This is a genomic window from Dolichospermum sp. FACHB-1091 (assembly GCF_014697585.1).
Taxonomy (GTDB): Bacteria; Cyanobacteriota; Cyanobacteriia; order Cyanobacteriales; family Nostocaceae; genus Dolichospermum.
The window spans coordinates 1-57671 of sequence record NZ_JACJSB010000007.1; the positions used below are offsets into that span (position 1 = coordinate 1).

The 57671-nt window shown below is 37.2% G+C and carries 54 protein-coding genes, 2 tRNA genes and 1 pseudogene (1 of these 57 running past the window's edge); 30 read left to right on the top strand and 27 right to left on the bottom strand.

Annotated features, from left to right (window positions below; translation table 11 throughout):
• Both H6G25_RS06040 and H6G25_RS06045 read right to left on the bottom strand, forming a co-directional pair.
• Window positions 1–7061: pre-peptidase C-terminal domain-containing protein (locus tag H6G25_RS06040; protein ID WP_190391707.1), on the bottom strand; the 7061-nt coding region annotated here is incomplete at its 3' end.
• 281 nt (window positions 7062–7342) lie between these two features.
• The gene (locus H6G25_RS06045) at window positions 7343–7528 is read right to left on the bottom strand and encodes a hypothetical protein (protein ID WP_190391708.1); all 186 of its coding nucleotides are present in this window, start codon (window positions 7526–7528) and stop codon (window positions 7343–7345) included.
• Between the two features lie 689 nt (window positions 7529–8217).
• Here H6G25_RS06045 and H6G25_RS06050 point away from each other — a divergent pair.
• The gene (locus H6G25_RS06050; RefSeq protein ID WP_190391709.1) at window positions 8218–9156 is read left to right on the top strand and encodes a serine hydrolase; all 939 of its coding nucleotides are present in this window, start codon (window positions 8218–8220) and stop codon (window positions 9154–9156) included.
• Between the two features lie 119 nt (window positions 9157–9275).
• Here H6G25_RS06050 and H6G25_RS06055 read toward each other — a convergent pair whose 3' ends face one another.
• Window positions 9276–10637 (bottom strand): HAMP domain-containing sensor histidine kinase, encoded by a 1362-nt coding sequence (locus tag H6G25_RS06055; protein WP_190391710.1) that lies wholly within the window; start codon window positions 10635–10637, stop codon window positions 9276–9278.
• A gap of 259 nt (window positions 10638–10896) precedes the next feature.
• On the opposite strand from H6G25_RS06055, the gene H6G25_RS06060 reads away from it, so the two are divergent.
• A complete protein-coding gene (locus H6G25_RS06060) occupies window positions 10897–11214 on the top strand; it encodes a DUF3155 domain-containing protein (RefSeq protein WP_190391711.1) in 318 nt (105 codons plus the stop codon).
• Between the two features lie 470 nt (window positions 11215–11684).
• Here the strand turns inward: H6G25_RS06060 and H6G25_RS06065 are convergent, their stop codons facing one another.
• Window positions 11685–12218 (bottom strand): cofactor assembly of complex C subunit B, encoded by a 534-nt coding sequence (locus tag H6G25_RS06065; protein WP_190391712.1) that lies wholly within the window; start codon window positions 12216–12218, stop codon window positions 11685–11687.
• Window positions 12219–12334: 116 nt separating this feature from the next.
• Between H6G25_RS06065 and H6G25_RS06070 the strand changes: the two genes are divergently transcribed.
• Window positions 12335–12904 (top strand): DUF3611 family protein, encoded by a 570-nt coding sequence (locus H6G25_RS06070; RefSeq protein WP_028083295.1) that lies wholly within the window; start codon window positions 12335–12337, stop codon window positions 12902–12904.
• Window positions 12905–12938: 34 nt separating this feature from the next.
• On the opposite strand, the gene H6G25_RS06075 is transcribed toward H6G25_RS06070, so the two are convergent.
• Entirely contained in the window at window positions 12939–13523 is a 585-nt protein-coding gene (locus H6G25_RS06075) for a Uma2 family endonuclease (protein WP_190391713.1), read from the bottom strand.
• A gap of 442 nt (window positions 13524–13965) precedes the next feature.
• Between H6G25_RS06075 and serS the strand changes: the two genes are divergently transcribed.
• Together serS and H6G25_RS06085 are read left to right on the top strand one after the other, a co-directional pair.
• Window positions 13966–15246 carry a serine--tRNA ligase gene (gene serS / locus H6G25_RS06080; RefSeq protein WP_190391714.1) on the top strand — a complete coding sequence of 427 codons (1281 nt, stop codon included), beginning with the start codon at window positions 13966–13968 and terminating at the stop codon, window positions 15244–15246.
• A 141-nt stretch (window positions 15247–15387) separates the two neighbouring features.
• Window positions 15388–16224 (top strand): hypothetical protein, encoded by an 837-nt coding sequence (locus tag H6G25_RS06085; protein ID WP_190391715.1) that lies wholly within the window; start codon window positions 15388–15390, stop codon window positions 16222–16224.
• A 144-nt stretch (window positions 16225–16368) separates the two neighbouring features.
• Here the strand turns inward: H6G25_RS06085 and H6G25_RS06090 are convergent, their stop codons facing one another.
• On the bottom strand, window positions 16369–16920 hold the full coding sequence (locus H6G25_RS06090; protein ID WP_190391716.1) for a transposase: 552 nt from the start codon (window positions 16918–16920) through the stop codon (window positions 16369–16371).
• A gap of 422 nt (window positions 16921–17342) precedes the next feature.
• Here H6G25_RS06090 and H6G25_RS06095 point away from each other — a divergent pair, with 422 nt between their 5' ends.
• From H6G25_RS06095 to H6G25_RS06125, 7 genes are all read left to right on the top strand, one after another.
• A complete protein-coding gene (locus tag H6G25_RS06095) occupies window positions 17343–17564 on the top strand; it encodes a hypothetical protein (protein WP_028091335.1) in 222 nt (73 codons plus the stop codon).
• Window positions 17552–17953, top strand: coding sequence for a type II toxin-antitoxin system VapC family toxin (locus H6G25_RS06100; protein ID WP_190391717.1), 402 nt, complete (start codon window positions 17552–17554; stop codon window positions 17951–17953). The genes H6G25_RS06095 and H6G25_RS06100 overlap by 13 nt, the downstream gene beginning before the upstream one ends.
• A 302-nt stretch (window positions 17954–18255) precedes the next feature.
• On the top strand, window positions 18256–18729 hold the full coding sequence (locus tag H6G25_RS06105) for a type II toxin-antitoxin system VapC family toxin (protein WP_190391718.1): 474 nt from the start codon (window positions 18256–18258) through the stop codon (window positions 18727–18729).
• 3 nt (window positions 18730–18732) lie between these two features.
• Window positions 18733–18900, top strand: a complete 168-nt coding sequence (locus tag H6G25_RS06110; protein ID WP_168651017.1) for a hypothetical protein — start codon at window positions 18733–18735, stop codon at window positions 18898–18900.
• A 415-nt stretch (window positions 18901–19315) separates the two neighbouring features.
• Window positions 19316–19558, top strand: a complete 243-nt coding sequence (locus H6G25_RS06115; RefSeq protein WP_028083300.1) for a hypothetical protein — start codon at window positions 19316–19318, stop codon at window positions 19556–19558.
• Window positions 19551–19934, top strand: a complete 384-nt coding sequence (locus H6G25_RS06120) for a type II toxin-antitoxin system VapC family toxin (RefSeq protein WP_028083301.1) — start codon at window positions 19551–19553, stop codon at window positions 19932–19934. Before H6G25_RS06115 ends, H6G25_RS06120 begins: the two co-directional genes overlap by 8 nt.
• Window positions 19935–19956: 22 nt before the next feature.
• Window positions 19957–20184, top strand: a complete 228-nt coding sequence (locus H6G25_RS06125) for an AbrB/MazE/SpoVT family DNA-binding domain-containing protein (protein WP_168696491.1) — start codon at window positions 19957–19959, stop codon at window positions 20182–20184.
• A gap of 193 nt (window positions 20185–20377) precedes the next feature.
• On the opposite strand, the gene H6G25_RS06135 is transcribed toward H6G25_RS06125, so the two are convergent.
• Window positions 20378–20779 (bottom strand): transcriptional regulator, encoded by a 402-nt coding sequence (locus H6G25_RS06135; protein WP_168359898.1) that lies wholly within the window; start codon window positions 20777–20779, stop codon window positions 20378–20380.
• 128 nt (window positions 20780–20907) lie between these two features.
• Window positions 20908–21195, bottom strand: coding sequence for a type II toxin-antitoxin system HigB family toxin (locus H6G25_RS06140; RefSeq protein ID WP_190391719.1), 288 nt, complete (start codon window positions 21193–21195; stop codon window positions 20908–20910).
• 431 nt (window positions 21196–21626) lie between these two features.
• Here H6G25_RS06140 and H6G25_RS06145 point away from each other — a divergent pair, with 431 nt between their 5' ends.
• Window positions 21627–21863 carry a type II toxin-antitoxin system Phd/YefM family antitoxin gene (locus H6G25_RS06145; protein WP_190391720.1) on the top strand — a complete coding sequence of 79 codons (237 nt, stop codon included), beginning with the start codon at window positions 21627–21629 and terminating at the stop codon, window positions 21861–21863.
• Window positions 21864–21937: 74 nt separating this feature from the next.
• A pseudogene (locus H6G25_RS21085) lies at window positions 21938–21994 on the top strand (hypothetical protein); the annotation flags it as partial.
• Window positions 21995–22027: 33 nt separating this feature from the next.
• Here H6G25_RS21085 and recJ read toward each other — a convergent pair.
• The 6 genes from recJ to aat form a co-directional block, all read right to left on the bottom strand.
• Window positions 22028–24352, bottom strand: coding sequence for a single-stranded-DNA-specific exonuclease RecJ (recJ, locus tag H6G25_RS06155; RefSeq protein ID WP_190391721.1), 2325 nt, complete (start codon window positions 24350–24352; stop codon window positions 22028–22030).
• Window positions 24353–24407: 55 nt separating this feature from the next.
• Entirely contained in the window at window positions 24408–25214 is an 807-nt protein-coding gene (locus H6G25_RS06160) for a PD-(D/E)XK nuclease family protein (protein ID WP_190391722.1), read from the bottom strand.
• Between the two features lie 273 nt (window positions 25215–25487).
• Window positions 25488–25691, bottom strand: coding sequence for a hypothetical protein (locus H6G25_RS06165; RefSeq protein WP_190385645.1), 204 nt, complete (start codon window positions 25689–25691; stop codon window positions 25488–25490).
• A gap of 12 nt (window positions 25692–25703) precedes the next feature.
• Entirely contained in the window at window positions 25704–26267 is a 564-nt protein-coding gene (gene def / locus H6G25_RS06170) for a peptide deformylase (RefSeq protein ID WP_028083309.1), read from the bottom strand.
• A gap of 14 nt (window positions 26268–26281) precedes the next feature.
• Window positions 26282–26410: a hypothetical protein gene (locus H6G25_RS21485; RefSeq protein WP_277881741.1), complete on the bottom strand. Its 129-nt coding sequence runs from the start codon at window positions 26408–26410 to the stop codon at window positions 26282–26284.
• 567 nt (window positions 26411–26977) lie between these two features.
• Window positions 26978–27553, bottom strand: coding sequence for a leucyl/phenylalanyl-tRNA--protein transferase (aat, locus tag H6G25_RS06175; protein ID WP_190391822.1), 576 nt, complete (start codon window positions 27551–27553; stop codon window positions 26978–26980).
• 117 nt (window positions 27554–27670) lie between these two features.
• Here aat and H6G25_RS06180 point away from each other — a divergent pair, with 117 nt between their 5' ends.
• Window positions 27671–28000, top strand: a complete 330-nt coding sequence (locus H6G25_RS06180) for a hypothetical protein (RefSeq protein ID WP_028090093.1) — start codon at window positions 27671–27673, stop codon at window positions 27998–28000.
• A gap of 63 nt (window positions 28001–28063) precedes the next feature.
• On the opposite strand, the gene rpsN is transcribed toward H6G25_RS06180, so the two are convergent.
• Together rpsN and H6G25_RS06190 are read right to left on the bottom strand one after the other, a co-directional pair.
• A complete protein-coding gene (gene rpsN, locus H6G25_RS06185) occupies window positions 28064–28366 on the bottom strand; it encodes a 30S ribosomal protein S14 (RefSeq protein WP_190391723.1) in 303 nt (100 codons plus the stop codon).
• A gap of 305 nt (window positions 28367–28671) precedes the next feature.
• Window positions 28672–28744, bottom strand: a tRNA-Arg gene (locus H6G25_RS06190).
• A 429-nt stretch (window positions 28745–29173) separates the two neighbouring features.
• Between H6G25_RS06190 and pstS the strand changes: the two genes are divergently transcribed.
• From pstS to H6G25_RS06225, 7 genes are all read left to right on the top strand, one after another.
• A complete protein-coding gene (gene pstS, locus H6G25_RS06195) occupies window positions 29174–30217 on the top strand; it encodes a phosphate ABC transporter substrate-binding protein PstS (protein ID WP_190391724.1) in 1044 nt (347 codons plus the stop codon).
• Window positions 30218–30849: 632 nt separating this feature from the next.
• On the top strand, window positions 30850–31839 hold the full coding sequence (gene pstC / locus H6G25_RS06200; protein WP_190391725.1) for a phosphate ABC transporter permease subunit PstC: 990 nt from the start codon (window positions 30850–30852) through the stop codon (window positions 31837–31839).
• Window positions 31840–32012: 173 nt separating this feature from the next.
• Window positions 32013–32894 carry a phosphate ABC transporter permease PstA gene (gene pstA / locus H6G25_RS06205; RefSeq protein WP_190391726.1) on the top strand — a complete coding sequence of 294 codons (882 nt, stop codon included), beginning with the start codon at window positions 32013–32015 and terminating at the stop codon, window positions 32892–32894.
• Window positions 32895–32915: 21 nt separating this feature from the next.
• Window positions 32916–33695 (top strand): phosphate ABC transporter ATP-binding protein PstB, encoded by a 780-nt coding sequence (gene pstB / locus H6G25_RS06210; RefSeq protein WP_190391727.1) that lies wholly within the window; start codon window positions 32916–32918, stop codon window positions 33693–33695.
• An 87-nt stretch (window positions 33696–33782) separates the two neighbouring features.
• Entirely contained in the window at window positions 33783–34379 is a 597-nt protein-coding gene (locus tag H6G25_RS06215) for a chromophore lyase CpcT/CpeT (protein WP_190391728.1), read from the top strand.
• Window positions 34380–34512: 133 nt separating this feature from the next.
• Window positions 34513–34583: transfer RNA gene (locus H6G25_RS06220), tRNA-Cys, on the top strand.
• Window positions 34584–34672: 89 nt separating this feature from the next.
• The gene (locus tag H6G25_RS06225; RefSeq protein ID WP_190391729.1) at window positions 34673–35779 is read left to right on the top strand and encodes a helix-turn-helix domain-containing protein; all 1107 of its coding nucleotides are present in this window, start codon (window positions 34673–34675) and stop codon (window positions 35777–35779) included.
• A gap of 651 nt (window positions 35780–36430) precedes the next feature.
• On the opposite strand, the gene queC is transcribed toward H6G25_RS06225, so the two are convergent.
• The 5 genes from queC to H6G25_RS06250 all read right to left on the bottom strand — a co-directional run bounded on the left by queC (window position 36431) and on the right by H6G25_RS06250 (window position 42214).
• Window positions 36431–37132, bottom strand: coding sequence for a 7-cyano-7-deazaguanine synthase QueC (gene queC, locus H6G25_RS06230; RefSeq protein WP_190391730.1), 702 nt, complete (start codon window positions 37130–37132; stop codon window positions 36431–36433).
• A 334-nt stretch (window positions 37133–37466) separates the two neighbouring features.
• A complete protein-coding gene (locus H6G25_RS06235; RefSeq protein WP_190391731.1) occupies window positions 37467–38300 on the bottom strand; it encodes an SWIM zinc finger family protein in 834 nt (277 codons plus the stop codon).
• 262 nt (window positions 38301–38562) lie between these two features.
• Window positions 38563–39786, bottom strand: coding sequence for a bifunctional sterol desaturase/short chain dehydrogenase (locus tag H6G25_RS06240; RefSeq protein ID WP_190391823.1), 1224 nt, complete (start codon window positions 39784–39786; stop codon window positions 38563–38565).
• Between the two features lie 72 nt (window positions 39787–39858).
• Window positions 39859–40287 (bottom strand): hypothetical protein, encoded by a 429-nt coding sequence (locus tag H6G25_RS06245; RefSeq protein ID WP_190391732.1) that lies wholly within the window; start codon window positions 40285–40287, stop codon window positions 39859–39861.
• A 118-nt stretch (window positions 40288–40405) separates the two neighbouring features.
• Window positions 40406–42214 (bottom strand): ABC transporter transmembrane domain-containing protein, encoded by a 1809-nt coding sequence (locus H6G25_RS06250; RefSeq protein WP_190391733.1) that lies wholly within the window; start codon window positions 42212–42214, stop codon window positions 40406–40408.
• 483 nt (window positions 42215–42697) lie between these two features.
• Between H6G25_RS06250 and H6G25_RS06255 the strand changes: the two genes are divergently transcribed.
• The 3 genes from H6G25_RS06255 to H6G25_RS06265 all read left to right on the top strand — a co-directional run bounded on the left by H6G25_RS06255 (window position 42698) and on the right by H6G25_RS06265 (window position 45782).
• On the top strand, window positions 42698–43114 hold the full coding sequence (locus H6G25_RS06255) for a DUF1824 family protein (RefSeq protein WP_028083460.1): 417 nt from the start codon (window positions 42698–42700) through the stop codon (window positions 43112–43114).
• A 70-nt stretch (window positions 43115–43184) separates the two neighbouring features.
• Window positions 43185–45089, top strand: coding sequence for an ABC-F family ATP-binding cassette domain-containing protein (locus tag H6G25_RS06260; protein ID WP_190391734.1), 1905 nt, complete (start codon window positions 43185–43187; stop codon window positions 45087–45089).
• A gap of 510 nt (window positions 45090–45599) precedes the next feature.
• A complete protein-coding gene (locus H6G25_RS06265) occupies window positions 45600–45782 on the top strand; it encodes a hypothetical protein (RefSeq protein WP_190391735.1) in 183 nt (60 codons plus the stop codon).
• A gap of 457 nt (window positions 45783–46239) precedes the next feature.
• Here the strand turns inward: H6G25_RS06265 and H6G25_RS06270 are convergent, their stop codons facing one another.
• From H6G25_RS06270 to H6G25_RS06280, 3 genes are all read right to left on the bottom strand, one after another.
• On the bottom strand, window positions 46240–47886 hold the full coding sequence (locus H6G25_RS06270; RefSeq protein WP_190391736.1) for a lipoxygenase family protein: 1647 nt from the start codon (window positions 47884–47886) through the stop codon (window positions 46240–46242).
• Window positions 47887–47907: 21 nt separating this feature from the next.
• Entirely contained in the window at window positions 47908–49242 is a 1335-nt protein-coding gene (locus H6G25_RS06275) for a cytochrome 450 (RefSeq protein WP_190391737.1), read from the bottom strand.
• Between the two features lie 74 nt (window positions 49243–49316).
• Window positions 49317–49895, bottom strand: coding sequence for a Uma2 family endonuclease (locus H6G25_RS06280; RefSeq protein ID WP_190391738.1), 579 nt, complete (start codon window positions 49893–49895; stop codon window positions 49317–49319).
• 338 nt (window positions 49896–50233) lie between these two features.
• Between H6G25_RS06280 and H6G25_RS06285 the strand changes: the two genes are divergently transcribed.
• The 4 genes from H6G25_RS06285 to H6G25_RS06300 all read left to right on the top strand — a co-directional run bounded on the left by H6G25_RS06285 (window position 50234) and on the right by H6G25_RS06300 (window position 56069).
• Window positions 50234–50914, top strand: coding sequence for an ATP-dependent Zn protease (locus H6G25_RS06285; RefSeq protein WP_190391739.1), 681 nt, complete (start codon window positions 50234–50236; stop codon window positions 50912–50914).
• Between the two features lie 35 nt (window positions 50915–50949).
• The gene (locus tag H6G25_RS06290) at window positions 50950–51804 is read left to right on the top strand and encodes a Uma2 family endonuclease (protein WP_190391740.1); all 855 of its coding nucleotides are present in this window, start codon (window positions 50950–50952) and stop codon (window positions 51802–51804) included.
• Window positions 51805–52107: 303 nt separating this feature from the next.
• Window positions 52108–54750: an alanine--tRNA ligase gene (gene alaS / locus H6G25_RS06295; protein ID WP_190391741.1), complete on the top strand. Its 2643-nt coding sequence runs from the start codon at window positions 52108–52110 to the stop codon at window positions 54748–54750.
• An 86-nt stretch (window positions 54751–54836) separates the two neighbouring features.
• Window positions 54837–56069 (top strand): PIN domain-containing protein, encoded by a 1233-nt coding sequence (locus tag H6G25_RS06300; RefSeq protein ID WP_190391742.1) that lies wholly within the window; start codon window positions 54837–54839, stop codon window positions 56067–56069.
• 8 nt (window positions 56070–56077) lie between these two features.
• On the opposite strand, the gene H6G25_RS06305 is transcribed toward H6G25_RS06300, so the two are convergent.
• The 3 genes from H6G25_RS06305 to H6G25_RS21490 all read right to left on the bottom strand — a co-directional run bounded on the left by H6G25_RS06305 (window position 56078) and on the right by H6G25_RS21490 (window position 56695).
• Window positions 56078–56275, bottom strand: coding sequence for a DUF2281 domain-containing protein (locus tag H6G25_RS06305; RefSeq protein ID WP_190391743.1), 198 nt, complete (start codon window positions 56273–56275; stop codon window positions 56078–56080).
• A 61-nt stretch (window positions 56276–56336) separates the two neighbouring features.
• A complete protein-coding gene (locus H6G25_RS06310; protein ID WP_190391744.1) occupies window positions 56337–56552 on the bottom strand; it encodes a type II toxin-antitoxin system HicB family antitoxin in 216 nt (71 codons plus the stop codon).
• Window positions 56552–56695: a type II toxin-antitoxin system HicA family toxin gene (locus H6G25_RS21490; RefSeq protein ID WP_347239148.1), complete on the bottom strand. Its 144-nt coding sequence runs from the start codon at window positions 56693–56695 to the stop codon at window positions 56552–56554. The genes H6G25_RS06310 and H6G25_RS21490 overlap by 1 nt, the downstream gene beginning before the upstream one ends.
• Before the next feature lie 173 nt (window positions 56696–56868).
• On the opposite strand from H6G25_RS21490, the gene H6G25_RS06320 reads away from it, so the two are divergent.
• Window positions 56869–57671: the 5' portion of a pentapeptide repeat-containing protein gene (locus tag H6G25_RS06320; protein ID WP_190391745.1), read on the top strand. Its footprint extends 757 nt past the window's final position; the window shows 803 of its 1560 coding nt (coding positions 1–803); its start codon is at window positions 56869–56871; its stop codon lies beyond the right edge, outside the window.

Consider the following 57671-nt stretch of genomic DNA (forward strand, 5'->3'; position numbering starts at 1 on the left):
ATATCATTGCCTAAACCACCAATTAAGGTATCTGTACCTGCACCACCGTTGAGGATGTTATTAGCACCGTTACCAGTAATGACGTTATTACCCGCGTTACCAGTACCGTTAATTGCTGCTGTTCCTGTTAAAGTCAGGTTTTCAACGTTAGCAAGAGCCGCAATGGTGTAAGTAACACTAGATTGAATGGTATCTGTACCAGCACTGAGATTTTCGGTAATCGTGTCAGTGGTGCTATCTACAACGTAAATATCATTGCCTAAACCACCAATTAAGGTATCTGTACCTGCACCACCGTCAAGGGTATCATTACCTTCACCACCATCAAGAGTATCATTACCTGCCAAGCCGAAAATCTGATCATTTCCAGCATATCCATACAGAAGATCATTCCCAGCAGCACCGGATAAAGTGTCATTTCCGGCAGTACCCTCAAGAGATGGGTCAAAGAACAACGAATAACCAACCGCTGCTTGACCACTTGGTTGACTGATTTTTAGCTGATAGTTTTGCCCATCTTCAGCAGAATACTGGATTTTTAGTTCACCCGTACCAGTTTGAGAAGCGATCGCTGTTGAATTTCCCACCCGGAAAAGCTCCGCACTCACAGTCGAACTACCGGCAATGCTAACAATAACTTGTCCAGGTTTTGCAGTGAGACTTCTGGCACTAGCAAAATTAAAGAAATCTGGGTTTGTCCCATCAATCCTCAGTCCAGGGACTTGTAAATCACTTAAAATCACTCCCAAATCTTCCGACTTACCAGAGCGATTATTAGCCCCTACCCAGTCATTACCATTAATAACCGTTCCCGGTGCGTCTATACTCAAGGAGTAATCAGGGACAACTGTTGTGCCATTGCCTGTAACTTTAATTAAGTATTCTCCAGCAGTTAACCCTGTCAAAGAGACAATTTCTTGTCCCGAACCGGTATTAGAGGTAAGTTGCTGTTGTTGACCATTGGCATTAGTGTAACGAAGTAGCAAAGATAGACTTTGTCCATTTATTGTACTATAGTTGACCCTAACGCGATCGCCAGTTGCTCCAGTTTGGTTAATAGTAAAACGGAACCAGTCCTGATCAGCAGCTTGATGAATATTCAGCCGGTTAAAGGTATTACCGTCACCAATCAAAGTCCGTAAATTATAAGCAGTAGCCGCTAAATCATTCGACTCTGACCAGTCTAAAGACCAGTCTGGAGAAGAACTACTGCGGCCAGTAGTCCGGGTGGTAAAGCTTTGGAGGTAATCTTTCCAACCAGTAGCCGTAAAGAAGGATTGATAACCGTTTAGATAACTACTGTTCAGACTTGAGCCGGGTGCAGGAAGATAAATTGAGAGTCCTTGAGTATTAAACTGGTCAGTTGTATCAGCAATCACTAAATTATTCAAAGCAGTGATTACCAATTGGGCATTAGTGCGAATAACTTGGGTAATACCACTATTATTAGCGATCGCTCTCATGTACTGCCCCAAGTCCCGGAAATCTTCATCAGCAAACCCGTGAGCAGAATTACGGGCTGCTTGCAACTTAGTCCAATCACTGGCTGTGGCACTGGTGCTGACACTAGTTGTAAAGTTTCTTAGTGCCGTTGTGAAGGCATTAAATTGAGTTGTGTCAGTAGCCGAAAGCGTATCCCATCCACCTCCACTTCCCTGATATTGATTTTGAAAACTCGTAACCAGTCCCGAAGCCAGAGATTGAGCAGTGACTTGACTGGGATTAGTGAATAAAGTATTAAAAGCAGTAGTGTAATCATAGCCATCTCCACCCACAACTTCCTCAGAAGCAACAAACACCCTAGCGTAATCCTTCAAAGCAAAGCCAACTTCCGCCATCGCCATCAAACAAGCATCAAAGGCGAGAACACTAATATTAATACCCGCTGACTTGAGAGTATTCAAAGCTGTAGCTAACTCATTAGTAGTCAGGTTATCGCTGGTTGTGCCATCAGAGTCATCATAGTTGAAACCATAGACCCCAGCACCATGATCCCACATCACTAAAGCGTAATTATTGGCAGGAGCATTAGTTGTTGCCCATTGCACAAAATTGACTAAAGTGTTTGGATTACCCGTATTTTGTTCACCAATGCGCTCAAAAGGAGTAACAACCGTATTTGTGTTAGTATCCGGTCGAATAATCGCCCGACCCGTATCACCCCAAGCCGCACTTCCACCAGTAGCATAAGTTGTTCTTCGAGAACTTTGATCCCAAAGAGCCGCAAAATTAACGGTACTAGGTAAACGAGAAGCAGCCACCTCCATTTCATTAATATCTTGAAAGGCATAGGGGTCTAGATCACTTGCCGTTATATAAGCCATTACCGTCCAATCATTACGGTTATTGGGTTGGTTGCCTTGAGTTGGGGCATCAATATTCAGTTGATAGGAATTGGTAGCAGTACCATTACCATAGACATGGGCATAGTAAGTACCCGCAGCTAATCCATTCAAAGAAACGCTTTCATTATTGGTAGTCCCCACAGAACTGCTAACCAGGACTTGACTACCGTTTTGTTCTCGATACAGTTTTAGCTGCAAATCACCCAGGCTATTCTCAAATTGCAGACTAATGGAATTAGAATTTGTGCCTATTGCCGTTGTGGTAAATTTGAAATAATCCACATCACTGCTATGGATAGTAGCAGCAATATTAGTCACCCCATCTACCAAATTTAAATTAGTTGCCGTAGCAAAACTATTATTGGGTTCAAGATTATCAGCAGCAACAGAAGTGTCTGGGGCAATTACAGAAAGATTATATTGGGGATTAAGCGCACCATCGTAACCATAAACCTTAACCGTGTAAGTTCCAGCAGCCAAACCATTGAGACTAATTTCTTCAAAGTCTTCCGTACCTTCAGACCTGCCAATTTCTTGACCGCTTTGATTGTACAGAACCAAGTCTATATCACCCTGGTCATGGCTAAAATCAATGCGAACCTTATTAGCTGCTTGTCCCGGACGTAACGTTGTAAACTTAAACCAATCCTGATCTGTGTCCGTATGGATAGACAGGTTATTGAGAGTACGAGTACCATCCACAGTTCGTAAATCGTAAGCTGTGCTAGTGGTGTTATTCGCTTCTGCAAAGTCCCCTTGATTAATTGTACCAGTATTCAGTGCGATCGCATAAAGGGGATTAGTCGCGCCATTAACTCCACTAACGCGAACATAATAACTACCCGCCGTTAAACCAGCTAAACTAACTTGCTCATTATCACCACTATTATTAGAACTATCCACTAAATAGCTTTGATATTGACTAGCAGGGGTATTAGTCGCAAAAGCCTCAAACAGTTCTAATTGTAAATCCCCTAGATTGTTGTCAAAGCTAATAGCAACAAATTGATCCTCTTGTCCGCTACTGCTAAGTTCAAACTTAAACCAGTCTGTATCAGTAGAAGTGTGAATAGACAGATTTTCTAACGGGTTCTGGGTCCGGTTAATTACAGTCCGAACAAGAGGATTACTTCCAGTCAAGGGATTATAATCATCGCCATAGGGATTGTCACGACCTGTGTAAACATTATTATTCGCGGAATTAGAACCAGCAGCGCTGTCATTACCAGCACTTCTCCTTGTCCTATTCCGTAAATTGTATGCTGCTGCTGGAGAATCATTAGGCTCCAAAGCATCTGCACTTAAAGCAACAGGACCATCAATCACTAAACTGTAATTAGGATTGGTTGCTCCACCAACTCCCGACACTCTAACGTAATAAGTTCCTATTCCCTTACCCGCTAAAGAAATTTCTTCAAAATTACTACTCGTGTTAGCATTATAAGTCTGACCATCAGCACCGATTAACTCTAAAGCCAGATTACCTACAGCATTTTCAAAATTAATCCGTACCGATTGACCCAGTACAGGAGCAGTTGTTAAATTGAACTTAAACCAATCTACATCTGTACTAGTATGAATGGATAGATCCTCTTGAGTAACTATACCATCAATGGTCCTTAAATCATAAGCAGTTGCTTGGGTATTATTGGGTGTGTTTGTATCAATGACATCCGCAACAGCGGTTTCTGGAGCATCAATAATTAAGCGATAACTGGGATTGATAGTTGCGCTAGTTGCCCCAAATACCTTGACATAGTAAGTTCCCTGGGCTAGGTTTTCTAGGGAAACTTGCTCACGGTTGGCGTTAGAGTTTGATGTATATTGTTGACCATTAGCACCAACAACCAACAAACTTAAATCACCCAAACTATTGTCAAATTCAACCGTAACTGCATCCCCAGCTTTACCTTGACCAACAGTAGTGAACTTAAACCAGTCCTGATCTCCGGCTACATGAATTGAGTAATTTTCAGCAATGAATTGTCCCTGTATTTCCCGCAAATCATAAGCGGTAGCTTGAGTATTATTAGCTTCTGCTGCATCACCCGCTGGTTCATTACTATCAGGTGCATTGATGATTAAATCATAAGTTGGGTTAGTCGCACCGTTGTAGCCAAATACCTTGAGCAGATATGTCCCAACTGCCAAACCATTGAGGTCAACCAACTCATAATCGTTAACTGAGTTAGAATTACGTAACTGGGTCGTTCCCGTTGCGTCATATAACTCCAAGTCAAGATCCCCTAAGTCATGACTAAAAGTAATTCCCACATTGTTTTCCGCTGTACCAGCACCGGTAATCGTAAACTTGAACCAATCCTGATCACCTGTGGTAATTGATAAAGGTTGGGAATTAACAGCAGAAGATTCCCACACACCATTAATAGTTCGCAAATCCTTAGCCGTCGCAGCGGTATTATTCGTTTCTGCCCAATCTCCCGTCACCCCTTGAGGTGGGTTGATAAATAGGCTATAATCAGGATTAACAGCGCCATTATAACCATAGACTTGCAGGTAATAACTGCCAGCAGTTAGTCCCTCCAGGGAAATTGTTTCTTGATTATCTACGCCTGTAGAACTACTGACGAAATTACCATTACCATCATACAGCCCAATATCCAAATCCCCTTGAACATGAGTGAAGTCAATACCCACAGAATTGGTTTCATTACCTGCGGTTGCTAAAGTAAATTCAAACCAGTCAACATCACTACTAGTATGAATTGAGAGATTACCACGATTAAAGGCGCTCGTTAGCGTTCCTAAATCCGTTGCTTCTGCTTGGGTATTATTAGATTCCGCACTGTCTCCAGAGGGGTTTAACGCAGTCCAAGGTGCATTAACAAAAAGAGAGTATTCTGGGTTTGTAGCATTGTTATAGCCAAAAACTCGCAGATAATAGTCCCCAGCCACCAAACCATCAAGACTAATTTCCTCGCTGTTGGTGACACCATTAGAGGAGTTTAGTTGAGTTCCCGTGGCGTTATATAGTTCAAAATCTATATCACCCTGATTATGCTGGAACTCAATTTTGGCATAGTGAGTATAATCTCCTCCATCGGCAATCGTGAATTTATACCAGTCCTCGTCTCCAGTTGTATAAATAGATAAAGGACGAGCGGGATTATCTAATGCTAATATCTGTTCTCCAGCCTGTAATAATGCATTCAAGTTCGTGGCGGTTGCACGGGTATTATTTGGCTCAAAAGTATCAACAATTGTGGCGGGAGGGGCATTGATAGTTAAGGTATAATCTGGATTAACTGCACTATTGTAACCATAGATGTTAACCCTGTAAGTACCAGCAGCCAAACCATCGAGACTGATTTCTTCAGCATCATCAATGCCTGTGGAACTACCGACTTCAATGCCATTGAGGTCATAAAGTTTGAAATCTACATCCCCTAGAGAATGAGTAAACTCAATCCGCACATAATCACTTTCCGTTCCCGCATTAGCTATAGTGAATTGAAACCAATCTTGATCACTAGAAGTATGAAGAGAAAGATTGTCAATTACCCTTAACCCGGTGATTTGTCCTAAATTAGTCGCCGTAGTATCGGTATTATTTACCTCGTAACCATCCCCACCAGGAGCATTGATAGTTAAGGAATAGTTGGGATTAGTTGCACTATTGTAACCATAGACCTGAACAAAGTAGTCACCAGCAGCAAGTCCCTGTAAACTAATTTCTTCCTCATCTCCAACCCCGGTTGAACTAGCTACCTCAACATTGCTGGCATTATAGAGTTTAACATCTACATCACCAAGGCTATGAGTAAAAGCTATCTTGAGGAAATTTCCCTCACTACCTGTAGTCCCTAGCCGGAATTTAAACCAATCTTGATCACCAGAAGTTATTGAGAGGTTTTCCCACTCACGAATACCGCTAATTAAACCAAAGTCTTTAGCGGTTAGTTGAGTGTTATTTGGCTCAAATTCATCGCCTGTAATTGTTGTTGTTGGTAGACTCGTTTGTAAACTATAGGTATTGGTTGCGCCATTATGACCATAAACCTGAACGAAGTAGTCACCCGCAGCCAGTTCTTCTAAGGAAATTAACTCTTCATCACCTGTACCTGTTGAGCCGGTAATGTAAGTTCCATCTGCTTGATAGAGTCTTAGGTCTATGTCTCCTGAACTGCCAGGAAAGTTAATTTTGACGTAGTTGCTGCTTGTTCCGGTGTCTAGCAAGGTAATCTTGAACCAATCTTCATCGCTACTACTGTCAATGGTGAGATTACTCCAAGATTGACTTACAGACCCTAGTGAAGCAGCGGCGCTTTGAGTATTATTCGGTTCAAATTGATCCCCTGTAATTGTTGTTGTTGGTAGACTCGTTTGTAAACTATAGGTATTGGTTGCGCCATTATGACCATAAACCTGAACGAAGTAGTCACCCGCAGCCAGTTCTTCTAAGGAAATTAACTCTTCATCACCTGTACCTGTTGAGTCGCTAATGTCAGTTCCATCTGCTTGATAGAGTTTTAGGTCTATGTCTCCTGAACTGTTAAGAAAGTTAATTTTGACGTAGTTGCTGCTTGTTCCGGTGTCTAGCAAGGTAATCTTGAACCAATCTTCATCGGTACTACTGTCAATGGTGAGATTACTCCAAGATTGACTTACAGACCCTAGTGAAGCAGCGGCGCTTTGAGTATTATTCGGTTCAAATTGATCACTTAATAGCCTGAAGTTATACAAAGTATTGCTCATAAATTAAATCAGTTCTGAGTAAGTAACTGTATGTACGTTTCTAGTTTAGATAATAACTGCTAATTTAATTTTCGTAAATATACATAAGTGTTAATTTTAGTAACAGAATTTTGGCAACAAAATATCTGAACTATTGTATTTTCCCTTGTGACTTGAGTAGCTAACCGGAGATATTAGGCACATCGTAATTTTACAAAGGTCAAAAACTGCAAAAATAAATTTATATGTATTAAGTAGTAAGGGCTAAAGCCCTTACCTATTGATGAGAAAACTACAGGATATTAAGAATCTTTGCTGTTTTCTGAAAATGGCAAATCGCACATTAGATCACACTCTATTACCCATTGAGCAGTACAACGAGGATAACTATTTGGATCACAAGTCCACACTAGTTTTTGGTGACAGTTTTCACTCTCCTGATTAAGTGAGTTTTCACCTTCCTGGTTATTGATATTAGTCGAGGACATAATTTAAACTTCTCTTATCTTTTTTTTAATTAAATCTTAACTATTTCATATACCAACTTACGGGGAAATTAGTAAATAACTAAGGTACATTTTGTAATATTTATTTACATTGTATCCTATTTTACACATATATGATTAAGCAGAAAACCAGAAGATGATTCTAGTCAAAATTCGGTACTTGGAAAAATAGTATGAATGAACTAAAAGGAATTCAAAATATAGGTTTTAAAAATTAATTAGGCATGATAAAATAAATTATGCCTGCCGAAATTCCAGGTTTTGACCATAAAAAATCTAGTTAAATAACAATGTTAATTTTAATCTTTCAACTATTTAGAAAATAAAATACTACAGAATAGACATCTTCGGTAAAGATTGTAGAGCCGATAATCCCTACCCAGGTCAAGTCTCTACAAGGGTTATAAGTCAGTCAGTCACCCATATTTAATTGGAGATGTCTAATAGACACGTAGATGAAGAAAATGTAGAGATATTTAATGTAATGTCTCTACAATAATATTTTCAGAAATCGTCTTTTGCTAAACTTTAAAACTTATTTACGACTTATTTATGGAAAATAGAAGTAAGATAAAAAAGAGAGATATTTCTCAATAACTAATTACCAATGATCAATGACTAATAACTAATGATAAGATTACACTAGTAAAATATCAGGAAATTATTCACAAATGGTTTTTTTTAATCAAGACAAACAACTAGAAAATCTCGGTAATCAAGTATTAGAAGCAACTTGGGCAAAATTTTCGACTTTAGCACCTAACCAAATTGCGCTGACTTTGGTTGTATATGATCCTCCTGCACCTGTTAATACAGGTGGTGCGCTGACTCCCAATGCTTTCTGGGAACACCCAGTCCGGGGATTTAGCTATCGTGGAGGAGATCGTATTTATCCTGCTAGTGTGGTAAAATTATTCTACCTGGTAGCGGTGCAAGAATGGCTAGAAAAAGGCATGAGTCAAACAACGGCAGAACTAAACCGAGCTTTGACGGATATGATAGTAGATTCTAGTAATGATGCTACTAGCTTAATTGTTGATATTCTCAGTGGTACTACTTCTGGTCCTCAATTAACCCCTGGTCCCTTTGAAACCTGGAAATATCAGCGTCAGATTGTTAACCGCTATTATCAGTCCTTGGGTTGGGAGGAAATAAATGCAATTAATGTCTGTCAAAAAACCTGGGGTGATGGTCCCTATGGACGGGAAAGGGCGTTTTATGGGGAAATGTTTGAAAACCGTAATATGCTAACAACGGATGCCACTGCGAGATTATTACATAGTATCGTGGGTGGGGTGGCAGTGTCTAGTGGGCGATCGCAAGCGATGATGAAGTTACTTAAACGCAGTCTTAATGCTGATGAATTACCCCCAAATGTCGAGGAAGACCAGGTTACAGGCTTCTTAGGCGGAGGATTACCGGAAAATGGTCAAATCTGGTCAAAAGCAGGTTGGACCAGCACAGTGCGTCACGATGCGGCTTATATTGAATTACCAAATCAACGTCCCTATCTGTTAGTGGTATTTACGGAAGGGAAGGAACAAGGAAAAAGTCGGGAGATCTTGCCTTTTGTTTCTGGGAAAATTGCGGAAGCAGTTAGCAAATTATAACGGTGATCATGGGAGTGTCAAACTCCCACAATTCCAGATAGATAAATTAATTGTGGTTTTCCTGGTGTTGACTGTTGACTGTTGACTGTTCCCCTCGCAGACAACTTTTTCAGCAAGCCCTAATTAACGGCCGACAGCCAAATTATAAACGTAGTTCCTGGAGTATGAGGTAATCTGATAATTGATTCAATGGCTGGACTGAAAACCTCTATGTTTCCCTGCATTTCTGCTATCAATTGTTTAGCAATAGCAATTCCCAGACCAGTCCCAGAAATTGCTGTTTGTGCTTGTACACCTCGATAATGTCTTTCTCCTAGATGTTCTAAGTCTTCCGGGGGAATACCTGGACCTGTGTCACTAATAGCAATACCTTGGAAATTTCCTTTTTCTTGCCCACATTGTACTAATATCTTACCACCTGCGGGAGTATATTTCAAAGCATTATCTATAATATTACTTAATACCTCTCGTAAGGCTTTTTCATTCACCCTAACTAAAGGTAAATGATCGGGAATTTCCGTAATTAGTTGTAAATTTCGTTCTTGGGCAATAGCTTGAGCCGATATTAACAAAGGTGCTAATAAATCTACTAGGGAACAATCAGTTAACTGCTCTCCTGTCCCTGGTAATAATAACACAGGTTTCCCTTGTTTTTCCACAGTTTGATTTTGGTTAATAATTACCTTTGACTCTGGGAGGGGAAGCGATGTTAAATTTGCTGTATTCAAATCAATCACCTGATCAAACTTTTGTAATAACTCTTGGAGGCGATCGCTCTCCCGGACTATACTGGTTGCTACCTCCCGATTAGGATCAACCGCTATCATGCGCTTGAATAGTAATTTGCCAAAGGTGCGGATAGCAGTTAAGGGGTTACGAAACTGATGTAAGAGATTATCTAATAAATCCCGTTGTTCCTCTTGGAGAATTTGTTCTTGCTGAAGTTGATGTTGCAACCAAGCCCGACGTTGATCTAAAATGCCAGCGATCGCTAAAGTTTTCGCAATGCGTTCAATTTCCCCCTCCTCCTCTTGGCTCCATTCCCTATCTTCCCTTGCAGTCACTAATAATCCCATCATTACACCCTCATAAATCAAGGGTGAAACAATTTGCTTATGACTGAGCAAATAATCACCTTTTTCATCGTATAAATTTTTTTTTCCTGTTGTTGTAGATTCCGCTGATGAATGGGAAGATACTAGATTCGGTTTTAACAATCTTTTTTGTTGATTTGGTAATGCTAAAACATTAGCAAGACTTACAGGACAAATATCCTCTGCTTCACCATATTCATCACCAGGACTTAATGCTATAGCTTCTGGATACACCATGATCGGAATTAGTCGCGCCTCACCTGTAGTTTTTTCTACCAATTCATGTGTTAAATAAATTATGCCAAAGCACGCTCCCATACCTTGGGTTAGCAGGGACATTTGCTCTCGACATAGAGCAAGAAAATCAGAACTGGCAGACATGAGCATTAGTTCAGGAATCTAGAAGGTCAAAAAGAGAAAGCAGGGTGTACACTTATCTAGTCTAGTCTGTTCATGGGTGATTGGTAATAGGTAATAGACAATAGATAGCGGTTTTTTAATTTTTAATTCCTAATTTTAAATGATTTTTCCCTAAGTTGTATCAAAACATTAAAAACTATTGATTTCCTAAGATATAGATTATATAATTACGACTGATTTTGTAGCCACAACTACAATCTATAGCTGGAAACAGGAGGAAAATAGGTTGGCAAGGAGACGCAAGCGAAAAAGTCGTCGTCGGCAGGAAGGACGACGGATACTGGAACACATTCCCCAGTACAATATCGAAAGTGGCGAAGATAAACCTGTGACAGCAGCAAGAAAGTTTATTCATGCTGAAGGTATTGTGCCACCTGCACTGCTACTCGTAAAACGCAATGAACACACAACAGACCGTTATTTCTGGGCGGAAAAAGGCCTGTTTGGTGCTCAATACGTAGAAGAGAATCATTTCTTGTTTCCTAGTCTGAGGACTTTAGAATCACCAACAGTACCAGAACCTGTTGCTGTGACGATTAAGTAAACAGCAAATGACCTCATATCTCTTAAATGTAACTTCTGACTCTGACATTAATTAACTGGCAATTTTGATCAGGTTCTTCAAAAATTCCATTTTTTTTTAATTTTGTGGTCGAATTGTCGAGCAGGTCTAAAAACGGTTTAAACGATTTCTCTCAAGTCATGGCATAATTAACTCCTCATCAACTCGATTTAGTTGTATGAATCAGTTCATTATCAGCTTACACAGCAGAGAATAGCGACAGAGCCAAGGAAATCCAAAGATGAGGTACAAATTCATGATCTCACTAATTTGGACTACTATCAAGCTCTGTCCACCAATTTAGATTTTTCCTGATCACATCCCAGTCGTCAGGAAAATTAACAGCAGCACCAGAATTTTCTCCTCCTCACTGCCAATTTGCTCAAAAGTTTAGTCAGAATTCTACATGAGTATAGATATAGATGCTCATTTCTTTCATCCTCAACAATCAATCAAGTATCAAGCACCTTTAGCTGTAATGCCCTTTGTAACTCAGCAAGTTCATCTCTATGGGCAGTAACAGTAATTACACTTGAGAAGTTTTGTTCACTGCGGATATTTTCTATCTGGAGTGACACCTTCTCAAGTCTTCCAGATTTTTTCCAGTACAATAGACCACTTAAAGGTGAAAATAGGATTATTACCGCAAAAAAACGCCCAAAATCTCGAAAAAGCATGGATAGAACTAACGACAAACAACCTAAACCCACCGCTGCTAATGTAGTTAAAAATATAGCTAGAAACCAACTAGGTCTAACAAATCCCTCAAATGTGACTTTATTTTTTGGAGAATCTACCGCTAATACTTGATAAGCACGAGTGCGAAAATAATCCTTCAATGAAGTCATTAACGTATTTTCATCCTGTTGTGAAACTAAACGCATCACTTCTATGCGGTCTTTAGTTGAAGCCCGAATAAAGAAAAACAAACCAACTGATAACAGCAATGTTAACAGGAAAGTAGATTGCAAAACAGCGGCATCCATAATTAATTTTTAAGTCTGAAATTTTCAGTAGACTTAAACCATTATCAATTATTCTGGAATCAGAGAACAAACAGAAGTTTGTTTTTAATTTTTAACTTTTAATATTTAATTTTTATATGTCACAAAACTCAGAAACACCATCATCTAACATTCGGGCTATAGCCCAACAATTTCGTTTAGCAGGTTGGATTAGTTTTTGGATTCAGTTAGTCTTAGGGGTAATATCTGGGATAATAGTCTTATTATTTGGCATTTTTAGCCAAAAAGCGGGTAGTCCTAGCAATAATCCAGGGACAGGCTTTGGTGTATTTTTAGCAATTTGTGGTATAATCCTCCTGGGTGCTGGTATTTACTTAGCTTATCGCTACACCAGAATTGGTAAACAACTAGAATCACCTAATCCTACTAATCGTCCTCGTAAAGCTGAAACCGCACAAGTGTTAAGATTAGGACTGTGGATAAATTTAGGCGGAACTTTAGTGACTTTATTAGGAGCGCAAGCGATTGTTGGTACATTAGTAGCTAGGTCTATATCTCCTCAAGCAGTAACTACACAATTATTTGATCCAACGCGGATTATTAGCGGTTTAGATATGCTTATAGTTCAAGCAAATACTAATACTGTATCAGCGCATTTTGCAGGTTTAGTAGCATCTCTGTGGTTAATGAATCGTATTACTAGGTAATTTATAATTGATTTATAATTGACAGTTTAGTATGCTAATCTCTGAAAACAGGTAGTTCTAAAATAAATCCTGGTAAAACATCTTCTCCAGATAAAATTGTTGGTAATAATACTATTTCTACAGATTGATTTTGACGATAAATTTCTACTTGTTGATTTTGAGGATCAATTAACCAACCTAAACGTAAACCACTATGAATATATTCCCCCATTTTCTCCTGTAATTGACTCAAAGAATCGGTACGCGATCGCAATTCTATGACAAAATCAGGACAAATTTTAGGAAACTTTTGCTGTTCTTCAACACTTAAAGATTCCCAGCGTTCATTAGCTATCCAAGCCACATCAGGAGAACGTTTACCACCATGAGGTAGAATAAAAACAGTGGAAGAACTAAATACTTTTCCGAGTTTATTTTGAAGATTCCATAACCAAACATAACCATTAAAATCTGATTCTCTATTACCACTAATTGCACCAACTGGAGGCATAATTATTAATTCCCCTTTAGCAGTTTCTTCAAGTTTCCAAGCTTCGTTAATTTGACATAGTTGATAAAATTGATCATCATTTAATCCCACATTTTTGATATTTAAAACAACCGCTTCAGATGTCATCATTACTGATCATCTCCTTAAAATTAGGGAAATTGACTTGAGAGAAAAAACCCATATTCCATTAAATTTAGGACTTACGCACGAGTCACTGAATAACGAACCACTCCAGGCACAGAGAACACAGAGGAATAAGAGTTTGAGGAATATTTTGCGTAAGTCCTGAAATTATAGCCTTTCCTCGTTTAATGAAGTACAAAATTATCTGCGTTTATCTGCGTGCATCTGCGTTTAATTACCATAGATTGTAACTTACTTGTATGGAAATGGCTATATTATTTTTGTTGGGTTTCACTGCGTTCTACCCAACCTGCGATTTTGACAATTTTTAGGTTTTGGGAAAAGAGACAGAATAAGATATGTTTGGGTTAATTTTCAGTTAAATTGACACTGATAAGCGTTGCTAAACCCGTACAATTAACAACTGACAACAAACAATTAACAAAAAATGCTGGATATTAAACAAATTAGAGAAAACCCCCAACTCGTACAAGAGAAATTAAACAGCCGTAGCGGTAAATACGACATTCAACCTATATTAGATTTAAGCCAACAACAACGGGAATTAGAAGGTAAACGCAGTCAACTACAAGCCCGCAGCAACGAAATTGGCAAATTAGTCGGTCAAAAAGTAAAATCTGGAGTTGATCCTCAAAATCCAGAAATACAGGCATTAAAAGACGAAGGAAACGCCATTAAGACCACATTAAGTGACTTAGAACCCCAGGAAAAAGAATTAAAAGCCCAAATTCACGAATTACTGTTAGCGCTTCCGAATTTACCCAGTGATTTTACACCCCTTGGTAAAAGTGAAGATGATAACCAGGAAGTGAGAACATGGGGAGATGAATATAAACCCACAAATCCCCATATTTTACCACATTGGGAAATCGGCGAAAAATTGGGGATTTTGAACTTTGAAAGAGCGGTAAAAATTGCCCAAAGTCGGTTTGTCAGTCTTATAGGTGTGGGTGCGGCTTTAGAAAGAGCGTTAATTCAATTTATGCTGTCTCAACATATTGAGAATGGCTATATAGAAGTTAGTCCACCATTGTTAGTAAATACAGATTCTTTAACAGGTACAGGACAATTACCTAAATTTGCGGAAGAGAGTTTTAAATGTGCAGAGGATGATTTGTGGTTAATTCCTACTGCGGAAGTGCCGGTTACTAATTTGTATCGGGGGGACATTATTAACGCAGAAGAATTACCAATTTATCATACTGCATATACGCCATGTTTTCGGCGAGAAGCGGGAAGTTATGGCCGAGATATGCGGGGTTTAATTCGGTTACATCAATTCAATAAAGTCGAGTTAGTGAAGTTAGTAAAACCGGAAGATTCCTTTGAGGAATTAGAGAAGTTATTAGGAAATGCTGAGAGTATTTTACAGGCTTTAAAATTGCCTTATCGAGTGATTAATTTGTGTACTGGAGATTTAGGTTTTTCGTCCACAAAGACTTATGATTTAGAGGTATGGTTGCCATCTTCTGGGAAATATCGAGAGATTTCTAGTTGTTCTAATTGTGTAGATTTTCAAGCCAGAAGGGCGGATATTCGGTTTAAGGAAGGGGGTAAGAAAGGGACGCAATTTGTACATACTTTAAATGGTTCTGGTTTAGCTGTGGGAAGGACTATGGCGGCGATTTTGGAGAATTATCAGCAACCAGACGGGACGATTAAAGTACCGGAGGTTTTGCAGGTTTATTTGGGTAGGGAGGTTTTGTAGTTTAGGGGTTTTGTAGAGGCGTTTTTGGGGTGCGTCTCTACAAGAATAATTGACATTTTTATTTACATATATCTCATTAATGTTTCAATTGCTGCATTTCACATTTCATAGTCTAAATATTAAATATGGACATCAACTTCAATGAATAAAAAATGTGCCTACTGTGGGAATCCAGAATCTTTAACTCGTGAACATCTATGGCCTACTAGCTTAATTCAACGATTTGAAGAACAAATGATAACATATAATGGTAGAATAGATAAGTGTTATGAAACCGAAGGTACAATTAAAGATGTTTGTCCAAAGTGCAATAATAACAAATTAAGTGTTCTTGATAACTATCTTTGCTCATTGTATGAAAAAAACTTGAAAAATATTATAAGTCCTGGTCAGCCAGCACGTCTATACTATAATTATGACCTTTTGTTAAGATCACTACTCAAAATCTCATATAACGTTACAAGATCATTCAAGAAGAGAGAAGATATAATTGATATACATAGAAAATTCTCCAAATACATTTTAGGAGATGAGTTAGTAAGGCCAAAAGGCATCAGGCTACATCTTCAAATAGTTACTTCAGCAAAAATTAAAAGTATAGATACAGATGAAATAATAACTACTTTAGAGCCTGGTCATCTCAGATGTGGACAGATAAATTATGATGGCATACTTTCTGAGAAAATATTTATTAGAATGGTAGCAATAAAATCCTACTACTTTTATATATTTATTTCAAAATGTCCAATTTCAAACTCAAAATATCGTAGTTTTATCCAAGAAATTTCTAACTGGAAAACTCCATATTTAGGCATTTATCTTAATCCTTCATCATCTAGTGTACATATTCCAGTCAAAAAAACAACTTATCTACACCCACGACTTTTGGGAAGTATGCTAACAGCAGGTATTAATTACTCCCTAGAGAAAAATCCAGAATTTATGGAAGATTTTCCAGACATCCTGACTTTTTATTAGTGCGATCGCTCATCTCGTAGGGTGCGTTAATGAAATGTAACGCACCGTCTTTTATTGATATTTAAATGTCAGTAATGCACCGTCTTTTATTGATATTTAATCGGTGCGTTACGCTATCGCTAACACACCCTACGTTAATGTGGGTTAATCATACAAATCGCTGGATGGGATATCGAGAATTACACCAACACCCCAATTTGCAGGATAAATTTCTTGCTTTATAAATCTATGAATACTTGAAAATTGCCAATCTTGGGGATTTATACACAATCCATGTTTGACAGGATTATAATGTATGTAATCACAATGTACCATAAAATCCTGTTCATCTCGAATTAAATGCTCCCAAAAACGACGTTGCCAAAGATTTTTTTCTCCGCGTTTTTGCCGTGATTGAGAAATTGGATTTTGAATGGCTAATTGTTCACCATAATGTTTTGTAACGTAGGTTTTAATTAATCGCAATCTCACAGAAAAATCATGATCATTATCTGGTAAAGTCCATAAACAATGAAAGTGATTTGGTAGAAGAATGAAAGCATCAATAGCAAAAGGATATTTCTTTCTGACATTTTGAATGGCTTCTCTGAGTGCTTGACGGGCAATATCTTCACAAAGCCAAGGTTCTCTTTGATAGGTTACTTGAGTTATAAAGTAGGTAGCACCTGATATATTTGCTCTGCGATAATTAGGCATTTCGATATGGAATAGTTATTTATTTATAATTTATAATATGGATGGTGATGGTGCGTTACGCTTCGCTAACACACCCTACTTTTATAATCATAGCTCATCTCGTAGGGTGTATTAATGAAATGTAACGCACCATTTTTTTATTAATATTTAACTGTCTGATAGCGAAGCGTGGCGTTAGCCATATTAGGATAACCAGGATTAAAGGATTAACACCGATTGTATTTGATATTGATATTCACAGAATATTAAAATTAGCGCAACTTCTGAAAATAAATATTTTTTTGACTTTTGACTTTTGACTTTTGACTTCCCGAAGGGTGTCCTGGACATCCTGATATGGCTAACGCCACGCTTCGCTATCAGACAAAATGCGATTGTTTAAACTATAATAAAATATAACCATCATTCATCATCAAATTACTATGCTAAAAAGTTACGAAGCAATTTATGAAAATGGCCAATTAACATGGTTGTCAGAACAACCTCAAGTTAATTCTGCTCGTGTGATTATCACCATACTACAAGAAAACTTACCATCAAAAAAACGCCGTATTCCTCCTAGTTCTATTGCTGGTAAAGGTAAAACATTGGGTGATATTGTTAGTCCTATTGTCAATGAAGAAGAGTGGGAATGTCTCAAATAATAGTCCTTGATACTCATATTTGGTTTTGGTTTATTAATCAACAATTTGATAAATTTCCTACCCATTGGAGAGAAATAATTGAAACCTCAGAAGAAGTAGGAGTTTCCACTATTTCCTGTTATGAAATAGCACTTGCACAACAGCGAGGAAGACTAGAATTACCTTGTGCTGCTAATCAATGGTTTCAGGAAGCATTAGAACCATCAGGTATTACATTATTTCCTGTAACTGTAGAAATTTCCTGTCGTGCTGTAAATTTATCTCCTGTTCATAAAGATCCATTTGATCGTTTAATTATTGCTACTACATTACAATATCAAGCAAAATTAGCAAGTATTGATGGTTTCTTTTCTCAATATCCTGAACTCAATAATTATTTGATGCAATAGTTTTCTGATTCTATAGGGTGCGTTAATTAAATGTAACGCACCATTTTTATTAAAATTTAACTGTCTGATAGCGAAGCGTGGCGTTAGCCATATCAGGATATCCAGGATTAAAAGATTAACAGGATTGTATTTGATTTTGATATTCACAGAATATTAAAATTAGCGCAACTTCTGAAAATAAATATTTTTTTGACTTTTGACTTTTGACTTCCCGAAGGGTGTCCTGGACATCCTGATTCTGACAAAAAAGATTAACAGGATACTGTATAGTAAATTTAGCAAAGTAATCACACTTTAATAATATGACCAAAACAATATACATAGAAATAAGTATTATTGGTTATTTAACAGCAAGACCTAGTAAAAATCTAATTGTTGCTGCTAATGCGGAAATAACAAGAGATTGGTGGGATACTCAGAGAAATTCTTTTACTATTTACATTTCTCAACTGGTATTGCAAGAAGCAGCAAAAGGTGATCCAGGAATGGTGAATAAAAGAATAGAAGTTTTAAATAACTTTCCTCTACTTGATATCACAGAACCAGTCCAAAACTTAGCACAGGAATTTCAAAAACAAAGTAATTTACCACCCACTGCTGCTTATGATACTGTTCATATTGCTACAGCTACAGTCTATGGTTTAGATTATCTGTTAACATGGAATTGTAAACACATTGCTAACCCCTATATTCAGAAAAAACTCTCACAAATTGCTGATAGTTTAGGATATGAACTACCAACAATATGTACACCTTATGAAATGTTAGGAGAATAATTTATGTTGAATGATGAAGTTTTGGCAGAAATTCGGAAAATCAGAGATGAACAAGCTAAGTCATTTAATTATGATTTAGCAGCTATTTGTGCTGATTTAAGAAAAAAACAAGCAACAAGTGGCAGAAAAATTATTTCTCTTCCCTTGAAGACAGTGGTAAAATCACGCTGATTTTTTAGGGTGCGTTAATGAAATGTAATGCACCGTTTTTTATTAAAATTTAACTGTCAGAATCAGGATAACCAGGATTAAAGGATTAACAGGATTATATTTGATATTGATATTGTGGGATATTTGAATTAGCGCAATTTGTGAAAATGTAGATGAATATTAAAAAAACATCCTGTACATCCCCAAATCCCCGACATCCTGATTCTGACAAAATGCAATTTCTGAAAATGTAGATGAATATTAAAAAAATATCCTGTACATCCTCAAATCCTGGACATCCTGATTCAGACAAAATGCAATTTTGTGAAAATCTAGATCAATATTAAAAAACATCCTGTACATCCTCAAATCCTAGACATACTGATTCAGAAAAATTTGGTATAATTAACATGATCATTCACTAATTGAGTTAACTATGAAAACACTAGACATAAAAGTAACTATAACAAATGATGGTAAATTATTAGTCAATTCTCCTGTAGATATACCAATGGGAGAATATAATGCTGTTCTTGTATTAGAAGATAGCCCAATTACTCATCATGTTCAAACTTCTGTGAAAAATGCTCAGGCTATTTTTAGAAAATATATTCCTGCTAGTAGAAAACTGTCTGAAGAATTAATTCAGGAACGAAGAGAGGAAAGTTTAAATGAGTGAAGTTGTTGTAGATGCTTCTGCTATTTTAGCTTTACTCAATCAAGAAACTGGTAGCGAAGAAGTTTTAAGATTTATCGGTAAAGCTGCCATTAGTACGGTGAATTTATCTGAAGTTATAGCAAAATTAGCAGATGCAGGAATCCCGGAAGAAGATATTAGACAGATTCTTTCTAATCTCAATCTTGAAGTTATTGATTTTAATAAAGAACAAGCATTAAAAGCGGGAATGTTGCGCCCAAATACTAAATCAATCGGACTTTCATTTGGTGATAGAGCTTGTTTAGCATTAGCTATTTTTCTCAATCAACCTGTTCTAACAACTGATCGGTTATGGGGTAGTATTAATGTGGGAGTTGAAGTTAGAGTAGTGCGTTAGGCATTAATGAGAGGAAATAATCATGAATACAGCCAAACTTAGCAGTGACGGTACTCATCAAACAGTAATATTACCACCAGATTTTAAAATGACAGGTACAGAAGTTTATATCAAAAAAATTGGTAATGCCATTATTCTTATTAGTAAAGATAATCCTTGGCAAACTTTAATTGATAGTTTAAATCAATTTTCTGATGATTTTATGATGACTAGAGATCAACTTCCTATTGATAAAAGAGAGGAGTTTTAAATGCAATATCTTCTCGATACCAACATCTGTATTTATCTGATTAAGCAAAAGCCAGAAAAAGTTATAGCGCGATTTCAAACTTTGTCAATTTCTGATATTGGCATTTCTTCCATCTGATAGCGTATCAGACAATTTTTAGCTACAATTAAAGCATTAGAAGTGATTCAGAAAGTAAGCTATTATCCCCATGTGCTTATAAAAACAAAGAATATGATACATGAAAAAAATCTCCCAATGCTTTGGCTTGATTTTTGCTAATACTTCTTTTACCATTTATTACTTCTGAAGTAATACCTTTTGAGCCAAAAATCTCGACAATATCCTTTTGTTTGAGTTGTCTTACTGACATTAACTCATGTAATATATCTAGGGGAGTTACAGCTTTCATTTGATAGACTTTATTTTCATATTGCTCAATTAGTGTTACTAGCAACTGTAAAACTTCAGCTTGTTCATCTGTCAAATTTTCCCCTAAATCCATAAATTTATCTACTTCATTTAGTAGACGCTTATGCTCTATTTCTGTGTCAATTATACGTGGCACAGTTTCAGACAGTAGCTTAATGTATTCTTCCTTGTTTAGTGTAGTTGTCATATACAACCCCCTTTAGGGTATAATGTTTTCACTAGGAACATAGTAAAGCCATTTCCTAGATGTTTATGAGCTTCTGAGTAGTGTAATTAGACTATTGAGAAGCGAAATCCTCTAATTATAATTATTCCTTATTTTTTCCACTTATCTTCATTATATTCACTGTGAGTTAATACATTCTCAATCTTAATGGTCTTCACTTTATAGGTAATTTTAGTAATTAACCGAAACTTATTTCCTCCTATATTAAAGACTGTGTAGCCTTGTACAAAATCTGCGTGTGGATAAACTTCTCTTACATCTATAATGTGTTTCCATTCTTCCTTTTGAGCAGTTTGGAGCCAAACATTAAGACTAATTTCAGCATCTGGATGAATCTTACTAAATTCAGTTAGGTTTTCGATACCAATTACTTTCATAATATATTATTATTAAGTTCGATTTTTTTACTTTAAACATATCCATTGCCTTGCGTCCTTGGTTTGTGTAACTATATGTTCTCATAAAGAGAACCAAATGTCAAGCCTCTGTACAGGAATTTTTGGAAATTCATTTCAAATTAGGTGAGGTGTTGAATTTAGCAGCGCGTAATCGTTACGCTAATGTATAATTAACTGTCTGATAGCGAAGCGTGGCGTTAGCCATATCAGGATAACCAGGATGAAAGGATTAACACCGATTATATTTGATATTGATATTCACAGAATATTAAAATTATTGCAACTTTGTGAAAATGTAGATAAATATAAAAAAACATCCTGTACATCCTCAAATCTTCGACATCCTGATTCAGACAAAAAATCAAATTCTATGCTATTATTCATTATAATGTCATCTCAAAAATAAGATTATGATTTCAATTAATCAAGCACAGCAGCAACTACAGGATTTAATTGATTCAGTCAATCAATCTCATGAACCTATTATTATTGCAGGAGAAAATAGCAATGCGGTTTTATTATCTGAAAGTGACTGGAAATCTATCCAAGAAACACTATATTTACTTTCTATTCCAGGAATGAGGGAATCAATTAAAGAAGGATTAGCAACACCAATAGAAGAATGTGCTGGGGAATTAGAGTGGTAAATTAGAAATTAGTTTATACTAAACAAGCTCAGAAAGATGCTAAAAAATTAGCTGCAAGTAATTTAAAAGATAAAGTGCAAAGTTTACTTGATATTATTCAGGTCAATCCGTTTCAAAATCCTCCACTTTATGAAAAGTTAGCAGGAGATTTAGAAGGTACATATTCACGACGGATTAATATTCAACATCGTGGCAATAATCATAGATATAGGAACATGAAAAAAATAATCCCGTTGAAATTGTTCTTCTCTGACTGCGGCTAAAAATTGCTTAATGACATTATCAGCAGGATTTTGATGATATGTAGAATCCCAGATTATTTCTAAATAATCATCTTGAGGTTGGACGATAAACCCTAAATATTTTAAAGCTTCAAATCCTAAGTATAGACTGTGGTTACTAATATCGAGTTTTTCTAAAAGTTGACTGGGGGTAAAGGGTTTATTTGTGCGACTGAGATATTTAGCAATTCCTACTAAAGTTAACCAAATATCGCTGGGGTTTCGGTTCTGAGGTTTTTCCCAAGCAATAACTAGTTGTTGTTGATAATCAAGAGATTTTTTTAACCATAAGCGTAAATTATCCCAATTAGTAGGACAATCTTTCATAATCAATAATGATTTCTCAGCTTTGATTTCTTGTAAATTTTCTAGATTTCTCGCGTCTAAAATTAGAGGAAGATTATGATTTTTTAGTTCATCTTCAACATGAGAACGAACAGCAATTAATCTAATTTCATGGCGGTTCTTAAAGCTATTAAAATCAATTTCTGCAATACAATCACATCTACCAATAGGTAATTCTTCTTTATAATGTCCCCACCAAATACCTGGAAAAGCATTATTAGTAGAATCATCTCGAATATTAAAATCTGTTTTAATATATTGTACTTTCTTTCCTTGCAAATCCTGTTGATTTTTATGCCAAGAATTTTCAAACCAACAATTTTTAATTAATAATTTTGGAATAGGATTTCCCATACCACAGGGTTCTAAAAGTTTCAGTTCTAAAAATAAATCTTTACCTAAATCTGCAACTGTCACTACTAAATCAGCTTCTACCGTTGCAGTTAGATTAATTCCTCCCAAAGATTGCCTTAATTTCTGATTAATTGCGGCGGTAAATAAAGGGATATTTTCTACTAATAAACTCAAACCTGCTGCGAAAGGATGTCCACCAAAACGATGTAGTAAATGGGCTTGTTCTTGAACTAATTGATATAAATCAATGTTATTCACAGAACGTGCCGAACCTCGCGCTATAAATTGGCTAGAATCTGCCTCTTTTTCCTTTCCTTCTGTGCTTAACAAAATCGTTGGCCGACCCGTTTCCTGGGCTATTTGTCCAGCAACCAGACCTAAAACACCAGGAGACCATTGAGAATCTTCTAAAACAATAACACTAGTAGTTGATAAGTCTAACTGTGCGAGTTTTTTAGTAACTTGTGCTTGGACATCTTTTTGTAAAGACTTGCGACGAGAATTAGCTAATTCCGTTTCTTCCGCGAGTTTTTGACAACGTTCAATATCTCTACTCGTCAATAATTCCACACAAAAACTAGCGTCACCATGAATGCGACTAATAGCATTAATTCGCGGTCCCAAACCAAAGGAAATATCTGTAGGGCGATCGCCATTTTTCTGGCATAATTCTAGTAATTTACCCACTCCTGGTCTTCTTCTAGCTGTTGGTGATTTTTGATAATCTGTATGTAATTGTTTAATTCCCAATTGTGCTAAATAACGACAATCTCCACTTAATTGCACCAAATCTGCAATTAATCCTATTGCTACTAAATCTAATAAATCAGTTAAGGGATTTTCGGCAATATCTGGTAAACTTGCATATAAAGCCTCCACCAATTTATAAGCAACCGCGACACCAGAAAGATGAAACAAAGGATGTTCCTGTGGTAAATAACGAGGATTAATAATTGCGACGACTGGAGGGCGTTCTGAAGGTAATGTATGATGGTCCGTAATAATAACATCTATCCCTAAACTTTGAGCATAAATGATTTCTGAAATATTCGTACTTCCCGTATCACAAGTAACAATTAACTTACAACCTGCCTTCGCTAAAAGATCAATTCCCGACTTATTTAAACCATGAGATTCTGTTAACCGATTAGGAATATAATAACTTAATTGACGATGTTGTAGGAAAAATTCACCCAAACCATCCCATAATACCGCAGTTGAAGTAATTCCGTCCGCATCAAAATCTCCCCAAATAGCAATTTTTTCTCCTTTTTTTCCCGCAGTTATTAACCGTTGCACAGCCAAATTCATTTCCTGTCCAAATTCCTGAAAATCAGCACTTTGATAAACTTGATAATTAATAAAAGCCGCCAATTTTTCCTCATATTTGATTTCCCGTTCCCAAAATAATTGTGCAGCAAAATTACCATTTATTCCCGGTGCGTAGCGTTTCACCAATTCAATAAACCAACCAGGGGGTTTTTCCGTTGTTTTTAAAATCCATTCCATTGAATTAATATTAATTAGGTTTTCGCGCCAAGAGGAATGAAGTACAACTTTAAGTTTAAAGTGATACTTCTGCAATATTTTCTAAGTTAGGGAACTGCTGGTTAATATTCATAGTTATTTCCTTGTTTTTTTGACGGTGACACCGCACAGCATATTGACAAGATTCACAGGTTTGATCAGATTCTTTAATTTGTGGTAATGGTGTATTATATTCATAATCTTTGACCCATTTTATCAGGTTGTTTAATAATTGATTCAATTCCTGTGCTGTTTTTTGATGTTGTTGTTCATTATAAGTAAATTTAATATTTTGAATTTGCCCTTTTGACTGTACAAACCAGTAAGTCATGGAAATATTTTCTAATAAATATTTGCTAGTTTCTCCTAATACATACATATACAGTTTCGTTTGCCAATTTTGAGCTAATATTTCTCGTTTTGGTGGTTGGGGATAGGTTTTCCAGTCGATAATTTGGGCTTGATTTTGATCAGTAATTAATAAATCATAAATAACTGTGAGGAGATAATCTCCAATTTGCAAAGTTCGATAATGTTCACTTTCTCGAAAGGTTTGATTATTAGTATTAGGTGTAAATATTTCCGGGGCAATTTTGGTAAAATTAGTCATCCAATTTTGCAATTGAGAATCTGCTTGTAGTAAGTTATTAATGGGTAAACCCATTTCTCGCTGCTGCATGAGTAAATGAAAGCGACTACCTAGAATTTGATATTCTTCGTGTTTGGGATCTATGGGTGTGTTAAGTTGTTCCAAATAGCTATATTGGAATTTACGAGGACAAACTGTGAGTAAATTTAAATGTCCTTGAGAAAGACGGAATATTTGGTTAGAAATTGGTAGCATAATTCTATTTTATCTCAGGACTTACGCAAGAACTCTCTAAAACGATCTTTTCTATCCCTACGGGACGCTACGCGAAGGTCTCCTACTTGAGGGGAACAACTTCGCTGAACGTTCCTTCGTGGTTCATTTCTTTAGTTTCCGGTTGAAGTTGAATCTTCATGATTTTTTACAATCTTCCCCCTGATTACCCAATTACCAAGTACAAAATAAAAGGTAAAAGGGTGAAGTGTGCATTCCTCATTCATCCTCTTACCTTTTTCATATACCTGATGCTTATTTCATATTAGCTCGCGCATCCCTAACTGCGGCAATAAAAAAGAATCCAGTGAGAGGAATGCTTAAAGCTAAGATAATAGCAGTGGTTTGGAAACCAAAATCTGGTTCTCCATAACTCAGTTCAAAAACCGAACCCACAGCCGCAATGGCTGCTACACAAGCACCACCTAAAAATAAACCGCTTTTTGGAGTTAAATACACTACTAGACCACCCTATGCTACTGGTTTGACTGCTTGATATGAAAAGCCATTTTTAGATAACTCCTGGGCTAAAGTCAAGGAATTTTCTACACGATCTACAAATACCACGCCATTGAGGTGATCTAATTCATGTAAAATACAACGACCAAGTAAATCATCAGCCTTTAATGTTTGCGGACGGCCATACTCGTCTTTATACGCTATTGTCACCTCTTCTGGACGTTTTACATCTAAAAAGACGTTGGGAATACTCAAACACCCTTCCTGAGCCACACAGAGCTTACTACTCACCTGTTTAATGGTAGGGTTAATTAATACTAATGGCGCATGGGTTGGGTCATCGGGTTTACAATCAATAACAATTAGCTGTTTATTAATACCAACTTGAGGTGCAGCCAAACCAATACCATCTGAGCTATACATAGTTTGCAGCATTTCGCGCACTAGTTGGCGGAGTTCATCATCTATTTTAGTCACACGCTTTGCTGGTTGACGCAAAACCCGATCACCTAAGTAGTGCATTTGCAAAGGTGGATTTTTTAACTTTTTCTTCTCGACAGCAATATCAGAGGGCATGGTTCTTGATGGCTTTATAATGAATAATCTAGTTTGATTCTAATTGGTAATTGGTAATGGGTAATTGGTAATGGGTAATGGGTAATGGGTAATTGGTGAGTAATTTTCTGTTTTAATCCTGTAAATCCTTTAATCCCCGACATCCTGATCTGGCTACACCATCAGACATTTTCCTTAACTAGCAACTTAACACTGGTTTAGTAAGTAGGTGAACGGAAAAAAACCAACATAAGTAACGAAAAGTAAAGTTGCCCAAAACCTCTTCCCTGTTAAGAGTTCCCTGTTAAGAGTTCCCTGTTCCCAGTTAAGAGTTCCCTGTTAAGAGTTCCCTGTTAAGAGTTCCCTGTTAAGAGTTCCCTGTTAAGAGTTCCCTGTTCCCTGTTAAGAGTTCCCTGTTAAGAGTTCCCTGTTCCCTGTTAAGAGTTCCCTGTTAAGAGTTCCCTGTTCCCTGTTAAGAGTTCCCTGTTAAGAGTTCCCTGTTAAGAGTTCCCTGTTCCCTGTTAAGAGTTCCCTGTTAAGAGTTCCCTGTTCCCTGTTAAGAGTTCCCTGTCCCCTGTTCCCTGTCCCCTGTTAAGAGTTCCCAGTTAAGAGTTCCCTGTTAAGAGTTCCCTTGTCATAACGACAATTTTTAACGCCAACCTACTTAGTTATATGTCCGTTGTCAGTTTTTGAACAGGAATTTTTACTAATTACCAAGACTAAACCTCAAGTTAAATCAAATAACAAGGACTTTGCAAGGCCTGTTTCAGTAAAAGATGATATTCACTATTACTGATATTATAAGCGCCAAATCTAGATAAATGGGGATTCATCATTTGGGCATCAAATAACAAAAATTTCCTCTGACGCAATCGGGCTACTAATTTCACCATTGCGACTTTAGAACCTTCGGAAATGTTGAAAAACATGGATTCACCAATAAAAGCACCACCAATCACAATTCCTAAAATTCCCCCCGCTAATTGATCACCAGACCAAGTTTCAAAACTATACGCATATCCCGACTTGTAAAGTAACCAATATATCTTTTCTAATTCTGGAGAAATCCAAGTTATGTCACGATTAGCACATCCAGCCACTACACCCAGAAAGTCACGGTTAATTGCTACAGTGAATCGTTCTTGGTTGAGAACTCGCTGTAATGACTTGGGATACCGAAATTTTTCATCCAAAGGAATTAAAGTTCGTTCCCGACTTTCATACCATCCCAGATGATTATTCTCATCAGCCATGAGAAAATAACCTTGGGCATAACCGCGAATAATAGCACTAACATCATATTCCATAATTGAGTGAATCATCCAAAAAATCCCCATCTGAACGCAATGGACTGTTATCAGTGTTCCCCTGCGAACTTTTAAGAGACTAACCTGGTAAACAAAATCTATTTAAAATATACAAACATGACTCAAACAATTCCACCCATTACCCTACCACCTTCGGAAAATCCCCAGCAAGAAGGAGAATGGTTACAACAAAACTTACTACATTGGCTTGATAATGAGTTTATTCCTGAAGCAATCAATCAAAATATTGCTCAACGCGCATCACAGATTTTTGTTAGACAACGCATGGAAGGAGAAAACGACTTAGGTTCTCTAGTCATTGCCATTGTCACGGAAATGCAGTGCTATGATTTTTCTAAAAGCTTTTTTGGAGAGTTTGCGATCGCCAACGCCGTTAGCGATCTACTATTAGATAGCCTGGGAATTGATCATTGTTGTGGTCAATAGTATCTGAGTTATTGGTCAGTGGTTATTGATCATTAGTCATTACAACTGACCAGCGACCACTAACTACCAACTAGACTTAACAACACCAGGTAAAAGACCTTCATGGGCCCATTCTCTAAGCACATTCCGAGATAGTCCAAAATCACGGTATACACCTCTAGGACGACCAGTTAACCAGCAACGGTTATGCTTCCGTGTAGGCGCACTGTTACGGGGTAATTGTTGAATTTTGCGGTGAACTTCTAGCTTCAGCAATGGAGATTCTGCTATTCTGAACTCTTCTAGCAGTGCTTCGCGCTTTTGGGCGTATTTCTCCACCATTCTAGCGCGTTTCTTCTCGCGCTCAATCATACTCTTCTTGGCCATGAATTCCCTAATTTAATTAAAGACACCACTCCTCATTCTACAGTATTCTTGACAATTATGGGGAAATTTATTATCAACAAAAAATAAAAAATCAAATATTGACCCTCCTTTTTTAACCATATTCCTCACTTACAATTTTTCAAACCTTGTGATGCAGGCAAGATACCCGCTATAGTTGTACCTCATTTAGACTAAATTCGCTGTAATTGATCAAATATAGGAATTATGTAGGAGTTACGGAAGAAGAAATAATGAACCACTCTAATCACAGAGATCAGGGAGGAATGTCACCAGATGTCTAAAAATGAGCGCGGAGGGATTTGAACCCCCGACCCACAGGACCGGAACCTGTTGCTCTATCCACTGAGCCACGCGCCCTTACATATATCCTCTATGCTCAACACTATAACATAATTTTTGGATTTGTCGAGAATTAAAAATTAAATTATAACTATAGAAGCTAGGACTTACGCATTGACGGGATCAACCAAATATGAGGTATGGGTTTGAGGCATTTTAACGTGATTTTTTCATCCTTTTTGAGCGATAGCGAAGTGCTGCTGCAAGCAGTTCGCTTTTGAGCGGAAGTTAATCACCAAAAGCCTGAAACGAGGGATTTTCCTTCATGCACATGATGGTGAATTTGTACATTGCGTAATTCCTAGAAGCATGAATCCTAACTAAAAAAGTTTAAACTATGTTTAAACCATTATTTACCTATTCTTAATGCAATCTTAACCATAATCGATCACCCTTAGTTAAAGATATAATCAGCCAAATCAGGTATTTCTGAAATTAAGAGGCAGTATGACTTTTTTAGCCAGTGTTTTGATGAATCGTTTTATTACTACTTCGCTATTAACCGGGGCTGTTGCGTTAAGTCCAGTCTTGAGTAAAATGGCATCAGCTCAGACTTTGAACGGTGCAGGAGCAACATTTCCCGCTCCTCTTTACGAAAGATATGCCCGTGAAGTTAGGAAAAAATATCCTGATTTGAAAGTTAATTACCAAGCCATTGGTAGTGGTGGTGGTATTCGTCAAACCATTGCGGGAACTGTGGACTTTGGTGCTAGTGATGCAGCCATGAAAGATGATGAGATTGCTAAAGTTAAAAATGGTGTTATCTTAGTACCTACTGCTGGTGGTGCTGTTTCCGTTGTTTATAATGTACCTGGTGTCAACAACCTGAGATTATCTCGCACTACATTACCAGATATTTTCTCTGGAAGAATTACTAACTGGAGTGACGCGAAAATTAAAGCGGATAACCCTGGTGTAAATCTACCAAATCAACCAATTAAATTTGCGGTTCGCGCTGATGGTAGTGGTACAACATTCATTTTTACTAACCATTTAAGTTCTATTAGCGGTTATTTCAAAGGTAGAATTGGTGCTAATACCGCTCCGAAATGGACTTTACCAAACGCCCTCAAAGGTAAAGGAAATCCGGGGGTAGCTGCATTGGTGAAAAGCAATCCCGGATCTATTGGTTATGTTGAATATGACTATGCTACTAAAAACAATTTGAAATCAGCTACATTGCAAAATAAAAAGGGAGAATTTGTTGCTCCCTCTTTAGCATCTGCTAACGCAGCTTTATCAACTGTAGCTTTTCCCAATAACTACCGCGTTTTTATTGGAGACCCAGACCAAGGTTATCCCATTGTTGGTTTAACTTGGATGATGGTTTACAAACAGTATTCTAACCCCGCTAAAGCTGACGCAATTAAAAAATGGATTAACTGGGTTCTCAAGGACGGTCAACAATATAATGATGACCTCAACTACACTAAAATTCCCAGTGATGTTGTCAACCGTGTGCTACAAACCGTGAACACCACTGTCAAGTAATTTTCTGTCCTCTTGAGTAATTGACTTTGACTTAGCAATACCTGTGCCAATTTTCCCAAAATTTATCCCAAACCCTATAAAATCGTTACCAGATCAATAGGGCTTCAGGTTGTTGGCTAAGGTATTAAGGTATTGACCAAAAACATGGGACACAAGCCCCGTCCTTCTAGGACAGCAGTTCTCATTTTAAGGTTTCATGACAAAACCCTATGAGTGCAAGGGTTTTACAATTCTTAACTAATCCGGGGATCGCTGAAATGGCGCAAAAGCGTTTCAAAATGAGAATTGCTGCTTATGGGACGGCTTGGCGATTATTGTGGTAGAATTTTGTTTAGTCGCCTTATGGCATTGGGAGACTTTCAACGAACGTCGAGGGAGGTTTAACTATTTCGATAGCACAACCCAAGGCAACGTTAAGGAATCCTCTCTCATGAAAGGAAGATGATGTATTTTAATTAGAGGATTTTTGAAAAGTATTGGGCGAATATAACTCACTACTACACAGGTCAAATCCACACTACTTAACGAAGAACCTTATCTTCTTGGGGTTTGTAACAGGTTACTAATTTAACCTTTGAGCTAAAACACTTTTAAAGTGCATATTCATTTATTTCCTCAAGTTCTTATTGATCATGGCTAATTTATCTGAACAACGAGATAATAACTCACGAGAATCAAATGATGGAAATATTTTAACATCTACTAGTGGGGTTAATTTCTGGTTTGATAGGGGATTTACATGGCTAGTGTATATTTTCGCTGCTACTACTGTCACTATCCTATTTTTAATGACTTGGGTAATTTTTCAGCAAGCACAACCGGCTATTGGTCAATTCGGACTGGGCTTTTTATGGAGTCAAGACTGGGATACAGGTAATCAAATTTTCGGAGCTTTGCCGTATATTTATGGAACACTGGTAAGTAGTGCGATCGCCATTTTACTAGCTGTACCCGTGGGTATATCCATAGCTTTAGTAACTAGTGAGGATTTCTTACCCATTCCGGTTAAAAGTACCCTCGCTTTTGTGGTAGAATTAATTGCAGCTATCCCCAGTGTAATTATCGGTTTATGGGGAATTTTTGTATTTATTCCTGTCATCAAACCTTTGGAAAAATGGCTTGGTGGCACTTTTGCATTCATACCACTATTTAATACCGAAGATCCAGCGGGAAATAATATGTTGACAGCGGGAATTATTCTCTCCATTATGATTTTACCGACAATGGCAGCTATTTCTCGTGATGTAATGTTGGTCATTCCTAAGGATTTACGTAGTTCGTCTATGGCTTTGGGAGGAACTCGCTGGGAAACAATTTTTCGGGTGTTATTACCAGCAGGATTTTCCGGGTTGGTAAGTGCAGCTATGTTGTCTCTTGGTAGGGCTTTGGGAGAAACAATGGCAGTAACCATGGTAATTGGTAATTACGCTCAAATAAGTCTATCTTTACTTGATCCAGCATACACAATCCCCGCTGTTTTAGCTAATGAATTTGCCGAAGCTGAACCAGGATTACATATTGGTTCATTAAGCTATTTAGGCTTAATTTTATTTGCGTTAACTCTAGCTGTCAATATTGGGGCTGTTTTATTAGTTAAATGGGTTGGTAAAAAGAATAGATAACTCAAGCTAGTTATTTAGTTGCGGCTGTTAATGGGTAATTGGTAATTGGTGATAAAATCCCTGTTTTCATCCTGTTCATCTTTTAATCCTGGATATCCTGATTCTGACATTGTACCTAACTAGCGATTTACGTTGGATAATAAACAATCTAAAATCCAAAATCCAAAATTAATATGAGTGATTCTTTCAATTCGGAAATAGATCAATCCATAGCGGCGGAATTATGTAAGCCCTTACCCGCCAGTAGACAAGTATTTTCATACTTAATGAATAGCATAGCTTTTGGTTTGACCGCATTAGCACTCTTACCATTATTATCCTTATTGTGGGAAATCCTCCACAGAGGAATTTCTGGTTTTAGGTTACAAATGTTATTTAGTCCATTGATTGAAAATGGCTTTGCTAATGCTATTCTTGGTACTGTACTCATGGTAAGTATTGGTGCATTATTCAGTATTCCTGTGGGGGTAATGACGGGAATTTTCTTAGCGGAATTTAGTCAAACCAACCCAGTCACTCAATATGTTAGATTTATTACTAGCATTATCACGGGTGTGCCTTCAATCGTGGTGGGGATGTTCGCTTATGGTGTGATTGTTTTAACAACTAAGCAATTTAGCGCCATTGCTGGCGGTTTTGCTTTATCTGTCATCATGCTACCCGTGATAGTATTGACGACAGAAGAGGCTTTAAAGTTAATTCCTATACCTCAGCGTCTCGCATCCGCCGCTTTAGGGGGGACTCGCTTCCAAACTACTTTTCGCGTGATTATTAGTGCTGCTATTCCCGGAATTACTACGGGTATTTCCTTGGCCATAGCTCGCGCTGCTGGTGAAACCGCACCACTAATTTTTACCGCTTTATTTAGTCAAAATTGGTCAGATAGTTTATTAAGTCCTACTGCTTCGTTACCAGTATTGATTTTTAATCTTTATAATAATCCCGACCCAGCAGTAAACCAATTAGTTTGGACTACTTCTATCATTCTTCTGACCATAGTGCTATTTTTTAGCTTGATATCTCGCTTAATCTCTCAGAAAAGTAAAGCCAATTAAAAACGTTTTTTGCATTAAAATATGAGTAATCTAACAACTGCTATCCAAGTCAAAAATCTTAGCTTTTATTACGGCAACTATAAAGCTATTCAAGGGATATCATTGGATATCTATAAAAACCAAGTTACCGCACTAATTGGTCCTAGTGGTTGTGGTAAATCTACATTCATTAAAACTATTAATCGCATTAGTGAATTAGAGGGAAAAGTCAAAGTTGAAGGTAGTATCGAATTTTTTGGTCAAAACATCTATGACCGTGACATTAATATCAATCGTCTGCGTCGGGAAATTGGTATGGTATTCCAAAAACCAAACCCTTTTCCCATGAGTATTTATGAAAATATTGCTTACGGCGTAAAAATTGCCGGCCGATGTCCGAAAGTAGAATTAGATGAAATTGTGGAATCCGCGCTTAAAGGTGCTGCTCTCTGGGATGAGGTCAAAGATAAACTAAAACAATCTGCTTTTGGGCTTTCTGGTGGACAACAGCAGCGTCTTTGTATCGCTAGGGCTTTAGCAGTCAAACCCAAGGTGTTACTCATGGATGAACCTTGTTCAGCCCTCGATCCTATTGCTACCATGAAAGTGGAAGACTTGATTCACAAATTGCGAACAGAATTTACGATTGTGATTGTCACCCATAATATGCAGCAAGCAACTCGTGTTTCTGATTTCACGGCCTTTTTCAGTACCGATGAAAGTCGCATCGGTCAGATGGTAGAATTTGGTGCTACCAGTCAAATCTTTGGTAGTCCCTTAGATGCTCGTACCCGTGACTATGTTTCTGGACGTTTTGGTTAAATACGGATAAGCTCAATACAAGATGTAGCTTGAGCCTCATCAGGATTTAAAATCATAAGCATTCCTCATGCAAAATCCAAAATTAGTATGACTCATTCTACAGATATTACCACCTTAGCACGGTGGATGGCGGCCGATTTTAGCAATCAAGCCCAAGTTTTTGAGAATCCGGCTTTTTTTGCCCATATTCGCGTATGTATGCGTCCCCTAAATTGGGAAGTATTATCAGGGGTGAGTTTGTTTGTAGAACAAGCTTACGACTATATGCTGAATAAACCCTACCGCGTGCGGGTGTTACATCTGACAACTGTAGGGGATAAAATCCACATTGAAAACTATACAGTCAAAGCAGAAAAAGACTTTTACGGTGCTTCTCGTGATTTACCCCGGTTACAAACTTTAACAAGCGATCGCCTAGAAAAGCTTTCTGGTTGTAACATGATTGTAGAATGGACTGGCAGCCAATTTAAAGGCACAGTCGAACCAGGAAAGGGCTGCATTGTCATCCGTGACGGGCAAAGAACCTATTTGGATAGTGATTTTGAAATTGATGGTGAAAGGTTCATCAGCCGCGACAGAGGGCGAAATCCTGAAACAGATGAGCATATTTGGGGTTCGGTCGCTGGTCCTTTTCACTTCCTGCGGTGGGGGAATTTTGCCCAAGAAGTCAAATTAAATCCTTAAAATCCAATACAGGACTGGCTTTCAGTCTGTCCTGTCTGTGAAAAAAATTAATAATCAAAAGCATAATTAAAAAAATTTCTCCTAGATAGTGCAAATTGGGAAAAATGGTGCTATCATAAGTAATCGTAGGCGCGGCGACATAGCCAAGTGGTAAGGCAAGGGTCTGCAAAACCTTCACCCCCGGTTCAAATCCGGGTGTCGCCTTTGCGAAAAACCAGCCAAAACCAAGCATTTCCAGGTTTTAGGTAATAAATTATGTAAATTATGGGACGGGTTTAATACTGGGAATTACCATGATTGAGACAACCCGACCATTTACTCCAGATTGGGTATCTCCTCCCGGTGATACCATTGCTGATATATTAGAAAAGCGTGATTGGACACAGGCGCAGTTAGCAGAGCGTTTAGGCTACACTACCAAACATATCAGCTTGTTAATTAATGGCAAAGCACCTATCAATGAAGAAACAGCCCTGAAGCTGGAACGAGTTTTAGGGAGTACAGCCGCATTTTGGCTCAAGCGTGAAGCCCAATATCGCGCTACTTTGGCTAAGAAAGAAGAGGAAACCCGCTTAAAGGAGTGGATATCTTGGTTAGATCAGTTACCAGTTAAAGAATTAATGAACCAAGGTGTAATTCCTAAATGTAATTTAATTGCTAAAAATAAACCAGGAGTGGTAAAAAATTTATTACAGTTTTTTGGTGTTGCTTCACCGGAAGATTGGCAGAAATACTACGGAAGTTTAGAAGTTAATTTTCGTCGCACCCGCGAAGAACAAAGTGATGTTGGTGCTATTGCTGCTTGGTTGCGATTGGGGGAAATAGAAGCAGAAAAGTTAGATTGTCCTAAATACAGTAAATCAAAGTTTGAAAAAGCGGTGCAGGAAATTCGCACTTTGACGGTGTTACCACCAGCAGAATTTGAACCACGGATGCAACAATTATGCCGAGAATCTGGGGTTGTGTTGGTTTTAATACCATCAATTAAAGGAGCGTACGTTAGTGGTGTAGCGCGGTGGTTAAATCCCCATAAAGCACTGATTCAACTTTCACTTTACGGTAAAACTAATGATCGGTTCTGGTTCAATTTCTTCCATGAAGCTGCACACATCCTATTACATAATAAAGAAAATATTTTTCTCGATGAATGGGATAGTGGGAAAAGTTTGGAATCTGAACTAGAACGGGAAGCTGATCAATGGTCGCGGGAATTTTTAATACCTTGTGAGTATGAAGGAGAATTAGCGCAACTTAAATCTAAAGCTGATGTTGTTGATTTTGCAGCGCGTATTGGTATTCATTCTGGAATTGTGGTCGGTCGCTTGCAACATGATCATCTAATAGATCGCTCTTGGATGAATGGTTTGAAGGAGAGTTTTTGTTTTCAAGGAGTAGAATAAGTTCAAGATGATACAAGCCGATACGTTAAAATCAGGGTGGCAAATTTGGCGATTTGATCAAATTGCAACTAGTGTTAATGACCGCATTAACCCACATTCAGCATAAATAAATATACTCAAAATATTTTTCCAGCAGGTTATTTTGTCAAAATTGGCACTCAAAATAATCTTTTAATTGTGGAATAAACACTTTACTCCGACTTGTGCCTTGAAAGATGTGTTTTTCACGGTATGGAGATTGCATAAACTTCCCATAGCAACAAACAATTACGACAGCCTCATTTGCTTTATTCAGTACGTCTTGGTTAAAGTGGTTTCCTAATTGTTTCATTTGATTTTCAGTTGTGTGTGGTGCGGCGTGGAATCTGTAGCCCTTTACCCTTTTTTCCTTTACCCTTATAAGCATAGTGAAACGAAGCGATCTTAAAAATTTTTTTGGCTTATTACATGGTCTTAAAGTGGGACTTAAATTAATAGACATTTGGTGAAAATTAAATATGCGTGACTTACAACCCTGATAGAGACGTGACCTGGGTAGGGATTCTCGGCTCTACAATCCTTACCTCCAGATGTCTAATAGATTGGGGTAAAATTGGGGTCAATAGATGTTGGATTTTGGATTGACTCTACTCTAAAGTGTGTAATTCCACCTTACCTTACCTTTCTAAACTTCCAAATAGGGTCTTCAATCCCAGCCTCACGGAATCCACGGTCACGTATTAGGCAAGCATGACATTTGCCGCAGCCACCTTTTATGCCACCATAACACGTATGAGTCAACTCAAATATTTCTGAAAATTTGTCGGCTAACAAATCTTTTGCTATTTTCACACTCTCAGCTTTAGTTAATTGCATCAATGGAGTGTGAATTTTAAAAGCTGTTGGATCACCCCAAATTCCCTCACCCAGGGACTTAGCCATGGCATCAATAAACAACTGACGGCAATCATAATAACCAGCAAAATCTGCTTCACAAACACCTATAAAGATATTTTTGATCCCCATTAGAGTAGCTCGGTTCGCTGCTATTGTGAGAAACAAAATATTCCGTGCTGGAACGAAAGTCGCTTCCACCCCACTTGGCAATTCAGCAGTTGAGTTATATTGACTAAGTGGGGTATTGGATATTAATGGTGAGGTTCCCTTGAGAATTGACCCCAAATCAACTATTTCGTGGCTTGCTAATTCAAGAGTCTTGGCAATGGCGATCGCACTTTCTAATTCAATTAGATGACGTTGTCCATAGTTAAAACTTATAGCATGAACTTCATGAAACTGTTCACGTGCTAGAACTGCACAGGTAGTAGAATCCTGTCCACCACTTAATAAACATAACGCTTTAGATTGAACCACTCTGTATTCCTAATTAATAAAACTACTTTTTATAATAACCCAAGTAATAACCCAAGTAGGTTAAGTGCATGGATTCCACCTGATAGACCGCGTGGTGTAGCCATCTTGGCCGCCAGACTTATACAAATTAAATGCACAATAACTTACCTGATAAGTTAGGTGAACGGAAAAAAACCGACATAAGTAACGAAAAGTAAAGTTGCCCAAAACCTGTTCCCAGTTAAGAGTTCCCAGTTAAGAGTTCCCTGTTCCCTTGTCATAACGACAATTTTTAACGCCAATCTACTTAACTGAATGTTTACGATATTTGTTAATTTACATTATAACTTTAAATTTATCCCCCTATATTCATCGCCGCTAAAAAAGCCTTTTGACTGACATCTTTATACAATCCTTGCAGGTATTTTATTACCAAATCACCATCGGGTGAATTATTTGTATTTTCCTCATCTTTAGCTAAAGGAATTGTCCCTAATACATCTAATACTGTGTCGTTTACTGGTGGTGAAATTACTACTAAAGAAGATTCTAAAGGTTCTTCGTATTTCCAGAAAGAATTTATTTTAACGACAGATTGATTTTTGGGACTTTCAGGTTGAATTTCTGATGTTTCTGGAATCGTTTCTACATTTTTACGGCTGCGTAATTGACGTAAATCGCTGATAATTTGCTCTTTTGTGCGTCCTCGTAATTGAAATAAAACAAATGGATCTTCACTAAAGCGATCGCCTAATTGATAATATACCGCACCTATATGTTTACAAGGAACTGCTTGATCAGGACAAGAACATTTACTGTAAACATCAGTGAGAGTAAAGGGAAATAATGACAACCCGTTACTTATAAAAACTTCTTCGATGTTTTGTGGCATTTCCCCTGCTAATAACTTAGCCTCAAAAATCACCTTCTGTGACATCGTTTCGATAACATAATCCCATTCTTCTTTGCTAAAAGTATCCAAAGATAGAGTAACTTTATAGGGTTCTACTTCACTACCCTGGACCCTAGCTAATACTTTCTCACCTGTAAATTTAACACTCAAAACATTTCCTTGTCGAGAATAATTTCTAGCTCGTTCTAATCGCTTTTTAAATCGGTAAGAATCTAGTAAATCTAGCCACCTTTGTGACCACCATTCCCGACCTGCTTGTAAGGTTTTATCAGTCATATTATTTACCTTTTGCATTTTGACTAAAGAGGGATAGTAAAATGGTGAATAAATCGATATACTAGCGTTAATTGTTTTCCCTCATCCAACTGGGGTTAAATACGACTAACCCCAGTATACTATGTTATTTTGAGATTAGATAATTTTCACAAATACAAATCATTAGTTATCTTATTTGATACGAACCACTCCAGGCACAGAGGACACGGAGGTGGAGAGAAAGGAGACTGTTAGATTTTATTTAGCAATGTTATTTTTATAATTATTCGCTTTTCATTCCTTTACTAAAAATCTGATAGTATAACCAGGTGCTAAATTCTTTGAGGGGAAATAGTATATAGGTCAAGGGGTTGACTGTGACGATAATATTTCTAAAATCTCGTTTGGCGAAAAATAAAATTCCCTTTGCTACTTGGGACGCTGACATGATACCATAGGGGTTTAATTGACTTTTGAATGGTCCGCAAATTAATTTGCGAATTACACAATTTTGATCTAATCTTTTGAGGGTGACAATATCCCCTAATGCTCTTTTACTCAGTTCATACAAAGGGCTGAAGGCTGGGGAAACTTCTGCTTCTGATGTATTTACCCAAATTTCTTTGGTGGCTTTGTCTTGGGGTCCTCTGACGGTTGCAGAAAAAATATCTATCAATTTTAAGGCGGAAAATGTGTTAATTTGATAGGAGTTATAAATGGCGGTAGAATCTCTATTTCCATAGACATTTACCCCATGATTGATAATGAGAATATCAACTTTTTCTAAACTTTCCTGTAGTTGTGCTTCATTACCCAATTCCCATTTGATAACTTTAACACGCGGTTGAATTGTAATTTTTTCCGGGTTGGTTGTTAATGCTACCACTTTGGCGTTATGCTTTAATAATTCTCCTACTAGTGCTTGTCCTAATGCACCAGAAGCACCTGTTAAAGCCACTGTTTTACCTTTGAGAGAAAGCCCTGTTCCCAGAATTTTATCTACTAGGGGAAAAACACCACTATAGTAAGCATTAACATCATCAAAATGATGTCGCCAATGATAGCTTCTATTTACCCACCAAACGGAGGGAATTGCGTCTAATGCTCCGGGTAAATGATTGTAGTCTGTATCTATTGTTCCTTGGAAATATCGCAGGGATGCACCGTATAAAAAGGTAACAGCATAAGCGACTCCTAACCATAACCCCCATTGATGGGCTACTAAGGCAATTATTGTTAAGATGATTACTAGTATCACCGATTCGACGATATCGTGATACAATTGGGAGTCTACGTAGGCTTTTTGGGAAATTAAAGTTAAATCCCGTTTATATACAGCATGATGTTTATTATGCCATTTCGCTAACCATGTTATTTGATGACACAAAGCATGATAAGCATCTCTGACAATTTCCGCGAGTAGGAGGGAGGAAAATCCCCAGGTTGTGAACTGGATACAGTTATTTACTAAAACCGAGTCAATAGTTAAGCTTTGAGCCAAAATCATCATTTTTCTAGTAGTAGCACTCTTTCTGATATTGTGTGTTTTTTCTAATCTATTCTAGCAGAATCAATGCTTCTAGCGATCGCTAATTTGCTCAATTAATCGCTGTTCTAGTAAATCCAATAATCCATCTACATCTTTTCCTATTTCATGAAAACAGGCTTCTGGTGATGATTTGGGTGCGAATTGGATTAGTTTAATTTCTCCTTTACCAATTCCAATCATGACTACCTCTGTTTCGGGTTTATTATTATCAATAATTCCCAAAATTTCTTGGAGACGATTTTCAACTCGCTCATTGAGTTTTTCTATTTCGCTTTGGGGACAGTAGACAAAATGGGGAGTGGGTTGTAAATCAATACCTATAGTTCCCTGACTATTGCCATTTTTTAACCACAACCCCCAAAAAAGTGCAGCTAGTTCTGGCTGATTGTTTTTGACAAATTTATCCAATTGTCTGCGCCATTTATTGTCTGCTGTTTCTGGTTGGGGAATACTAAACATGATCGTTAATTGGTAATTTTATTTGGTTCTTAGGTACTTGTTATGCTAAACCGAGAAGTTGAGAGTTCCCTCCAGTTTATCATACTAACTCCGGTAGAGTCTTTTATGATAATTTTCTCTATTTTAGCCCAGATTGCACCAGCCAGAGACTGGTGTAAATGCCATTTTTTTCTAACAGTTGTTCATGAGTTCCTGCTTCTACTAATTTACCATGTTCCATGACATAAATACAATCAGCGTTGCGAATTGTCGAAAGACGATGAGCTATAGCTATAGTAGTCCTATTGACCGTAATTCGTTCTAGGGAACGTTGAATTGCGGCCTCAGTTTCATTGTCTACTGCTGAAGTAGCTTCATCTAAAATCAGAATTGGTGGATCTTTTAATACTGCGCGAGCGATCGCAATTCGTTGTCTTTGTCCTCCAGATAATTTTTGTCCTCTTTCCCCTACTATTGTCTCATAACCTTGGGGTAAATTCATAATAAAATCATGAGCTTCTGCTATTTTCGCGGCCATGATGATCTCTTCATTAGTAGCAGTGAAAGTACCATAGCCAATATTTTCTCCCGCTGTACCATGAAATAGAAAGACATCTTGACTAACTAAACCAATAGCGCGGCGTAAATCTCGTAAATTTAACTGTTGTAAATCAATTCCATCCAGAGTGATTTTACCATTTTGTACTTCATAAAAACGCAGTAATAACTTAACTAAAGTGCTTTTCCCTGAACCTGTTGAACCGACAATAGCAATTGTATTTCCCGCTGGAATTTCTAAGGATAAGTTCTTGATAACTGGGTTTCTATTCTGATAAGCAAAGCTGACATTTTTAAATTCTAAAGCTCCCCGAATCATATCTATGGGTAAATCAATATTTCCCCCAGGAATTGTCATAGGAGTATCTAATAAATCCATGACTCGGTTAGTAGAAGCCATAGCTCTTTGATATAAATCAAAAGTATCTCCTAATCTGGTTAATGGCCATAATAAAAGCTGCACTAAAAACACCAAAGAACTATAAGCACCAACAGCCAATCTTCCGGCTACTGTTTCCATACCGCCGAATAATAGCAATATTGTAAAAGCTATTAAAATGAACATCCGAATGATGGGAATATAAACCGCAGATAAGGCGATCGCTACTTCATTACTTTGACGATAAGCATTACTTTCTAATTCTACACGAGCAGATTCATAATCTTCGGCTGTAAAACTTTTAATGGTAGTAATTCCGCTCAAATTATTAGACAGTCTACTATTTAATAAACCTACTTTTTCCCGAACTTCAGCATAACGAGGGGCGAGAAATTTCTGAAAAACTATCGAACCACCGAGAATAAAAGGCATGGGTAAAATTGCCATCCAAGCCACACTAGGAGCTAAAATAAAAAATGCACCACCAACGATGATAATAGTTGTAGTGACTTGAATAATATCATTTGCACCCACATCTAAAAACCGCTCTAATTGGTTAATATCATCACTGAGGATAGACATTAAACCCCCCGTACTACGTTCTTCAAAATAAGCTAATTCTAATTCTTGCAGGTGTTTATATGCGGACAATCTTAAGTTATGTTGAATATTCTGCCCCAAATTGCGCCATAATAATTTATAGGCATATTCAAACAATGATTCCAACACCCAAGTAATCACCGTCAACAAGGATAAAATCAGGAATTGCCCATAAATATCTTTGACACCTAACCCAGCAATGATAGAATTATCTTGCTTGACTACCACATCCACCGCAATCCCAATTAATACAGGTGGTGCTAAATCAAAAACTTTATTCAGGATAGAAGCGCCAATGGCCAGCCGAATTTGTTTAGTATACTTGTGTCCATATTTAAGTAGACGCTGGAGAGGATGTACAGAATTTGTACGCCTTTGTGATAATCGGGGAGATTTCAATGGTATACTCACATTAATTGCTAATTACTCGCATTTAATATTACCACATAATCGAGTTAATTAGTTATAAAAATTGAAATAATAGATACAGTTATCTACCTTCAGGAATAAATTGGCATCTATCGTCATCAAACTTTGATGATTTGCTATTCTCAAAGTAATCTGGATTATTGTCACCAAAATATAGCCCGTAGCACAAAAGATAATATGCAAAAATTGTTAACTTGTAATTTGGCAAACTCCAGTTTTAGGAATTATATTAGAAAAATATTGTCGGCCAAATTATTGCTCCCCAGGTCAAACCGCAGGGTATAATGACAGTTCCTAGAGACCAGATGTGCTAATTTTCAGTGAAGACAACTAATCCAGCCAAGATTCTCGCTTAAACTCAGGGAATATGTCATATCAATCTTGATTTTGTTCAAAAATGCTAGTAATGTGATCAAATCTCACTCCCAAAACCTAAACCAGACGTAAAACTAGACAAATAATATTATGTCTACTCCCAATTATCAGCAACTCTCACTGCCAGAAGCCAGGAAAATACTCAACAAATTCAACTGTCTGGATATCGCCCCCATTCTGAAACCGTCGGAGAAAATTCCCACCCGTGAGGCATTAATTTTTGTCACCAGTCTGACTGATTATCAAATTTTAGGTATTTGTGCTGATACAGCCGAAGAGGGAATTTTAGCCATGAAAACCTATTCTCGCGCTTTAGGTTATCAACCACCAACTGATTTACCGCAACCAGAAGGACCAGTTTACATCAAATTAAATGGCAAAAATGGCTTGTGTTATCTCGATTCCTATTCTGGTCATCATCGGGGAGTGCTAGTATCTTGTCAGTCCTATCAAGAGGGAGGAGTTAACGAAATGTATGGACATTTACCCCTCGATTTATTTGTCTAGAATTTCGTTTATAATCGTCTTTAGGGTGGGCATTGCCCACCTCATTCTTAATCACTAGTTACCAGATAATATGAGCATTGTTACATTACAGTCAGTTAAAAAAGATTTTGGAATTAAAGAACTCTTAAAAGATGCTAATTTTAGTCTTGATACTAATGACAAAGTTGGTTTGATTGGTACTAATGGTTCTGGTAAATCAACTTTATTAAAAATGATCGCCGGCTTAGAATCAATTGATAGCGGCCAAATTTTAGTTAATTCCGGTGCGAAAATTGTTTACCTACCCCAACAGCCAGATATAGACGAAAATCACACAGTTTTAGAACAGGTATTTGCTGACAGTGGTGAACAAATGCACCTAGTTAAAGAGTACGAAGAATTGTCTGATAAATTGGCACATTATCCCGATGATAGTCAATTAATGTCTCGTCTTTCCAGTGTAATGCAGCGCATGGATGCCACAGGTGCATGGGAAGTAGAAACCAACGCTAAAATCATTTTAACAAAACTAGGAATTGCTGATTTTGATGTGAAAGTTGGTACATTATCAGGGGGATATCGCAAACGCATTGCTTTAGCCGCAGCCTTAATATCAGAACCTGATTTATTATTAATGGATGAACCGACAAACCATCTTGATGCCCTGTCTGTAGAATGGTTACAAAGTTATTTAAATCGCTATCGTGGCGCACTTTTATTAATTACCCATGATCGTTATTTTCTAGATAGAGTTACTAATAAAATTATTGAAATTGATCGCGGTGATATTTACACTTATACTGGTAATTATTCCTATTATCTAGAAAAGAAAGCCTTAGCTGAAGAGTCTGCTATTAGCACTCAACGGAAACATCAAGGTATTTTACGACGAGAATTAGAATGGTTGAAAAAAGGACCAAAAGCTAGAAGCACGAAACAAAAAGCCAGAATTGAACGCGCTCATGCTTTGCGAGATACTGAGTTTAAACAACTTAATGGTAAGGTTGATATTTCTACCATTGGTCGTCGCATTGGTAAGAAAGTTATTGAACTGAAAAATGTTAGTAAAGCCTATAATGGTAGAACCTTAATTAAGGATTTTACATATCAATTTAGTCCAGAGGATAGAATTGGTATTATTGGTGGAAATGGTGCAGGAAAATCTACCTTAATGGACATTATTACCGCCAGAGTCAAACCAGATTCTGGTATTGTAGAAATTGGGACTACAATTCATATTGGTTATTTTAACCAACATTCAGAAGAATTGTTAACGGCTGTGAATGAAGATCAGCGAGTAATTGATTATATTAAAGAAGAAGGAGAATTTATTGAAATATCCGACGGAACTAAAATCACTGCTTCCCAAATGTTAGAGAGATTTTTGTTTCCAGGAAATCAACAATATGCACCCATTCATAAACTTTCTGGCGGAGAAAAACGTCGTTTATTCCTATTGCGTATTCTTATTAGTGCGCCCAATGTCTTGATTTTAGATGAACCGACTAATGATTTAGATGTCCAAACATTAGCAGTATTAGAAGATTATCTGGAAGATTTTAATGGTTGTGTAATTGTAGTTTCCCATGATCGTTACTTTTTAGATCGGACAGTAGATACAATTTTCGCTTTGGAAGCAGGGGGAAGTTTACGTCAATATCCAGGGAATTACTCCATTTATTTAGATTATAAAAAATCTGAGGAAGCCCAACCACAGGAAACACCAAAGGCTGTAATTGTCGAAAAGGTGACATCTCCAGTTATAGAGACCAAAAAACGCCGCAGGTTATCTAATTGGGAAAGACGGGAATTTGCAGAATTAGAAGGAAAAATTGCCAAATTAGAAGCGGAAAAAACAGCATTAGAAAAGAAATTAGCAACTATGGCGGGGAATTATAGCGAAGTGCAAAAACTTTATGAACAGGTGGAAACCCTCAAGAAAAATATTGATGTAGCCACGGAACGTTGGTTAGAATTAGCGGAAATGGAGTCTTAGGTTGCAATTAAATTAATCCTCTTGTTGAAATCTTCAAATATACGTAGGGTGGGTTAGCAAAAGCGTAACCCACCATCTGATTAGGTAGTTATGTAAAATAAATTGCATATCTCATATAACTCATGCTTATAAGAGCTAATACATATATCTAAATTATTTAATAATTTAGGTATATATTTATATTTAAGTTAATAGGCAAAAGTGACAAAATTCCTACAGTAGTGCAACAATTATGTCCCTTTTTTTAGCTATTTTTAATCCGTAATTGTCTGTTTTTTAGTAATGTTTTCAACTTAAAAGTCCAAATTTACGGATATTTGTGCGTGAAATACTGTTATCATCAAGCTATTGAAAGTGACAAAACTGAAACAATTATGTCACTTTTATTTTGTCTAAGTCTCTAGACAGAGGTTTTTATTTTTAATAAGATGTAGTCAGGAAATGAAAAAGTACAACGTTTCCGATTTTTTCTAGATTTTTTGACTTTTTAAAACCAAGGAGAATACAAAGATGGCTAATATTGTAATATCTGAACTACATCCTGCTGGTTCTGATTTTTTTATCGATTCTGAAAGCTTTTTGTATGAGCTAACTGATAACGAAATTATGGTAATCTTAGGTGGTAAAATATGGCCTCTTTATAATCTGAAGGGAGAACTAATAGGCTATGTTGATGATGGGAAGCCTTCATAGCCCAATAGGGAATGTTGGGAACGGGAAGTAAGTATTTGTAGGGTGCGTTAGCATGAGTCCTAACGCACCAAGAGCATCAAACTAACGCTATTTTCTCGTTTTTCCTCGTTCCCAGTCTCCGACTGGGAATGCCACTGAGAGGCTCTGCCTCCATAACTTAGTATCAATGAAGGCAGAGCCTTCCGTAATTCATTCCCATACAGAGTATGGGAACGAGAAACGAGAACATTTTTGTGTAGAATTTCTCGTTCCCAGTCGGAGACTGGGAATGCTACTTAGAGGCTCTGCCTCGATAATTTAATATCAATGAAGGCATAGCCTTCCGTAATTCATTCCCATACAGAGTATGGGAACGAGAAATGTTGCAATAAACTATCATATCTAATGAGGAATAAAACACCCCATTTTAATATTATTAAAAATTATTAAAATGGGGTTTTGTCTATTCTGCAATTAGTTAAATACTAATACTGTTAAGAATGAGTCTTGGTTGGAGATATTCGTAATGTACTAAACGTCCCTTATTATTCAATTCAATTTTTCTCTGTACCATATTCAATTCTTGCTGAAATTTATTCACAACTTGGTCAGCATTTGGATCTGTAAATTCTTCCTCTTCATAATATCCCAGTCTGTCATAACGATAGTCTGAAAGTATGTACACAGTTGATAATTGGGTATTTGTGGGTTTGGCAGGTGGTAGAAAATCTATGAGGGCTTGACGGTCTTTAATATCACCCTTTTGTTGAATTGGTTGATAAGCAGCTAGGGGCATATTAGGAATAAAACCCATGTATTCATATTGGGAGAAATTAACCGCCGAATGCTGCGGACCACAAATATATATGATAGTAGTAACAATCTCAACTAATTGTTCTAGGGTATCAATGCGATCGCTCATACCCTTAACTCTACCACCATCCTGAGCCACTAATTCCCGCGCCCAAGCTTGCAGTTCTCCGTCTGCTTTCAAGTCTGCTGGACTCTGATAATAAAGCTGCAAATAGTTAAAGACAAACTTATTAATCGCATTCCATAACAAAATTCCATCATCCCGATAAGGATAATGTGGCAAGTTTTTCACATCATCTACACCGCGATTTTTGAGTTCCCTGGGTAGAGCAAACTGGTCTAGACTCCAACTTTTATAGGCATTTACCACAATTTGCAATGATTCTTGCAGAGTTCCTGCTAATAATTCATCCACAAAACCGCCCCTACTAACCAGACGCTTGCGAGCTAAATCATTATTAGCCAACATAAACCGGAAATGGGGTTTGAGTAATATTCTCAGAGGATGATTTTCAGCCAGTTGACGGGGGGTGACAACAGCAAAGGGTTCCATTACCAGGTGAGTCCGGCATAAATGGCTGCTCATTTCATGATGATTAGCATCAGCAATTTGCACACAGGACTTAGCATAAAACCAGGTTAAAGGGTCATCAAAAGGAGTTAGCAAGGGGCTGACTTTACCTGCTTTGGGATTGATTTGAATGGCTACAGGGACTAATTGGCCTCGATCTTGAAAGCCTGAACTGCGCCAACAGAAAAAGGCTAGAGGTGCTGGTAGGTACTTTTTTCCTTTGGCATAAGTGCCACCTTGAACGAACGCCAAGGATCTATAATCAGCGACATATAGATTTCCTGTGGCCAATCTTTCGATTAAATTAATAGAATTGCCAAACTTATCCTGTAATTCTTCGATGGTAAAGGCAAAGTTAGCTGGCATTTGCTTAATTTGACGTAAAACCATCGGATTTACCCCACAAAGCCGTTGTTCGGCGAAGGAATCATCGGTTTCATAGGTTTTCATCACATTAGGTTTTTGCAAAACTGGGAAAAAGTCCTCATAATCTTGCAATTCATCTAAAGGATCCCACATAGCATGAGTTTTAACAGCCATCATATTTAGAGGAAGTTCTGCTGCCTCTAATGTCCGTTCAGCAATATACTTGGTAGAAAAATTCTCTGCGGGAGGTACGCTTTTGAGCATCGCCATAGGCGGCAAAAAATCATACATGAATTGATACTCTTTGCGGCCTTTCTCTAGAGAAGATTGGCGTTGTGCGGGGTTTGGGTCATTTTGAGGTAGAAATGGCTGCATAATATTTATTTATGATATGGACTAGGATATTTGGCTTAAGTAAGAGCGACGAGCTTTACCCACGGTAATAATAACATTGGTCAGCATTTCTAATGCTAAGTCTTTCCCCGGACAAATGCGGCCTGCATGACGAGAACCAACGGAATTAAAACCCATGTGAAAAGGGCAAAGATTTTCTCTGTTTGCATTAAATTCATAAGCAGTTTTTCCCCAAAAATCTTCACTTAACATCCCCAAAAGCATAGGAATTAAAATTTTAGTTCCTTTCGGAAAGGTTCGCGCTTTACCTGCCAATGTCACCCTAAATGGTTCTGTAGCCACTCGGTGAGAGGCACTTACAGGCATAAACAGACGGGCGCATTCTAACAGAAAAAGTTGAATACTAGGACGATCATTAAGATCGAGCCTGTCCCAATAACTCTTAATGTCAATTTTATCAGTTTGACGACCTTGGTAAGCAGGAAGGGATTGATAACCCATTGCTGTTTTTCCCAAGTGTAGCGGACCTTGCAACCCGGCAATACTCATTAAAGACACCATCAGTTTTGCAAGTTCTCGCCGCGTCATTTTATGATATTTAGGGTCGTTCTCTTGAAAATTAGCTAAGGCTGGAGAATTTTCGTAAATCGTCGCTACTTGCTCCACTAGTTTAGGAACTTGACGAAATCCCCATATATTTAACTTTTCTAAACTACTGCTGCCAGCAAAATAATATAATGTTCCCCTTTTGGTATAGTGTAGGGTTGTAATAATTCTTATTGTTGCTTCATCATCAGGATTAATGCCAAAAATAACGTAGTGAAGATACCGGACTAAAAAGCCCATCCAATCCCGTTGATCATTATTGAAAAATTCTTCTAAAGTATTATTGGTAATTCTATCTACATAATCAGCCGCTAACTTATTTAACAACCGTTGTGCTACTTGATCATTTTGACGCATTACCATGCCTTCATTAAAGAAGTAATTATCAACACACTGACGGAAAGCATCATGATTTTCCCCACCGGCTGCTGGGTCTGAGAGAGTAATTAAAAGAACATTGCGACCTCCTTGATCAATTCCCGGAGCATGACTAGAACTCAGCATAGAAGTTCCTAGTCTCCAGTCACGGGCTTGGGGTGAGGTTAAGGCAGTTTCTAGGGTTTTAAAGTCTCCTAATACTACTTCCCCCGCACAACAAAAGGCATCCCCCAGCACTTGCCTTTTTCTATCTAGGTAAGGTGGATCATTGGCAATTGTTCCCTCTATAAAACTGATTATAGGCAAAAAGGTACGGCTGACTGGGTTTTGAGGGTTCTCTATTGCCCAAGCTTGAAAGTGATTCAGGGTTTTGTCTAATAATGTTGGTTGCATAAAGGTTATTTTTCTTTTGAAGGATAGTTAAATTTAGTCGAAAATCCAGTTTTGATCAATATTTTTAATATTTTTTAATTTTTGATATTTATTTCTTCTATCACATCTTCATAAATATCTGCCATTGTCAAAGTTAAGTTAACTGAATCTAAATGTAATTTATCATCTTTTCCTAATACTTCCGTTGACCAATTTCCTTGATCATCTTGACGACAAACCTCCACTTTTATTTGATTTTGGTAAATTAGAACATATTCCTTTAAACTGTCTATAGTTTGATAATTGATGCGTTTTTCACGTTTGTCTATTGTTGCTGTGGAATTAGATAAAACTTCTATAATCAAATTAGGACGAGTTTTAAAGTACCTTTCCTTATCTTCAGGATCACAAGTAACAATAATATCAGGATAGTAGAATATATTAGCATTTCTGATTTTAACTTTTACTTTCATATCTGACACGAAAGCACGACAGGAACTACCACGCAAATGAGGACGTAATATAGCGATAATATTACCTTTTATCAAACTGTGATCTTCGCTTGCACCCGCCATTGCAAAAACTTGTCCGGCCACATATTCATGGCGAATATCGCTAGATTTTTCAGCGTCTAGGTATTGTTCAACACTAATAATACTTAATGGAGATTGCATAATTTTGATTTGATGGCTGAGAAATTAGGTATAATTCTATTTTATTAGAAGTAAGTGAGCGGAAAAAAACCGACATACAGCACTTCCCGATGTTATGAGGTACAAGAACCCCACCCCCAACCCCCTCCAATATCAAAAGTTTATCCTTTTCTTCCCCCCGCTGCGGGGGGATTGAGGGGGGTGCGAGGAGGGGGCTTAAGATGTACCTCATAAGAGCGGAAACCCCTGTAAGTAACGAAAAGTAAAGTTGCCCAAAACCTGTTCCCTGTTCCCTGTTCCCTGTTCCCTTGTCATAACGACAATTTTTAACGCCAACGTACTTATTAAAAAAACTTCCCATGAGCCAAACTGCGATAAATCTCGTTGCTATATCTGTTTTCCTGATGACTTTTTCTACTTTATTAGGACCGTTAATACATCTTTCTCCCACAATACCAGCTTTAGCTACAGTGACGTTTTTAGGAATTGCAACTTTAGATAATTTCAGCTTTCAAGGTAAGGGAGGAACGATATTTTTAGATTTCCTGGCGCGATTTTCTCCAGAATATAAAGAACGCATTTTACATCATGAAGCAGGTCATTTTCTCGTGGCTCACTTGTTAGAAATTCCCATAACTGGCTATACTCTTAGTGCGTGGGAAGCTTGGAAACAAGGACAACCAGGACAAGGAGGGGTATCAATAGATGATAGGGAGTTAACAACGCAAATAGAAAAAGGTGAAATTAGTACCCAAATTTTAGAGCGCTATTGTACAATTTTAATGGCGGGAATTGCTGCGGAAACTTTGATTTTTAATAGTCCTCAAGGTGGAAATGATGATAAAATTAAGTTAATGCAATTTTTACAAGTTCTTGGTTTTTCTGAGGATATTTATCAGCAAAAACAACGGTTTCATTTGCTGCAATCTAAAAATCTGATTCAGGAGAATTGGGAAAGTTATCAAGCTTTGGTGGAAGCAATGAAAAAAGGGGTTGATGTTGAAGAGTGTAAAAAGGTGATTCGTGAGAGTGCGACATAATAGAAATATAAATTATAGCTTGAGGACAGTGAAAAATGTATCAAATAGATCCGCCACTTTCCCCTAAAGAAACATTACCCACAATGTATGATCTACCGAGTGAAGATCCAGAGGAGAAAGGTTTGCCAGATCAATTCCATTTATTACAACCACAATTATTATCAGAAACATTTGCACCTGCTAATTATCACAGTGAGGAAATATTTACAGGTAGTGACATGAATCTGTATTATGATTCTCGTCATCCATTGTGGTATAAACGTCCTGATTGGTTTGCGGTTTTAGGTGTACCATATTTATATGGTGATCATCAAGATCTAAGATTAAGTTATGTAGTGTGGCAAGAAGCTGTTAATCCCTATATTATCGTTGAATTGCTATCACCAGGAACAGAAAAAGAAGATTTAGGTCAAACATTGCGAGATGTGGAAAAACCCCCTGTTAAATGGGAGATTTATGAGCAGATTTTAAGAGTACCTTATTACGCAATTTTTGATCGTTATCAATCTGAGTTTAGAATGTTTCAGTTAAATGGCGATCGCTATACTGAAGCAAATTTAACAAATTCCCGCTTCTGGATACCCAGTATAGAATTAGGTTTAGGAGTTTGGGAAGGAAGTTATAAAAACGTCAATATGCCTTGGTTGCGTTGGTATGATAAAAATGGTAATTGGGTATTAACTCCCGCAGAATGGGAAAAACAACGCGCAAATCAAGAAAAACAACGCGCAAATCAAGAAAAACAACGCGCAAATCAAGAAAAACAACGCGCAGACCAAGAAAGACAACGCGCAGACCAAGAAAGACAACGCGCAGATCAAGAAAGACAAAAAACAGAAAAATTAATTGCACAATTGCGTGCTTTAGGTGTTGAACCAGAGATAGATTAAATAGACATCTTTGGTCATTAAATGTGCATAACCTAAAACTCTTGTAAGGACAATTCATGAATTGTCCTTACGATAATTTTCACAAGATGTCTAATATTTTTATATCCAATCTCCATCAGATCCTTGGAAATATAATTAAAGTATAGGAATTGACGGTAATTTGATACTAATCAGTAATGGTAAATTCTGACAAAAAATGCTGAAAGCTGAATATTTTTCATCTTTGCTGTCATAAGTTATAAATAGTAATGATGCTTTTTGCAGATTTTCCCAATTTAATTAAATTTGATTTCTTAAACACTCATGTCTTCAACTCTCCAGTATCTTAGCGGTAACGATATTCGTCAATTATTCCTTGATTTCTACACACAGCGAGGACACCAACCGCTTCCAAGCGCTTCCCTTGTTCCTGAAGATCCTACTGTGCTGCTGACTATAGCAGGTATGTTACCATTTAAGCCGATTTTTCTGGGACAACGGACACCGGAATTTAAACGCGCTACAACTTCCCAAAAGTGCATTCGTACCAATGATATCGAAAATGTGGGACGCACTAAACGCCATCATACATTTTTTGAGATGTTGGGGAATTTTAGCTTTGGTGATTATTTTAAAGCACAAGCGATCGCCTGGGGTTGGGAATTATCTACTCAAGTGTTTGGGATTTCCCCTAAAAATCTCGTTGTCAGCGTGTTTGAAGAAGACGACGAAGCTTTTGCTATTTGGCGCGATACTATTGGTGTAACGGAAAAACGCATCAAGCGCATGGGTGCTGATGATAATTTCTGGGTATCGGGTATTACTGGTCCCTGTGGTCCTTGTTCGGAAATTTATTATGATTTTCACCCGGAATTAGGTGATGATCATATTAATTTAGAAGATGATGGGCGTTTTATCGAGTTTTATAACTTGGTATTTATGCAATATAATCGGGATGCTTCGGGAAATTTAACGCCGTTACAAAATCAAAATATTGATACGGGAATGGGTTTGGAAAGAATGGCGCAAATCCTGCAAAAAGTTCCTAATAATTATGAAACAGATTTGATTTTCCCAATTATCGAAACTGCGGCGAAAATTGCTAAAATTGATTATCACAAAAGTGATGAAAATAGCAAAACTTCCTTAAAGGTAATTGGTGATCATGTGCGTGCTGTGGTTCACATGATTGCTGATGAAATTCGCGCTTCTAATGTTGGTAGAGGTTATGTTTTACGGCGTTTAATTCGTCGGGTAGTTAGACATGGCCGATTAATAGGAATTGCTGGGGAATTTATTAACCAAGTTGCAGAAACCGCAATTTCTCTTTCGGAATCAATTTACCCCAATTTGCGACAAAGAGAAACTGCTATTAAAGCCGAATTACAAAGAGAAGAAGTTAACTTTTTGAAAACTCTTGATAGAGGTGAAAAGCTATTAGCTGAAATTATCCAAGATATCAAACAAAAAGGACAAACTTCTATTACTGGGGAAAGTGCTTTTACTCTCTATGATACCTACGGTTTCCCCTTAGAATTAACCCAAGAAATAGCAGCCGAAAATAACCTCACTGTTGATGTTGATGGTTTTAATGCAGAAATGCAAAAACAGGTAGAACGGGCAAAAGCAGCACACGAAACTATTGATTTAACTGTACAAGGTTCTTTGGATAAACTAGCAGAACATATTCACTCTACAAAATTCATTGGTTATACCCAATTAACAACTACTGCAAAAATCGAAGTTTTATTAGTTGCTGGTGTTTCCCAAGAAGCAGCAGAAGCAGGAACAGAAGTACAAATTGTTCTCGATAAAACTCCTTTTTACGCTGAATCTGGGGGACAAATTGGGGATAAAGGATATATTAGTGGTGATGGTGTTTTAGTCAGAATTGAAGACGTGAAAAAAGAATCTGATTTCTTTATTCATTTTGGATACATTGAACGTGGTACAATTAGAATTGGTGACAATATTACCGCCCAAATTGATCGCGGTTGTCGTCGTCGCGCTCAAGCTAATCATACAGCAACTCATTTATTACAAGCTGCTTTAAAGAAAGTTGTTGATGAAGGAATTTCTCAAGCTGGTTCTTTAGTTTCTTTTGATAGATTGCGGTTTGATTTTAACTGTCCCCGCGCTTTAACCGGTGAGGAAGTTATCCAAATTGAAGAATTAGTAAATAGTTGGATTTCTGAAGCCCATGGTGCTACAATCGAGGAGATGCCCATAGCAGAAGCAAAAGCAAAAGGTGCAGTGGCCATGTTTGGGGAAAAGTACGGTGATCAAGTGCGCGTGATTGATTTTCCCGGTGTTTCCATGGAATTATGTGGGGGAACTCATGTTAATAATACGGCGGAAATTGGCGTTTTTAAAATCATTTCTGAAGCCGGAGTTGCTTCCGGGGTGAGAAGAATAGAAGCGGTTTCTGGGGCGGCGGTATTGGATTATTTGAATGTGCGTGATATGGTAACAAAAGATTTGTGCGATCGCTTTAAGGTCAAACCCGAAGAAATACCCGACAGAATCACCACCTTACAAACCGAACTTCGCAACAATGAAAAAGAAATTCAAAGCCTGAAATCACAGATAGCAATTGTTAAATCTGACAGCTTACTACAAACTGCGGAAATCATCGGAGAACATAAAATTATTGTTGCTCAAATGGCAGATATTGACCCAGAATCATTAAAAGATGCTGCGGAAAGATTACTGCAAAAAATCGGTAATGGGGCGGTGGTTTTAGGTTCTATTCCTGAAGCCGGAAAAGTGAGTATCGTTGCAGCATTTAGTTCTGAAGTGAATAAAAAAGGAATCCTAGCGGGAAAATTTGTGGGAACGATAGCGAAAATTTGTGGAGGTGGAGGTGGTGGAAAACCCAATCTCGCGCAAGCTGGGGGACGTGACGCGAGTAAATTACCGGAGGCTTTAGAAACTGCAAAAAATGATTTGTTAGCAGCGTTGAAATAGGAGTTTGAAGAATGATGTAGAGACGTTTCATGAAACGTCTCTACAATGTAATATCAATTTTATATAATGATCTGAGAGAAACAAACATGAACGAAAAAAATAAAGGAAACCAAGATGAATTTGATATTTTTATTGCTAATTCTATCTTTCCTGAAGCAGCTTCTATATTTTCCACACATATCAAAACAATTAAGTCAATAAAAAATACTGCAATAATTGTAATGGATACAAACGCATTGCTTGTACCTTACAACGTGGGAAAAGACAGTGTGAGTCAGATAAGGACAACCTATGAAAAGCTGGTTAAAACAGGACAACTAATCATTCCTGGACAAGTCGCTCGTGAGTTTGCAAATAATAGAACAAATAAAATATTAACATTATTTCAACAATTGACACGAAAGCAAAATAGTATAACTAACTTACAAAAAGGTAAATATCCACTTTTAGAATCATTGCCTGAGTATAAAGAAGCTATTCGACTTGAAGAAGAAATTGATCGTCTTATAAAGGAATATAGAAAGACAATAAGTAGCGTTTTAGATCATATACGGTCATGGAGATGGGATGATCCTGTAAGCCGCTTATATGCAGATTTATTTACAGAGGAAATAGTTTTTGATCTTTCAATAGATCAAGACAATATGAAAAAAGAATTGAAAAAACGGCAGATACATAAAATTCCACCTGGATATAAGGATGCGTCGAAAGATGATTCAGGGATCGGCGATCTACTAATTTGGTTTACAATTTTAGAGATAGGTAGATCAAAAAGTAAAGATGTTATTTTCGTATCAGGAGATGAGAAGCCAGATTGGTGGGATATAAGGGAAAATCAATCTATATATCCACGATATGAACTAATTGATGAGTTTAGACGTAAATCTGGAGGATATTCTTTTCACATTATTCATTTCTCACAGTTCTTAGATTTATATGGTGCTAGTGAAAGTGCTGTAGAAGAAGTTCGTGAGGAGGAAAGTAAATTAAGTACAGAATTTAGTTTAATTGGTGAGTTTATTCATAAATGGCAAATCCTTGAAAGAACTCTACTGTCAAAATGTAGTTTAATAGAACCCAATTTACCTGATAGATGGAGGATGAATCTTAGAGAAGTTGCTGATCAATTGTACAGGCAAAGACTAGTAGATAAAATGTTCGTATTAGAGTTACAAGAATTAAATATTATCAGAAATCTTATTGTACATAAAGGAGAATCTGAAATAGATAAAATACCGTCTGAAATCAAAGAAATAATTTTAAGACTGGATATACTTATTGATATAGCCAGCAAAATATCATTTGACAATGTAGACTGAAACGCCTTTTATAAACTCTGCCATGCTGCATCTTCCTCTGATTTTAACCAATCTTTTTGCAGCGAAGATTCACTCATGATCGTGATTTCTAGCATCTTATTTTGTTGGTGCTTCGTTTGTAAAAACTGCACAAAATCTAATATTTCCTGTAACACAGGTTCAGGTAATTTTTCTAATTCTTCTGTTATTTGTTCTTTAATTGTCATTTGAATTTTACCCTTTCCTAATTGTCAAAAGATATGATATCAGCTTCAGCAGTAATTGTATTTATATCGTTACTGCTACTTTACTTACTTCTGTAGAAGGTTCAGGTATAGATTTTCCATCTTCTTTCAATACTTCCAAATACAATTCTATAGCTTCTTTAATATTTTCCTGTACTTCTGCTAAAGTATCCCCAATGCTGACACAACCGGGTAAGTCAGGAACATAAGCACCCCAGTTTGTTTGACCACGTTCATAAATTACTGTGTATTCAATCATTATATTTCTCCTAATTTTGCTTGCTTCCAAATTGATGAAAGTGTACCTATGGGAATATCATCACTTGGTTTTCCAGGTACAACTACAATACCTGATTTATTTTCATTTTTGAGGATACGGTGACTACCTCTAATGCAATCTATATACTAAGCATCTTCTTCTAGGATTCTGAGAACTTCTTTAACTTTTATTGTTTACTATCATAGCGTGATTAGTGATTTGATAAATTTTTGGTAAAAATACATCCTTAACAAGTATAATATATTTGATCTACAGAATAGAGAATGTTATTTATTAAGTTAGTTTAAGGAGTTGTATGATTTCTAGTCAAGTAGAAATGGAAGATATGGAACTTTTAAAACTTTATAACAAAGGTGAAAGAGATTTTGGCAACTATAAGATTATAGGTTATACTTATACAAGAAGTTTTTACCCAACTTTTGCAAATTTATGTAATGAAGACATTAGAGGAATTAACTTAGATCATTCACATTTATGGTTAGCAAATTTGGAAAATGTAATTTTGGAAAATTCCACAATAAGAAACGCAGAGCTTTTTAATATAAAGTTAATAAATAGTAATCTTATTGGTGTAGATTTCAGTGGCTCAAATCTTGATCAAGCACAGATGAAAGGATCTGTCCTTCGTGCGTCAGTCCTCAGAGATGCAATTCTTGCATCTACAAACTTAAAAAATACAAATTTATCTGGTGCTGATTTAAGTGGTTCAGATTTACATGGTGGATATTTAGAAAATGCTAACCTTAGTGGTGCAAAACTGAGAGGTACAAATCTTGAAGGTATAAAATTAGAAAATACAGATTTCTCAGGTGCTGATTTAACAGATGCTTGTTTAGATCATACTTATTTAAAAGGTATGATTATTGATAATAATACCAAGATGAATCAAAAATATCATTTAATTTGGGAAATTACTAATAAAGAATCAGAAAATAGAAATCTCTCTGGAAAAGATTTAAGTAGAGCTAATTTATCAGGAGCGATCTTAATAAAAGCAGATTTTAGAGGAACAGATTTAACAGATGCAAATTTAACAGGAGCAGATTTAACAGATGCAAATTTGACAGGAGCAGATTTGACAGGAGCAGATTTAACAGG

What these genes read in the sequence shown, in the direction of transcription:
- H6G25_RS06045 (WP_190391708.1), bottom strand. Translation starts at nt 7,528, where the DNA reads ATGTCCTCGACTAATATCAATAACCAGGAAGGTGAAAACTCACTTAAT.
- H6G25_RS06050 (WP_190391709.1), top strand. Translation starts at nt 8,218, where the DNA reads ATGGTTTTTTTTAATCAAGACAAACAACTAGAAAATCTCGGTAATCAA.
- H6G25_RS06055 (WP_190391710.1), bottom strand. Translation starts at nt 10,637, where the DNA reads ATGCTCATGTCTGCCAGTTCTGATTTTCTTGCTCTATGTCGAGAGCAA.
- H6G25_RS06065 (WP_190391712.1), bottom strand. Translation starts at nt 12,218, where the DNA reads ATGGATGCCGCTGTTTTGCAATCTACTTTCCTGTTAACATTGCTGTTA.
- H6G25_RS06070 (WP_028083295.1), top strand. Translation starts at nt 12,335, where the DNA reads ATGTCACAAAACTCAGAAACACCATCATCTAACATTCGGGCTATAGCC.
- H6G25_RS06075 (WP_190391713.1), bottom strand. Translation starts at nt 13,523, where the DNA reads ATGATGACATCTGAAGCGGTTGTTTTAAATATCAAAAATGTGGGATTA.
- serS (WP_190391714.1), top strand. Translation starts at nt 13,966, where the DNA reads ATGCTGGATATTAAACAAATTAGAGAAAACCCCCAACTCGTACAAGAG.
- H6G25_RS06085 (WP_190391715.1), top strand. Translation starts at nt 15,388, where the DNA reads ATGAATAAAAAATGTGCCTACTGTGGGAATCCAGAATCTTTAACTCGT.
- H6G25_RS06090 (WP_190391716.1), bottom strand. Translation starts at nt 16,920, where the DNA reads ATGCCTAATTATCGCAGAGCAAATATATCAGGTGCTACCTACTTTATA.
- H6G25_RS06095 (WP_028091335.1), top strand. Translation starts at nt 17,343, where the DNA reads ATGCTAAAAAGTTACGAAGCAATTTATGAAAATGGCCAATTAACATGG.
- H6G25_RS06100 (WP_190391717.1), top strand. Translation starts at nt 17,552, where the DNA reads ATGTCTCAAATAATAGTCCTTGATACTCATATTTGGTTTTGGTTTATT.
- H6G25_RS06105 (WP_190391718.1), top strand. Translation starts at nt 18,256, where the DNA reads ATGACCAAAACAATATACATAGAAATAAGTATTATTGGTTATTTAACA.
- H6G25_RS06110 (WP_168651017.1), top strand. Translation starts at nt 18,733, where the DNA reads ATGTTGAATGATGAAGTTTTGGCAGAAATTCGGAAAATCAGAGATGAA.
- H6G25_RS06115 (WP_028083300.1), top strand. Translation starts at nt 19,316, where the DNA reads ATGAAAACACTAGACATAAAAGTAACTATAACAAATGATGGTAAATTA.
- H6G25_RS06120 (WP_028083301.1), top strand. Translation starts at nt 19,551, where the DNA reads ATGAGTGAAGTTGTTGTAGATGCTTCTGCTATTTTAGCTTTACTCAAT.
- H6G25_RS06125 (WP_168696491.1), top strand. Translation starts at nt 19,957, where the DNA reads ATGAATACAGCCAAACTTAGCAGTGACGGTACTCATCAAACAGTAATA.
- H6G25_RS06135 (WP_168359898.1), bottom strand. Translation starts at nt 20,779, where the DNA reads ATGACAACTACACTAAACAAGGAAGAATACATTAAGCTACTGTCTGAA.
- H6G25_RS06140 (WP_190391719.1), bottom strand. Translation starts at nt 21,195, where the DNA reads ATGAAAGTAATTGGTATCGAAAACCTAACTGAATTTAGTAAGATTCAT.
- H6G25_RS06145 (WP_190391720.1), top strand. Translation starts at nt 21,627, where the DNA reads ATGATTTCAATTAATCAAGCACAGCAGCAACTACAGGATTTAATTGAT.
- recJ (WP_190391721.1), bottom strand. Translation starts at nt 24,352, where the DNA reads ATGGAATGGATTTTAAAAACAACGGAAAAACCCCCTGGTTGGTTTATT.
- H6G25_RS06160 (WP_190391722.1), bottom strand. Translation starts at nt 25,214, where the DNA reads ATGCTACCAATTTCTAACCAAATATTCCGTCTTTCTCAAGGACATTTA.
- def (WP_028083309.1), bottom strand. Translation starts at nt 26,267, where the DNA reads ATGCCCTCTGATATTGCTGTCGAGAAGAAAAAGTTAAAAAATCCACCT.
- H6G25_RS21485 (WP_277881741.1), bottom strand. Translation starts at nt 26,410, where the DNA reads ATGTCGGGGATTAAAGGATTTACAGGATTAAAACAGAAAATTACTCAC.
- aat (WP_190391822.1), bottom strand. Translation starts at nt 27,553, where the DNA reads ATGGAATATGATGTTAGTGCTATTATTCGCGGTTATGCCCAAGGTTAT.
- H6G25_RS06180 (WP_028090093.1), top strand. Translation starts at nt 27,671, where the DNA reads ATGACTCAAACAATTCCACCCATTACCCTACCACCTTCGGAAAATCCC.
- rpsN (WP_190391723.1), bottom strand. Translation starts at nt 28,366, where the DNA reads ATGGCCAAGAAGAGTATGATTGAGCGCGAGAAGAAACGCGCTAGAATG.
- pstS (WP_190391724.1), top strand. Translation starts at nt 29,174, where the DNA reads ATGACTTTTTTAGCCAGTGTTTTGATGAATCGTTTTATTACTACTTCG.
- pstC (WP_190391725.1), top strand. Translation starts at nt 30,850, where the DNA reads ATGGCTAATTTATCTGAACAACGAGATAATAACTCACGAGAATCAAAT.
- pstA (WP_190391726.1), top strand. Translation starts at nt 32,013, where the DNA reads ATGAGTGATTCTTTCAATTCGGAAATAGATCAATCCATAGCGGCGGAA.
- pstB (WP_190391727.1), top strand. Translation starts at nt 32,916, where the DNA reads ATGAGTAATCTAACAACTGCTATCCAAGTCAAAAATCTTAGCTTTTAT.
- H6G25_RS06215 (WP_190391728.1), top strand. Translation starts at nt 33,783, where the DNA reads ATGACTCATTCTACAGATATTACCACCTTAGCACGGTGGATGGCGGCC.
- H6G25_RS06225 (WP_190391729.1), top strand. Translation starts at nt 34,673, where the DNA reads ATGATTGAGACAACCCGACCATTTACTCCAGATTGGGTATCTCCTCCC.
- H6G25_RS06235 (WP_190391731.1), bottom strand. Translation starts at nt 38,300, where the DNA reads ATGACTGATAAAACCTTACAAGCAGGTCGGGAATGGTGGTCACAAAGG.
- H6G25_RS06240 (WP_190391823.1), bottom strand. Translation starts at nt 39,786, where the DNA reads ATGATTTTGGCTCAAAGCTTAACTATTGACTCGGTTTTAGTAAATAAC.
- H6G25_RS06245 (WP_190391732.1), bottom strand. Translation starts at nt 40,287, where the DNA reads ATGTTTAGTATTCCCCAACCAGAAACAGCAGACAATAAATGGCGCAGA.
- H6G25_RS06255 (WP_028083460.1), top strand. Translation starts at nt 42,698, where the DNA reads ATGTCTACTCCCAATTATCAGCAACTCTCACTGCCAGAAGCCAGGAAA.
- H6G25_RS06260 (WP_190391734.1), top strand. Translation starts at nt 43,185, where the DNA reads ATGAGCATTGTTACATTACAGTCAGTTAAAAAAGATTTTGGAATTAAA.
- H6G25_RS06265 (WP_190391735.1), top strand. Translation starts at nt 45,600, where the DNA reads ATGGCTAATATTGTAATATCTGAACTACATCCTGCTGGTTCTGATTTT.
- H6G25_RS06270 (WP_190391736.1), bottom strand. Translation starts at nt 47,886, where the DNA reads ATGCAGCCATTTCTACCTCAAAATGACCCAAACCCCGCACAACGCCAA.
- H6G25_RS06275 (WP_190391737.1), bottom strand. Translation starts at nt 49,242, where the DNA reads ATGCAACCAACATTATTAGACAAAACCCTGAATCACTTTCAAGCTTGG.
- H6G25_RS06280 (WP_190391738.1), bottom strand. Translation starts at nt 49,895, where the DNA reads ATGCAATCTCCATTAAGTATTATTAGTGTTGAACAATACCTAGACGCT.
- H6G25_RS06285 (WP_190391739.1), top strand. Translation starts at nt 50,234, where the DNA reads ATGAGCCAAACTGCGATAAATCTCGTTGCTATATCTGTTTTCCTGATG.
- H6G25_RS06290 (WP_190391740.1), top strand. Translation starts at nt 50,950, where the DNA reads ATGTATCAAATAGATCCGCCACTTTCCCCTAAAGAAACATTACCCACA.
- alaS (WP_190391741.1), top strand. Translation starts at nt 52,108, where the DNA reads ATGTCTTCAACTCTCCAGTATCTTAGCGGTAACGATATTCGTCAATTA.
- H6G25_RS06300 (WP_190391742.1), top strand. Translation starts at nt 54,837, where the DNA reads ATGAACGAAAAAAATAAAGGAAACCAAGATGAATTTGATATTTTTATT.
- H6G25_RS06305 (WP_190391743.1), bottom strand. Translation starts at nt 56,275, where the DNA reads ATGACAATTAAAGAACAAATAACAGAAGAATTAGAAAAATTACCTGAA.
- H6G25_RS06310 (WP_190391744.1), bottom strand. Translation starts at nt 56,552, where the DNA reads ATGATTGAATACACAGTAATTTATGAACGTGGTCAAACAAACTGGGGT.